The 57,671-nt window shown below is 35.9% G+C and carries 53 protein-coding genes, 8 tRNA genes, 2 rRNA genes, 1 other RNA gene, 1 riboswitch and 2 other annotated features (2 of these 67 only partly in view); of the genes, 19 read left to right on the top strand and 45 right to left on the bottom strand.

All coding sequences use genetic code 11. The annotated features are described in order from the left end of the window. Both BR65_RS10615 and BR65_RS10610 read right to left on the bottom strand, forming a co-directional pair. Positions 1-257 carry the 5' portion of an NUDIX domain-containing protein gene (locus tag BR65_RS10615; RefSeq protein ID WP_034538133.1) on the bottom strand. 211 nt of this gene lie to the left of the window's left edge, so only the first 257 of its 468 coding nucleotides appear in the window; its start codon is at positions 255-257; its stop codon lies off the left edge, out of view. Positions 258-443: 186 nt separating this feature from the next. Continuing rightward, positions 444-959 carry a folate family ECF transporter S component gene (locus BR65_RS10610; RefSeq protein WP_034538132.1) on the bottom strand — a complete coding sequence of 172 codons (516 nt, stop codon included), beginning with the start codon at positions 957-959 and terminating at the stop codon, positions 444-446. A gap of 41 nt (positions 960-1,000) precedes the next feature. After that, a riboswitch (THF riboswitch) is annotated at positions 1,001-1,103 on the bottom strand. Positions 1,104-1,263: 160 nt separating this feature from the next. Then, positions 1,264-1,541: a binding site (T-box leader), on the top strand. A gap of 57 nt (positions 1,542-1,598) precedes the next feature. Continuing rightward, positions 1,599-1,855: a binding site (T-box leader), on the top strand. A 56-nt stretch (positions 1,856-1,911) separates the two neighbouring features. On the opposite strand from BR65_RS10610, the gene BR65_RS10605 reads away from it, so the two are divergent. The 5 genes from BR65_RS10605 to BR65_RS10585 all read left to right on the top strand — a co-directional run bounded on the left by BR65_RS10605 (position 1,912) and on the right by BR65_RS10585 (position 8,573). Beyond that, positions 1,912-2,985 carry a methionine ABC transporter ATP-binding protein gene (locus BR65_RS10605; protein ID WP_034538131.1) on the top strand — a complete coding sequence of 358 codons (1,074 nt, stop codon included), beginning with the start codon at positions 1,912-1,914 and terminating at the stop codon, positions 2,983-2,985. A gap of 14 nt (positions 2,986-2,999) precedes the next feature. Further along, the gene (locus tag BR65_RS10600) at positions 3,000-3,680 is read left to right on the top strand and encodes a methionine ABC transporter permease (protein ID WP_034538130.1); all 681 of its coding nucleotides are present in this window, start codon (positions 3,000-3,002) and stop codon (positions 3,678-3,680) included. A 20-nt stretch (positions 3,681-3,700) separates the two neighbouring features. After that, complete coding sequence (locus tag BR65_RS10595) at positions 3,701-4,525, top strand: MetQ/NlpA family ABC transporter substrate-binding protein (protein WP_034538128.1); 825 nt, start codon at positions 3,701-3,703, stop codon at positions 4,523-4,525. A 71-nt stretch (positions 4,526-4,596) separates the two neighbouring features. Continuing rightward, positions 4,597-5,793, top strand: coding sequence for an amidohydrolase (locus BR65_RS10590; RefSeq protein ID WP_034538126.1), 1,197 nt, complete (start codon positions 4,597-4,599; stop codon positions 5,791-5,793). A 230-nt stretch (positions 5,794-6,023) separates the two neighbouring features. After that, positions 6,024-8,573 carry a vitamin B12-dependent ribonucleotide reductase gene (locus BR65_RS10585; RefSeq protein ID WP_023176729.1) on the top strand — a complete coding sequence of 850 codons (2,550 nt, stop codon included), beginning with the start codon at positions 6,024-6,026 and terminating at the stop codon, positions 8,571-8,573. 42 nt (positions 8,574-8,615) lie between these two features. Here BR65_RS10585 and mgsA read toward each other — a convergent pair whose 3' ends face one another. After that, a complete protein-coding gene (gene mgsA, locus BR65_RS10580) occupies positions 8,616-9,035 on the bottom strand; it encodes a methylglyoxal synthase (RefSeq protein ID WP_034538125.1) in 420 nt (139 codons plus the stop codon). Positions 9,036-9,202: 167 nt separating this feature from the next. On the opposite strand from mgsA, the gene BR65_RS10575 reads away from it, so the two are divergent. From BR65_RS10575 to BR65_RS10560, 4 genes are all read left to right on the top strand, one after another. Continuing rightward, positions 9,203-9,721 (top strand): type 1 glutamine amidotransferase domain-containing protein, encoded by a 519-nt coding sequence (locus tag BR65_RS10575; protein WP_023176727.1) that lies wholly within the window; start codon positions 9,203-9,205, stop codon positions 9,719-9,721. A 575-nt stretch (positions 9,722-10,296) separates the two neighbouring features. Beyond that, positions 10,297-12,939 carry a cation-translocating P-type ATPase gene (locus tag BR65_RS10570; RefSeq protein WP_034538123.1) on the top strand — a complete coding sequence of 881 codons (2,643 nt, stop codon included), beginning with the start codon at positions 10,297-10,299 and terminating at the stop codon, positions 12,937-12,939. Positions 12,940-13,387: 448 nt separating this feature from the next. After that, on the top strand, positions 13,388-14,215 hold the full coding sequence (gene proB, locus BR65_RS10565) for a glutamate 5-kinase (RefSeq protein ID WP_156098865.1): 828 nt from the start codon (positions 13,388-13,390) through the stop codon (positions 14,213-14,215). A gap of 18 nt (positions 14,216-14,233) precedes the next feature. Continuing rightward, positions 14,234-15,478 carry a glutamate-5-semialdehyde dehydrogenase gene (locus BR65_RS10560; RefSeq protein WP_034538121.1) on the top strand — a complete coding sequence of 415 codons (1,245 nt, stop codon included), beginning with the start codon at positions 14,234-14,236 and terminating at the stop codon, positions 15,476-15,478. Between the two features lie 370 nt (positions 15,479-15,848). Here the strand turns inward: BR65_RS10560 and BR65_RS10555 are convergent, their stop codons facing one another. Further along, positions 15,849-16,295, bottom strand: coding sequence for an Lrp/AsnC family transcriptional regulator (locus tag BR65_RS10555; protein WP_034538120.1), 447 nt, complete (start codon positions 16,293-16,295; stop codon positions 15,849-15,851). Positions 16,296-16,549: 254 nt separating this feature from the next. Between BR65_RS10555 and BR65_RS10550 the strand changes: the two genes are divergently transcribed. Together BR65_RS10550 and BR65_RS10545 are read left to right on the top strand one after the other, a co-directional pair. Then, positions 16,550-17,986, top strand: a complete 1,437-nt coding sequence (locus tag BR65_RS10550) for an aspartate ammonia-lyase (protein WP_211251491.1) — start codon at positions 16,550-16,552, stop codon at positions 17,984-17,986. A gap of 228 nt (positions 17,987-18,214) precedes the next feature. Then, positions 18,215-19,342, top strand: coding sequence for an NAD(P)/FAD-dependent oxidoreductase (locus BR65_RS10545; protein WP_034538119.1), 1,128 nt, complete (start codon positions 18,215-18,217; stop codon positions 19,340-19,342). A gap of 60 nt (positions 19,343-19,402) precedes the next feature. Here BR65_RS10545 and BR65_RS10540 read toward each other — a convergent pair whose 3' ends face one another. Further along, entirely contained in the window at positions 19,403-20,224 is an 822-nt protein-coding gene (locus BR65_RS10540; protein ID WP_034538118.1) for a hypothetical protein, read from the bottom strand. Positions 20,225-20,443: 219 nt separating this feature from the next. On the opposite strand from BR65_RS10540, the gene mscL reads away from it, so the two are divergent. Next, a complete protein-coding gene (mscL, locus tag BR65_RS10535) occupies positions 20,444-20,851 on the top strand; it encodes a large conductance mechanosensitive channel protein MscL (protein WP_023176716.1) in 408 nt (135 codons plus the stop codon). A gap of 114 nt (positions 20,852-20,965) precedes the next feature. On the opposite strand, the gene rsmI is transcribed toward mscL, so the two are convergent. From rsmI to add, 15 genes are all read right to left on the bottom strand, one after another. Next, positions 20,966-21,844, bottom strand: a complete 879-nt coding sequence (gene rsmI / locus BR65_RS10530; protein WP_023176715.1) for a 16S rRNA (cytidine(1402)-2'-O)-methyltransferase — start codon at positions 21,842-21,844, stop codon at positions 20,966-20,968. Beyond that, positions 21,822-22,178, bottom strand: a complete 357-nt coding sequence (locus BR65_RS10525; RefSeq protein WP_023176713.1) for a GIY-YIG nuclease family protein — start codon at positions 22,176-22,178, stop codon at positions 21,822-21,824. The genes rsmI and BR65_RS10525 overlap by 23 nt, the downstream gene beginning before the upstream one ends. Continuing rightward, positions 22,165-22,917 (bottom strand): tRNA1(Val) (adenine(37)-N6)-methyltransferase, encoded by a 753-nt coding sequence (locus BR65_RS10520; protein WP_023176712.1) that lies wholly within the window; start codon positions 22,915-22,917, stop codon positions 22,165-22,167. The genes BR65_RS10525 and BR65_RS10520 overlap by 14 nt, the downstream gene beginning before the upstream one ends. A 97-nt stretch (positions 22,918-23,014) precedes the next feature. After that, complete coding sequence (locus tag BR65_RS10515; RefSeq protein ID WP_034538117.1) at positions 23,015-23,998, bottom strand: NAD(P)H-quinone oxidoreductase; 984 nt, start codon at positions 23,996-23,998, stop codon at positions 23,015-23,017. 297 nt (positions 23,999-24,295) lie between these two features. Next, positions 24,296-24,640 (bottom strand): initiation-control protein YabA, encoded by a 345-nt coding sequence (locus BR65_RS10510; protein WP_034538116.1) that lies wholly within the window; start codon positions 24,638-24,640, stop codon positions 24,296-24,298. A 54-nt stretch (positions 24,641-24,694) separates the two neighbouring features. Further along, complete coding sequence (gene holB / locus BR65_RS10505) at positions 24,695-25,681, bottom strand: DNA polymerase III subunit delta' (protein WP_034538115.1); 987 nt, start codon at positions 25,679-25,681, stop codon at positions 24,695-24,697. 12 nt (positions 25,682-25,693) lie between these two features. Beyond that, entirely contained in the window at positions 25,694-26,023 is a 330-nt protein-coding gene (locus tag BR65_RS10500; RefSeq protein WP_023176704.1) for a cyclic-di-AMP receptor, read from the bottom strand. Between the two features lie 21 nt (positions 26,024-26,044). Next, the gene (tmk, locus tag BR65_RS10495; RefSeq protein WP_034538114.1) at positions 26,045-26,680 is read right to left on the bottom strand and encodes a dTMP kinase; all 636 of its coding nucleotides are present in this window, start codon (positions 26,678-26,680) and stop codon (positions 26,045-26,047) included. A gap of 103 nt (positions 26,681-26,783) precedes the next feature. Continuing rightward, positions 26,784-28,214: an aminotransferase class I/II-fold pyridoxal phosphate-dependent enzyme gene (locus tag BR65_RS10490; protein WP_034538112.1), complete on the bottom strand. Its 1,431-nt coding sequence runs from the start codon at positions 28,212-28,214 to the stop codon at positions 26,784-26,786. A 21-nt stretch (positions 28,215-28,235) separates the two neighbouring features. Continuing rightward, complete coding sequence (locus tag BR65_RS10485) at positions 28,236-28,475, bottom strand: YaaL family protein (RefSeq protein WP_034538110.1); 240 nt, start codon at positions 28,473-28,475, stop codon at positions 28,236-28,238. 17 nt (positions 28,476-28,492) lie between these two features. Continuing rightward, on the bottom strand, positions 28,493-29,089 hold the full coding sequence (gene recR, locus BR65_RS10480; protein WP_034538107.1) for a recombination mediator RecR: 597 nt from the start codon (positions 29,087-29,089) through the stop codon (positions 28,493-28,495). 100 nt (positions 29,090-29,189) lie between these two features. Then, positions 29,190-29,504: a YbaB/EbfC family nucleoid-associated protein gene (locus BR65_RS10475; protein ID WP_187949114.1), complete on the bottom strand. Its 315-nt coding sequence runs from the start codon at positions 29,502-29,504 to the stop codon at positions 29,190-29,192. Positions 29,505-29,532: 28 nt separating this feature from the next. Further along, a complete protein-coding gene (gene dnaX / locus BR65_RS10470; protein ID WP_034538105.1) occupies positions 29,533-31,350 on the bottom strand; it encodes a DNA polymerase III subunit gamma/tau in 1,818 nt (605 codons plus the stop codon). A gap of 173 nt (positions 31,351-31,523) precedes the next feature. Then, an RNA gene (gene ffs, locus BR65_RS13670) (signal recognition particle sRNA small type) lies at positions 31,524-31,610 on the bottom strand. Between the two features lie 119 nt (positions 31,611-31,729). Further along, positions 31,730-32,767, bottom strand: coding sequence for an adenosine deaminase (add, locus tag BR65_RS10465; RefSeq protein ID WP_034538103.1), 1,038 nt, complete (start codon positions 32,765-32,767; stop codon positions 31,730-31,732). Between the two features lie 292 nt (positions 32,768-33,059). Here add and BR65_RS10460 point away from each other — a divergent pair, with 292 nt between their 5' ends. After that, on the top strand, positions 33,060-33,806 hold the full coding sequence (locus tag BR65_RS10460) for an ABC transporter ATP-binding protein (RefSeq protein ID WP_034538102.1): 747 nt from the start codon (positions 33,060-33,062) through the stop codon (positions 33,804-33,806). Next, positions 33,803-34,555: an ABC transporter permease gene (locus BR65_RS10455; protein WP_051932742.1), complete on the top strand. Its 753-nt coding sequence runs from the start codon at positions 33,803-33,805 to the stop codon at positions 34,553-34,555. The genes BR65_RS10460 and BR65_RS10455 overlap by 4 nt, the downstream gene beginning before the upstream one ends. Positions 34,556-34,625: 70 nt before the next feature. Here BR65_RS10455 and BR65_RS10450 read toward each other — a convergent pair whose 3' ends face one another. The 3 genes from BR65_RS10450 to BR65_RS10440 all read right to left on the bottom strand — a co-directional run bounded on the left by BR65_RS10450 (position 34,626) and on the right by BR65_RS10440 (position 36,874). Further along, positions 34,626-35,582 (bottom strand): ABC transporter substrate-binding protein, encoded by a 957-nt coding sequence (locus BR65_RS10450; RefSeq protein WP_034538100.1) that lies wholly within the window; start codon positions 35,580-35,582, stop codon positions 34,626-34,628. Continuing rightward, positions 35,579-36,337 (bottom strand): polysaccharide deacetylase family protein, encoded by a 759-nt coding sequence (locus BR65_RS10445; protein WP_034538098.1) that lies wholly within the window; start codon positions 36,335-36,337, stop codon positions 35,579-35,581. The genes BR65_RS10450 and BR65_RS10445 overlap by 4 nt, the downstream gene beginning before the upstream one ends. Positions 36,338-36,646: 309 nt before the next feature. Next, complete coding sequence (locus BR65_RS10440; RefSeq protein ID WP_034538095.1) at positions 36,647-36,874, bottom strand: hypothetical protein; 228 nt, start codon at positions 36,872-36,874, stop codon at positions 36,647-36,649. Positions 36,875-37,107: 233 nt separating this feature from the next. Between BR65_RS10440 and alr the strand changes: the two genes are divergently transcribed. Next, on the top strand, positions 37,108-38,283 hold the full coding sequence (gene alr, locus BR65_RS10435; RefSeq protein WP_034538093.1) for an alanine racemase: 1,176 nt from the start codon (positions 37,108-37,110) through the stop codon (positions 38,281-38,283). Positions 38,284-38,417: 134 nt separating this feature from the next. Here alr and BR65_RS10430 read toward each other — a convergent pair whose 3' ends face one another. Continuing rightward, positions 38,418-40,382 carry an ABC transporter ATP-binding protein/permease gene (locus BR65_RS10430; protein WP_034538091.1) on the bottom strand — a complete coding sequence of 655 codons (1,965 nt, stop codon included), beginning with the start codon at positions 40,380-40,382 and terminating at the stop codon, positions 38,418-38,420. A gap of 175 nt (positions 40,383-40,557) precedes the next feature. Here BR65_RS10430 and BR65_RS10425 point away from each other — a divergent pair, with 175 nt between their 5' ends. Continuing rightward, on the top strand, positions 40,558-41,544 hold the full coding sequence (locus BR65_RS10425) for a biotin--[acetyl-CoA-carboxylase] ligase (protein WP_034538089.1): 987 nt from the start codon (positions 40,558-40,560) through the stop codon (positions 41,542-41,544). Between the two features lie 25 nt (positions 41,545-41,569). Next, on the top strand, positions 41,570-42,100 hold the full coding sequence (locus BR65_RS10420; protein WP_023176677.1) for a biotin transporter BioY: 531 nt from the start codon (positions 41,570-41,572) through the stop codon (positions 42,098-42,100). Between the two features lie 91 nt (positions 42,101-42,191). On the opposite strand, the gene BR65_RS10415 is transcribed toward BR65_RS10420, so the two are convergent. The 6 genes from BR65_RS10415 to BR65_RS10390 all read right to left on the bottom strand — a co-directional run bounded on the left by BR65_RS10415 (position 42,192) and on the right by BR65_RS10390 (position 48,092). Next, positions 42,192-42,401, bottom strand: a complete 210-nt coding sequence (locus BR65_RS10415) for a YwbE family protein (protein WP_023176675.1) — start codon at positions 42,399-42,401, stop codon at positions 42,192-42,194. A 91-nt stretch (positions 42,402-42,492) separates the two neighbouring features. Then, the gene (gene nrdG / locus BR65_RS10410) at positions 42,493-43,053 is read right to left on the bottom strand and encodes an anaerobic ribonucleoside-triphosphate reductase activating protein (RefSeq protein ID WP_023176674.1); all 561 of its coding nucleotides are present in this window, start codon (positions 43,051-43,053) and stop codon (positions 42,493-42,495) included. Then, positions 43,040-45,253: an anaerobic ribonucleoside-triphosphate reductase gene (gene nrdD, locus BR65_RS10405; RefSeq protein WP_034538087.1), complete on the bottom strand. Its 2,214-nt coding sequence runs from the start codon at positions 45,251-45,253 to the stop codon at positions 43,040-43,042. Before nrdD ends, nrdG begins: the two co-directional genes overlap by 14 nt. Before the next feature lie 191 nt (positions 45,254-45,444). Then, positions 45,445-45,972, bottom strand: coding sequence for a methylated-DNA--[protein]-cysteine S-methyltransferase (locus BR65_RS10400; RefSeq protein ID WP_051932740.1), 528 nt, complete (start codon positions 45,970-45,972; stop codon positions 45,445-45,447). Positions 45,973-45,989: 17 nt separating this feature from the next. Further along, entirely contained in the window at positions 45,990-46,958 is a 969-nt protein-coding gene (locus BR65_RS10395) for a tocopherol cyclase family protein (RefSeq protein WP_034538085.1), read from the bottom strand. 126 nt (positions 46,959-47,084) lie between these two features. Continuing rightward, positions 47,085-48,092 (bottom strand): metal ABC transporter substrate-binding protein, encoded by a 1,008-nt coding sequence (locus BR65_RS10390; RefSeq protein ID WP_023176670.1) that lies wholly within the window; start codon positions 48,090-48,092, stop codon positions 47,085-47,087. A gap of 388 nt (positions 48,093-48,480) precedes the next feature. Between BR65_RS10390 and proC the strand changes: the two genes are divergently transcribed. Beyond that, positions 48,481-49,296 (top strand): pyrroline-5-carboxylate reductase, encoded by an 816-nt coding sequence (gene proC, locus BR65_RS10385; protein ID WP_034538084.1) that lies wholly within the window; start codon positions 48,481-48,483, stop codon positions 49,294-49,296. Between the two features lie 251 nt (positions 49,297-49,547). On the opposite strand, the gene BR65_RS10380 is transcribed toward proC, so the two are convergent. Both BR65_RS10380 and tadA read right to left on the bottom strand, forming a co-directional pair. Further along, a complete protein-coding gene (locus tag BR65_RS10380) occupies positions 49,548-49,958 on the bottom strand; it encodes a hypothetical protein (RefSeq protein ID WP_023176668.1) in 411 nt (136 codons plus the stop codon). A gap of 334 nt (positions 49,959-50,292) precedes the next feature. Next, positions 50,293-50,817: a tRNA adenosine(34) deaminase TadA gene (gene tadA, locus BR65_RS10375; protein ID WP_023176667.1), complete on the bottom strand. Its 525-nt coding sequence runs from the start codon at positions 50,815-50,817 to the stop codon at positions 50,293-50,295. Between the two features lie 122 nt (positions 50,818-50,939). On the opposite strand from tadA, the gene BR65_RS10370 reads away from it, so the two are divergent. Further along, positions 50,940-51,803, top strand: a complete 864-nt coding sequence (locus BR65_RS10370; RefSeq protein WP_034538081.1) for a helix-turn-helix domain-containing protein — start codon at positions 50,940-50,942, stop codon at positions 51,801-51,803. 62 nt (positions 51,804-51,865) lie between these two features. Here the strand turns inward: BR65_RS10370 and BR65_RS10365 are convergent, their stop codons facing one another. From BR65_RS10365 to BR65_RS10305, 13 genes are all read right to left on the bottom strand, one after another. Continuing rightward, on the bottom strand, positions 51,866-52,249 hold the full coding sequence (locus BR65_RS10365; protein ID WP_034538080.1) for a hypothetical protein: 384 nt from the start codon (positions 52,247-52,249) through the stop codon (positions 51,866-51,868). Positions 52,250-52,378: 129 nt separating this feature from the next. Further along, positions 52,379-54,871, bottom strand: a complete 2,493-nt coding sequence (locus BR65_RS10360) for an ATP-dependent Clp protease ATP-binding subunit (protein ID WP_034538078.1) — start codon at positions 54,869-54,871, stop codon at positions 52,379-52,381. Positions 54,872-54,896: 25 nt separating this feature from the next. Continuing rightward, positions 54,897-55,358, bottom strand: coding sequence for a CtsR family transcriptional regulator (locus tag BR65_RS10355; RefSeq protein WP_034538076.1), 462 nt, complete (start codon positions 55,356-55,358; stop codon positions 54,897-54,899). A gap of 379 nt (positions 55,359-55,737) precedes the next feature. Next, positions 55,738-55,811 (bottom strand) — tRNA-Pro (locus tag BR65_RS10350). Between the two features lie 34 nt (positions 55,812-55,845). After that, positions 55,846-55,919 (bottom strand) — tRNA-Arg (locus tag BR65_RS10345). Positions 55,920-55,922: 3 nt separating this feature from the next. Next, positions 55,923-56,011: transfer RNA gene (locus BR65_RS10340), tRNA-Leu, on the bottom strand. Positions 56,012-56,061: 50 nt separating this feature from the next. Beyond that, positions 56,062-56,133: transfer RNA gene (locus BR65_RS10335), tRNA-Gly, on the bottom strand. Between the two features lie 7 nt (positions 56,134-56,140). Then, positions 56,141-56,213: transfer RNA gene (locus BR65_RS10330), tRNA-Thr, on the bottom strand. Between the two features lie 36 nt (positions 56,214-56,249). Further along, positions 56,250-56,334, bottom strand: a tRNA-Leu gene (locus BR65_RS10325). Between the two features lie 39 nt (positions 56,335-56,373). After that, a tRNA-Lys gene (locus BR65_RS10320) sits at positions 56,374-56,446 on the bottom strand. Position 56,447: 1 nt separating this feature from the next. Beyond that, positions 56,448-56,523: transfer RNA gene (locus BR65_RS10315), tRNA-Val, on the bottom strand. 24 nt (positions 56,524-56,547) lie between these two features. After that, positions 56,548-56,663, bottom strand: a 5S ribosomal RNA gene (rrf, locus tag BR65_RS10310). A 91-nt stretch (positions 56,664-56,754) separates the two neighbouring features. Continuing rightward, positions 56,755-57,671, bottom strand: a 23S ribosomal RNA gene (locus BR65_RS10305); it runs 2,004 nt beyond the window's last position.

Here is a 57,671-nt window from a genome sequence, read left to right as displayed (position 1 = left end):
TAATAATAATCTTCAGCCTTTCCTATAAAAGGACCAACTTTTATTACATATCCCAATTCTTCCATTGCTTCACGTTGTGCCGTTTCTTCATGGGTTTCATTTTCCTCAATTTCGCCACCCGGTAATAAATATGAACCATTAGGGGGTGAAACCAACAAAATCTTTTTACTATTTTGGTCAAAAATTACAATGTGCACTCCAACACGTGTCTGATAATCTTGGTCATCTATTTTCACACCAAAAGTTTCCGTTCCCATTTCGCACCTTCACCTTCTCATTTTATTATCATTATTTTAATCTTTATACTTTTAAGAATCAATAAAAACTTAATCAGTACCGTTACTTTTTCTTATTTCACTTATTAAGTTGCGCTCACTAAAAAAGACAGTTCAAATTTGAACTGCCTTAAAATTGGATGTTTTGTTATTGTTTTCTATTAAATCTTAGTTGATCCCTATTGCTTTTCGCAATGTTTTATTTTGTACAACAAAGTATAACAATGCTATGTTAATTGGTGCTAAAACAAGATTTTGCACTAGTCGTGTTGGGAAAATGACAAAGATTGCTTTATCTAGCATAATCGTTAACCAGATCGTATTGAGACCTAAATTGACAAAAATGGCAACCAAAATTATGGCTAAAATGATTCTCTTTAATGATTTAGGCTTCTTGTAAAGAACCAGACCATAAATTATTCCGCCGATAAATGCAGACAAGGTAAATCCCGGGAAAAACACTCCCCCGCCAAATAGTATTGTTCCTATTAAATCTGTTATAGCTGAAGCCATCCCAGCTATCCAAGGGCCGTAAAGCATACCGATAATGGCAATGGGCAAAAAGCCGAAACCAATCCGGACAATTGGTGTTTCAATCGAAATAAACTGAGTTAGAACGATCTCTAATGCCATTAATAACCCAATTTTTGAAACACTTCGTGCATCGTACTTATTCTTACTCATTTTGAAGATCTCCTTTGAAGAGCTCCACACATAACATCTTATGCAGCGAATGCAGAAACAAAACCGCAAATTGTCTAAACAATTTTTCGTTCGCGGGCAACATCCCATCCCAACGACACTTAACGCTTTATTTCCTACTCTGATTTATTACCTAACTTATTGTTCATTCCTTAGGCTAATTCACTATAGCATATTCCTTCTGTTTCCGGTAGCAAACAAAAAAACTTTTTATACATTACATGTTGACATTTATTTTGAAGTTCTGTATATTAAGAACAAGTTAAGTTTAATGATAAAAAAATGATAAAACACTATGAAAAGAAAAGTAGGTTTATATTCGTCTATAAAAGAGAACCCAGTTAATTGCTGAAAATGGGTTAGACAAATTGAACTGAAGATGGTCTTTGAGTGGAGTTAGCGAATCACTTATTAAAGTGTTAGCTTTCTACGGGAGCACCCGTTACAGTGTCACAGTATAAAAAAGACAACTTATTGTCTGACGTACTGGATAAGGTAAGTATAGCAATATACTTATAAATTAAGGTGGTAACACGAAGCAGACAACTGACTTTCGTCCTTACAAAAAAGCAAATTCATTTGCTTTTTTGTAAGGACTTTTTGATTTTATTAACTACATAATTAAACGCAATGAAGAGAAAAGTATTTTCACAGAATGCAACAACAGAGAGCCTGAATGCTGAGAACAGGTTTGCAGGAATGAAGAGAAAATGGCCTCCGAGCGGGATACCGAGTGTTTTTAAACATTAGGCTATCATGGGCGCACCCATTACAGTGCTAGAGTATCAGAAGCAATCTTCTCGTACTTGATAAGGAGTTGTTTGCGAGATCAACTCAAATAAAGGTGGTAACACGACGGTAAAGCGTTCGTCCTTTAATCTACAGCAGTAGGTTAATGGACGAGCGCTTTTTTCTATTTTAAGGAGGAATTCACATGATTACATTAAATAATGTAAGTGTCACATTTGCAGGGAAAGAAACGACAATAAAAGCGGTAGAAAATGTTCAGTTGACCGTTAAAAAAGGAGATGTTTTTGGAATCGTCGGCTACAGCGGAGCTGGAAAAAGCACCTTAGTTCGCACGATCAACCTGCTACAACGACCAACAGCAGGATCAGTTATTGTCTCCAATCAGGATCTGCTGAGTTTAAAACCAAAACAACTGCGAGCCGCTCGTAAGAAAATCGGGATGATTTTTCAGCATTTCAACTTAATGGGGTCTCGCACAATTGCTGAAAACGTAGCTTATCCTTTAAGAAAATCGGGATTGACTAAAACAGAAATAAAAGAGAAAGTAGCCGATTTATTAGATTTAGTAGGTTTAACCGATAAAAGCGTTGCTTACCCTTCTCAATTATCAGGTGGACAAAAACAACGTGTAGCTATTGCTCGTTCGTTAGCCAACGACCCTGAAGTCTTATTATGTGATGAAGCCACAAGTGCCTTAGATCCGAAAACAACTCTTTCCATTCTGGAATTATTGAAAGAATTGAACCAAAAATTAGCATTGACGATCGTCATTATCACCCATGAGATGCAAGTCGTAAAAGAAATTTGCAACAAAGTGGCTGTAATGGAAAATGGTCATGTCGTTGAAGAAGGCGATTTAGTTTCCATCTTTACAGAACCTAAAGAAAAAATCACAAAAGAATTTATTAATACCGCAACCCATGTTGAACAGGCATTAGAAAATATTTTAAAGCACCCTACACTACTAGATTTACAGCCTAATGATGTCTTAGCAAATATTTCTTATGTTGGTGAAAGTACAAGTGATCCATTAATTGCTACACTAACAACTCGGTTTGGCGTTACAACTAATATCTTATTTGGAAATGTGGAAATCTTACAAGAAACGCCTGTTGGAAATCTAATTGTTGTCTTAAGTGGAGAACCTAGCCGCAGAGATAAAGCTATTGCTTATTTAAAATCAAAAAATGTAAAAGTAACCTTGATTCACCATCACCACCAGATTATCCCATTAAAGAAAAAAACTAATATTATCTAAAGGAGTGAATAAAAATGTCTGAATTTCTTACAACGTATTTCGAAAATGTTATCCCATTAAGAGATGAAATTATTGAAAGCACCTTACAAACACTCTACATGGTCATTATTACAGGGCTGATTGCTGGTATTCTTGGCTTGATTTTAGGAGTCATACTTGTTGTAACCGACAGAGGTGGGATTTTAGAACGACCACGCCTCTACAACCTACTTGATCAAATCGTCAATCTCTTTCGTTCTTTGCCTTTTATCATCATGATGGCATTGGTTGTTCCCTTAACTCGCTTGATCGCTCATACATCTATCGGTACAACAGCTGCTATCGTCCCTTTAGTTATCGGAACCGTGCCATTCTTTGCTAGACAAATTCAAAATGCTCTTTTAGAAGTTGATTCTGGCGTTATAGAAGCTGCCGAATCAATGGGATCCAGTCCTTTAGAAATCATTTTTCGTGTTTATTTAAAAGAAGGACTGACAGCTATCATTCGTGTCTCTTCTGTTACCATTATTAATTTGATTGGTTTAACTGCTATGGCAGGAGCAATCGGTGGCGGAGGATTAGGTAACTTAGCCATTGCCAGAGGCTACAATCGTTTCCAAGGAGATGTAACGTTAGTCGCCACTGCTATTATCTTAATTATTGTATTCATTAGTCAATTTATTGGAAATGCTTTAATCAAAAAAACGAGTCACTAGATGACATTGGAGGAAAAAAGATGAACAGAATAAAAAAAGGTTTTTTAGGATTAACTTTAGCATTAGGGCTTCTTGTAACAACCGCTTGTGGAACGAACACTACTTCAGAGGTTGAAGAATCTGAGCCCATTAAAATTGGTGTTGTTGGAGAAGTGAATGAAGTTTGGGAGTTTGTTAAAGAAAAATTAGCCGCAGAAGATATTGAAATTGAGCTAGTCAAATTTACAGACTATGCTACACCAAACGTAGCTCTTGCTGAAGGCGAATTAGAGTTGAATTCTTTTCAAACGAAAATTTTCATGGAAGCTTTTAATGAAGATCATGGTGAAAACTTAGTGGCCATTGCCGATACGGTTATTGCGCCACTTGGTATTTATTCATCAAAGATTCAAGATGTCTCTGAGATAAAAGAGAATGATGTGATTGCCATTCCAAACGATGTTTCAAATGAAGGACGAGCTTTACTCTTACTTCAAACAGCTGGTTTGATTGAAGTTGATCCTTCAAAAGGCCAAGTTCCTGTAGTTGAAGATATTACCTCTAATCCTTTGAATTTAACATTTGAAACACTAGATTCTTCTCAAACAGCACGCGCTTTAGAAGATGTAACAGCTTCCGTCATTAATAGCGGAATGGCTGTAGACGCCGGATTCATTCCTACTGAAGATGCTGTGTTCTTAGAACCAGTTACTGATTCCTCTGATCCATACTACAATGCGATTGTTTCAAGAGAAGAAGATAAAGATAATGAAGTTTTCAAAAAGATTATAGAAGCTTACCAAGCAGAAGATACTAAAGAAGTCATCGAAGAAACATCAAAAGGCTCTTCTATTCCAGTGTGGTAAAGGAACGCAAGTAACTAGTTTCCTTTACGGCACACATTAAAACTAACCCCATTCAGAAAGGATGATTTATTATGTCAACAGCACTTACAAAAGTTACGTTACAAGAAGAAGTTCAACAAGGAGCTCAAGAGGTCATCGCATTACGCCGTTACCTTCATCAACATCCTGAGCCAAGTCTAAAAGAATACGAAACAATCAAATTTATCAAAAATGAATTAGACAAACTATCTATCCCTTACGAATCTGTTGGTGAAACTGGAGCTATCGGGACGATTGTTGGTAAAAAAGGACTAGGAAAAACGATTCTCTTACGGGCAGATATTGATGCTCTTGAATTAGAGGATGCTAAAGACAAACCTTATAAATCAACTAAAAAAGGATTACATCATGCATGTGGCCATGATGCTCACACATCAGCTTTATTAGGGGCTGCAAAAATTTTAAAAAACCATGAAGCTGACTTTTCAGGGACCATTAAATTAGCTTTTCAACAAGCTGAAGAAATCGGAGCTGGAGCACGACAATTTGTAGCGGGTGGATTTGTTAACGATGTCGATCAAGTTTTTGGTATACACGTCGACTCCTCTATCGAGACTGGAAAAATCGTTGCTACTGCTGGTCCAACAAATGCTTCTTGTGATATTTTTAAGATTAGGGTCAAAGGCGAAAGCGGTCATGCGGCTAGACCAGATTTAGGAAGAGATGCTCTTTTAACAGCTGCTGCCATAACGATCGAATTGCAAAGTATTGTGGCTCGAGAAGTCAGCCCTTTAGATAATGTAGTTGTTGCTGTAGGAGTCTTAAACGCCGGAACTCGTTATAACATTATTGCAAATGAAGCTTCCCTTGAAGGTACGGTTCGTACATTTAGCCACGAAACACGCCAATTTGTATTAGCAGCTGTTGAACGTGTTGCACGAGATGTCGCCAAAGCTCATCGCACATCAATTGAATTTGAGAATTATGATGCAGCAGCTCCTCTTATCAATAATCAAACCGCTGCAAGTCGTGCTGCTCGTGTTGGTACAGACATTGTAGGAGCAGATAATATTATTCAAGATAATCCCAAAAGTTTAGGAGCAGATGACTTTGCTGACTTCTTAGCTGTTGCGCAAGGTGTTTATGCTCGTGTTGGAACTAAGAACCCAGCTAACCCAGAAACTTGGTACGGGCATCATCATGAAAATTTTGATATTGACGAAAGCGGATTAGCTATAGCCACAGAATTACATGTCAGATATGCTCTAGATTTTTTAAATGAACGGTAAATAAAAAAAATTCAGAACTTATTTTCTGAAAAAGATTGAAGCGAGTTGTTTTTCGCTTCTTTTTTTTGTCTTCTATTTCTCACAAAATTTTTAGTTAATGAAAAAACACAACATGTAGTGTAAAATATATTTCAGGTAACAACATATAGAAAAAAAGGATGTTACACTTACTACCCTTTTTTACTGTTATCTATTGATTTACATACATATTTTATTAAGGAGTGGTACCCATGATTGCAAATATCTACGCAAAAGCAACAATAGATGTTAACAAGTTAAATGAAGACATTCAAGCTTTTCCTCAAGTCTATCCGATAACTGATGATATGAACTTAACCTATAAAGGGGTTTCTCGCTTAGTTATGTTAGATCGGTATTCCTTTAAAGACCTCTCTAAATCTACTCTTTCTATAGGAGATTTAGTTGTTTTAACGGTTAAGCCAGACCCGCAATACCCTACAAGAGGAACTGGATTTGTTACACAGATCAACCATTCTCAACATACTGCTTCAATTTTGATTGATGAGGAATTCCGAGGATCCATTGAAGATGAGTATGAGCAAAAAACTGGAATCATTACTTGCAGCTTAGATGTGATTGAAAAACCGCTTGAAATTTTTTATGAACAAATTGCTAAACGAAATGCGACTGGCTTATCCGCTATAGAATCGACTCCTGAAAAAAGAAAAGCTGCTTATAATGCCTTTTATGAAGAATTAAAAAACTTGAATTTTATCCCTGCAGGACGCGTTTTGTATGGTGCAGGTTCGAAAACGGATGTCACTTATTTTAATTGTTACGTTATGCCTTTTGTCCCTGACTCTCGTGAAGGTATTTCGGATCATCGAAAACAAGTGATGGAAATCATGAGTCGTGGCGGCGGTGTTGGTACTAATGGTTCTACTCTTCGTCCGCGTCATACTTTAGCGCGTGGGGTTAATGGAAAATCATCAGGAGCTGTTTCTTGGCTAGACGATATTGCGAAATTAACTCACTTGGTTGAACAGGGTGGCAGCCGTCGTGGAGCACAGATGATTATGTTAACAGATTGGCATCCAGATATTCTTGAATTTATTATTTCAAAAATGCAAAACCCACGTATTTTACGTTATTTAATTGAAAATACCACAGACGCTCAAATAAAGAAGCTAGCTAATGAAAAGTTGAAATTCACTCCTCTTTCAGAACACGAAACTGCTATGTATCAAACTATTTTAAATTATAAAAATATGCCCGGGCGTGGTGGATTTGATGCAGCGACAATGAAAGAAGCAGCTGCTAAATTAAAAATAGGCGGCTCCTATAGTGTTCATGACCCTGACTTTTTATCAGGAGCAAATATTTCAGTTTGTTTGACGACTGATTTCATGGAAGCTGTTGAAAAGGACACTGATTATACTCTTCGCTTTCCTGCCGTAGAAACATACAGCCCAGAGGAAATGGAAGAATACAACACTAATTGGTCAGAAATTGGAGACGTCCGTGAATGGGAAGCTTCAGGACATGGCATTCATACTTACCGAACAATAAAGGCTCGCGAATTATGGAAACTCATCACTATTTGTGCTACCTACTCTGCTGAGCCGGGTATTTTCTTTATTGATAATGCAAATAAGATGACGAATGCTGCTGCCTATGGGCAAAAAGTCGTTGCAACTAACCCTTGCGGCGAACAGCCTCTCGCTCCTTATTCTGTTTGTAATCTAGCAGCCGTTAACTTAGCCGAAATGGCCGATAAAGAATCTGGAACAGTCAATTTTGATAAATTAAAGAAAACTGTGCAAGTTGGTGTACGTATGCAAGATAACGTGATTGATGCCACACCTTACTTCTTAGCAGAAAACGAAAAACAAGCTTTAGGAGAACGCCGTGTTGGTTTAGGCATTATGGGTCTCGCCGACTTACTCATTTACTGTGGTAAAGAATACGGCTCTCAAGAAGGCAATCAATTAGTAGATAAAGTCTTCGAAACAATTGCAGTTTCAGCGTATGAAGCTTCTATTGAATTAGCAAAAGAACGAGGCAGTTTCCCTTTCTTAATTGGGAAAACTGAAGCAGAGACAGCTAAACTAAGAGAACAGTTCCTTCAATCGGGGTATATGAAGCAAATGCCAGAACACATTCACGAAGGCGTATTGAAATATGGGATACGCAATTCACATTTATTAACTGTTGCTCCAACTGGGTCAACAGGAACAATGGTGGGCGTTTCAACAGGACTTGAACCTTACTTCTCATTTAGTTATTTCAGAAGCGGACGTTTAGGCAAGTTTATCGAAGTAAAAGCTGATATCGTCCAAGAATACCTTGATCAACATCCAGAAGCCGATCCTGAAAGATTGCCAAAACAATTTGTATCTGCCATGAGTTTAAAACCTGAAGCTCATGTTGATGTTCAATGTACCATTCAACGCTGGGTCGACAGTTCTATTTCTAAAACAGTCAATGCTCCTAAAGGTTATACGGTTGAACAAGTTCAAAAAATTTATGAGCGTCTTTATAGAGGTGGGGCAAAAGGCGGTACGGTTTATGTAGATGGAAGCCGTGATACACAAGTACTGACATTAAAAGCTGAAGAAACGATTTGGGATGAAGAAATAACAAAAGAAGCACCGTCTTCAGAGCATCAACCACTTCAAACAGGTACTGTTAAAGAAGCGAATAACTATGGCAATGAGGTTGGCGATACTTGTCCTATCTGTCGACAAGGAACGGTTGAAGATTTAGGTGGCTGCAATACGTGTACCAATTGTAATGCCCAACTTAAATGTGGATTATAAACATAAATGGAGTTGAGACTTTTGTCCCAACTCCATCTTTTTTTATTCAAATTCTTTTAATTGGGCTTCACGTTGTGTTTTACGCCATTCAATAAAACCATTTCCTAAACCTCTTAGTAACACTTCACTCGTTCCAAGGTTTGTTGCCAAGGGTATTTCATAAACATCACATAGTCTTAACAATGCTGATATATCGGGTTCGTGAGGCTGTGCTGTTAAAGGATCTCTCAGAAAAATAACTAAATCAATTTTGTTGTCAGATACATACGCCCCTATTTGTTGATCGCCTCCAAGTGGGCCAGATTTAAAGCGATGTACTTCTAAACCAGTTGCATCAATGATTCGTTGTCCAGTCGTTCCTGTAGCAAATATTTGATGATCTTTGATAATTTCTTTATATGCTGTAGTTAGTTTTACCATTTCATCTTTTTTCTTATCATGTGCAATAAAAGCAATGTTCATATATGATCAACTCCATTCCTAACTTTATTCAATGATAACACTTACTTGAAAAAAAAGATAAGTCTAAACTTCCAAGCATTCTCGCCTTAGAAGCCCTTTCACTTGAAGACCTTTTTGGTCTGCGTTACACTAATTGTAGTTAAACTATAAGGAAAGAGGGATTATACATGGGAAAGAAAATTGCAACAGTAGTGACCAATTTATTTGAAGATGTTGAATTCACATCGCCAAAAGAAGCTTTAACAAATGCAGGACACCAAGTTATTACGATTGAGAAAAAAGCAGGCAATACCGTTAAAGGAAAAAAAGGAGAAGCTACCATTACTATTGATAAAGGCATTGATGAAGTTTCACCGGAAGATTTTGACGCACTTTTAATTCCTGGTGGTTTTTCACCCGATCAATTAAGATCAGATGATCGCTTTTTAGCTTTCACTAAGGCCTTTGCTGATGCAAAAAAACCTATTTTTTCGATTTGCCATGGGCCTCAGCTTTTAATTAATGCTGAAGTAGTCAAGGGTAAAAAAATGACTGCTGTCAAACAAGTCGGAGTTGATTTGAAAAATGCAGGTGCGTTATTTGAAGATAGTGAAGTTGTGGAAGACGAAAGTGGTATTATCTCCAGCCGTACACCTGATGATCTTCCAGCTTTCAATAAAGCAATCGTAGCCGCTTTAGATAAGTAATGTTTAAATAAGTAGTTTCTAATTTAATTCAACTAAAACTTTTACTTTTTTGTCATATGACAATTAGTTGACTGTGGTAAACTATAAAAGTTGTTTATTTAAAACTGAATTTATTTTTCACTCTCTTTTCTCCCCCTATTGAAAAGAGTCTTACCCCCTAGCTATCTCTTAATTGAGATAGCTTTTTTTATTTTAGAAACATCAAAATAGCCTTCTTTAAAAATACACTTTTTAAGAAAATCATAAAACTATCATCACATTTTCTTCATAGATTAACGTTATAGTTTATCTATACCAATAACAACCAACTTTTTATATTTTCATATTACCTTTTCTCCTCAAAGCAAAGGTAATGACTCCTTTACCACCCATTTTTCTAATGGGTGGTTTTTTTATTATTTATTTAAATTTTTCTTTTATTTTACTTAATTTTGTCTTTTCTCACGCCACTGCTGTCTTTTATCAAGCTTACAACTTGACAAAAACTAAAAATTTTTGATATACTTAAGCAGCAAACAAGTGGTTGCTTGCTTTGAAAAGACCCTATAAAAAAAATACTTATCAGGAGGAATGTTATGGAATTCAGAACAAAAAAAATAGAATCTATTGTAAACCAGTTCAATAGTAACTCAGAAAAAGGGTTAACCTCAAAAGAAGTAGAACAGCATAAAAAACAATTTGGTGCCAACCAATTTGATGAAGAAGAAAGTATTTCTTTATTTTCAAAAGTTATTGATCAATTAAAAGATGTTACAGTTATTATCTTGATCCTAGCTGGAATTATCTCAACTTATATTGCCATCACTGAACACCCCGACGATTTCTCAGAACCTATCGTAATTTTCTCTATTATTTTAATCAACGTCATCATTGCTATCCGACAAGAAGGCAAAGCCGAAAAAGCTTTAGCTTCGCTACAAAGTTTATCTGCTCCACAAGCACGAGTGATACGAAATGACCAAGAAGAGGTTATTGAAGCAGCTGATTTGGTCCCTGGAGATATTTTATTATTAGAAGCCGGAGATCAAATTCCTGCAGATGCTCGTTTAATTTCTAGTAGTGATTTACAAGTAGAAGAATCGGCTTTGACTGGAGAAAGTGTGCCCGTTGAAAAAGACGAAAATGCAGAAGTTGAAGAAGACAGCCCAGTTGGAGATGTATTTAATACTGTTTTTTCGGGAACTTTGGTTACTAATGGACGAGCAAAAGCAATTGTCGTCACTACAGGTATGGATACCGAAATGGGTTCTGTTGCTAACTTATTAAATAGTACTAAACAAGGTAAAACACCCTTACAATCAAGAATGGATCGTTTAGGAAAACAAGTAAGTGTGTTAGCTCTAGTGGCAGGTATTATTATTTTCACCTTAAGTTTCTTTCAAGGTGAAGCTTTTATTACAAGTCTAATGACTGCTGTATCTCTTGCTGTTGCTGCAGTTCCTGAAACTTTACCCGTTATTGTTACGATCTCACTAGCTTACGGTGTTCAAAACATGGTTGACCGTAACGCCATTATTCGAACTATCCCTTCCGTCGAAACACTAGGCAGTGCTTCTGTTATCGCTTCAGATAAAACCGGCACATTAACTCAAAACCAAATGACGATACAAAAATTATGGGCTTTTCCACATAAACCCATTGAAGTTAAAAATGAATTTGGCGAAGATGAAAAATGGGTACTCAAAATGATGAGCCTAGCTTCAAATGCTACAATTGAAGATCGTGATGGCGAAGAAGTTATCAGCGGTGACCCTACTGAAACAGCCATTATTCGCTTGTTACAGAAAAAAGGATTGCCAAAGAACGAGCTAGATGAAACTTATCCACGTGTACACGAGATTCCTTTTGACTCTGGTCGTAAATTGATGACTACTGTTCACGAATTAGAAGATGGGTACATTTCAATCACTAAGGGTGCTTTTGACCGTTTGCCAGTTGAATTTTCTTCAATTACAGATGAAGTTGGTCAAAAAGCGAAAGCTATCCATGATTCATTTGCGAATGATGCTTTACGTGTTATAGCTGTTGGATATAAAAAATACGATCAACTTCCAGAGGATCTATCCCCTGAAGAGTTAGAAAGCGGCATTACGTTCGCTGGGATCGTAGGAATGATCGATCCACCAAGAGAAGAAAGTATTCAAGCTGTTAAAGAAGCCAAATCAGCTGGTATCAAGACGATTATGATCACAGGAGATCACGCTGCTACTGCTTCTGCTATTGCTAAACAAATCGGTATTTTCGAAGAAGGCGACAAAGCTATCACAGGTGCTGAATTAGGCAACCTTTCAGACAAAAAACTAAAAGAAACGATTCGTGATTATTCCGTTTATGCACGTGTTTCTCCCGAAGATAAAATTCGAATCGTTAAAGCATGGCAATCACATGGGGATGTTGTCGCCATGACCGGAGACGGTGTCAATGATGCACCTGCCTTAAAAGCGGCTGATGTTGGTACTGCCATGGGAATTACTGGTACTGAAGTAGCTAAAAGTGCTTCTGACATGATTTTAACCGATGACAAATTTGATACCATTGTTCATGCTGTTGAAGAAGGCAGACGTGTTTATGAAAACATCAAAAAAACCGTATACTTCTTATTATCATGTAATATTTCAGAAATTTTCATTATGTTAATTGCTGTCATTATGGGATGGGGATTACCTGTTATTGCGATTCAATTACTATTTGTTAATGTAGTAGCGGATGGAATTCCTGGTTTTGCATTAAGCAGAGAAAAAGCTGATCCAACTATTATGTCTAATGAACCAACTGCTAAAGGTGAAAGCATCTTCGCTAAAGGCGGATATCGTAACATTGCTATCGCAGCTCTCACTTTCACAGTTACGACACTCATCGGATTTTATGTTGGTTCATTTATTGATGTTGATTCTTCCATTACCGCAAGTCATGCAGTTGGTCAAACAATGGCTTTCTTAATTCTTGGTTGGTCTTCTGTCTTGCATATTTTCAATGCACGCAGTAAAGAGTCGATTTTTAAAGTTGGTCTTACGTCCAACTCTAGTTTATTCTGGTTAGCACTACTTTCTATTGCACTGATTACATTAGTAGCTACAGTTCCATTCCTAGCTGGTATTTTTGAATTAGTTGCTTTAAGTACGACTCACTGGATGATTGCTATTGGATTATCGTTGGCTATTATTGTAGTAGGCGAACTTCAAAAATTTATTATGAATAAGATGAACAAACCTTTTTAAAGCTATTGCAAATGAATGATTTTGATGTCCCTAAACTCATACAGAAGACATTAAAATAAAAAACGCCAAGCGAAAGACTAGTATTAGCCTTTCTGCTTGGTGTTTTTTTCCGCTTTTAATACGTATAATGCTCTTGCGGACCATAACCTTCGTCTTAGTTGACCATTATGGTTCGTATAGTGCTTTAAGTACCATATACTTTGTTTTAGTTGGCATTTTTGGTTCATATAGTGCCCTTTAAGTACAAATCTCATCAAATTATCAAATTCCTGCATACATTGAGAACGCTCAAATGAAGACTTCTCTTTCTACATCGGAAGATATAGAAATAAGAAAAATTAGTTTTTCATCCCAGAAACTGGTAAAATAAAGGGAATAGAATGGCTAATGATTTTATAAATAGACCTATTAAATCAAACCAAAGTTTTTAGGGGTCATTAAGAATAGAATGGATGAAAAAAAAATGACGACTACTTCTCGACAATTATTATCTTCTTGTAAACGTATCGTTGTAAAAGTTGGAACCAGTACAATTATGTATCCTAATGGCACCATCAATCTACAACGCTTAGAAAAATTAGCTTTTGTTTTATCCGATTTAAAAAACCAAGGAAAAGAAGTTATTTTAGTATCTTCTGGAGCTGTTGGAGTTGGTATTTCTCACCTGCAACTGACTGAACGACCAAAAACGATTCCTGAACAGCAAGCTGTAGCTTCCGTAGGACAAACGGAATTAATGAATTTGTACAGTAAATTCTTTCACAGCTACGGACAAATCGTCGGACAAGTCTTAATGACACGAGATATAATCGAGTTTCCAACTAGTCGACTAAATGCGATTAACACATTTGAACAGCTTCTGATTAAAGGCATTATTCCTATCGTAAATGAAAATGACACTGTTGCCGTGGAAGAATTAGATCATCTGACTAAATTTGGTGATAATGATCGCTTATCGGCTATTGTTGCAGAGATTACTGCTGCTGATTTATTGATCATGTTATCTGATATTAATGGCTTTTATAATAAGAATCCAAATGATGAACCTGATGCGGTTTTATTTCATGAAGTTCATGCCATCACCGATGAGCTATACACTCTTGCTGGTGGAAAAGGATCAAGCTACGGAACTGGCGGAATGTCTACCAAGTTGATCGCTGCTAATCATATTTTAAAAAATTCCAGTCAAATGGTATTGGCTAACGGTGAAGACCCCACGATTATTTTTGATATTATTGAAGGCAAAGAAATAGGAACATTATTTTCTGCTGACTAAATTAAAAGGAGAGTTTTTATGGAAACTTTGATCCAACTAGGTGAAAAAGCGAAGAAAGCGGCACGCTCGCTTGCAAGAGCTACATCATCAGAAAAAAATGATGCTTTAAAACTAATGAGCCAAGCTTTAGTTGATCACACTGAAACCATTCTTACAGCAAATAAATTAGATTTAATTGCTGCTAAAGAAAATGGGATATCAGAAAACATGATTGATCGTTTAGTCTTAACTGAAGAACGCATTAAAGCTATGGCCGATGGAATCCTTGAGATAGCAGAATTGCCAGATCCCATCGGACAAGTTGATGGAATGTGGCAAAATGAAGCTGGTTTAACGATTGGCAAACAACGTGTTCCTTTAGGTGTGATTGGGATCATCTATGAGTCTCGACCAAACGTAACCACGGATGCCGGATCTCTGTGTTTCAAAGCTGGAAATGCGGTCATTTTACGCGGTGGTAAAGAAGCTATCTATTCAAATAAAGCTTTAGTTCACATCTTACAAGATGCGCTTCAACCAACTGTATTTCCTCCAACAACGATTCAATTGGTTGAAGATACCACTCGTGAAAGCTCTAAAGAAATGATGCGATTAAATCGTTACTTGGATGTTTTGATCCCACGTGGTGGTGCAAAATTGATTCAAACAGTATTAGAAACAGCAACCGTTCCTGTCATTGAAACAGGAACCGGTAACTGCCATGTCTATATCGATAAAGATGCTCAATTAACTATGGCAACCGATATTATCGTAAATGCAAAATGTTCTAGACCTTCTGTATGCAATGCTGCTGAAACATTGTTGATTCATGAAGATGTAGCAGAAACTTTCTTACCTGTGATTGAAAAAGCATTGGCACCTTGGCATGTTGAATTAAGAGCAGATGAAAAAGCTCTCTCTTATCTGCAACATGCGATTCCTGCTACTCAAGAAGATTGGGAAACAGAATTCTTAGATTTTATTTTAGCTGTCAAAGTAGTATCTTCTTTAGACGAAGCAATTGAACACATTGATCGGTATAGTACTGGCCATTCTGAAGTTATTGTGACAGATAATTACGCTGCAGGTATGCAGTTCCATCGTGAGGTAGACTCTGCTGCTGTTTACATTAACGCCTCTACACGTTTTACAGATGGATTTGAATTTGGATTCGGTGCAGAGATCGGTATAAGCACTCAAAAATTACATGCTCGAGGTCCAATGGGACTTACTGAATTAACTTCATCTAAATACATCATTTTCGGTGAAGGTCAAATTCGTTAAACCTATCTTTTATTAATAAACTACAGGATAAAAATTTGGGATACACCTTAACTTCTGATTAAAAAAGACTTTCACTTTTCTACGGAAAAGTGAAGTCTTTTTTTGTAGTCACTTTTTCGTGAAACTAACTTTGACATAAAAGTGACTATCATTTTTAGATGCTACTCTTACGTGGAGAGCCATTCCATAGATGAGTGACACTAATTTCTCGCTCCACTTTTTCGTGAAAGGTCATTACATGGAAGAGTCACTCCTCCAGACAATCAGAAGGGTTAGAAAAAGTAGACCCTTCAAAGAAAACTCATTCCCACTTTGCTGAAAATGGCTAACACAAATGGGAATAAGTTTTAACTAACACTTTCACTTGATTTTATTCTCCCTGTTCTCCTAATTGAATCCCTCTAGGTTCGACACTAGTCGAAAAAACAATTTGCGTATATGTTTTACCAAATTGCTGCAGTTCTCCGATAAATCCGTCCAGCTCAACTGTACTTGGGAAAGCCACCTTTAAAAGCATCGAATATTCTCCGGTTACACAATTACATTCTAATATATTTGGACATTTTTTGACAAATGGATAAAATGTCGGCTTTTGTTTAGGGCTCAGTTCAAGATTTATAAATGCAGTGATATGGTAACCTAATTTGTGTAAATTTACTTGAGCGGTATAGCCTGTAATAATTTCTTCTCTCTCTAAACGTGAAATCCGTGCAGACACAGCAGGTGAAGATAAAAATGTTTCAGCTGCAATTTCTTTCAATGACGCTCGTGCGTTACCTTCTAATAATTGAATAATATGTCTATCAATGTTGTCCATTTTATCCCATCCTTTTCACAGATTCTCTTTCTATTAAGATTATACATTTAGAAGTAGACATTTCAAGAATTCATTTTATTCCAGCTTAACAAAATGAAGTTTATAAAGGGAAAACTAGTGTTTTATAAGTTGAAACACGACTATACCAATCAATTGTTTTTTCTTTTTTCCATCTATTTACTCTGTGTTCCAATCATGGTATCTTCTTATTTATATTTCAACAACAGCTTTTTACATTGAATTGGAGGATTAGGATGATTATGCATACACGAATAGAATTTGATTCAATTGGCAGCTTACCCATTCCAGGTGAAGCTTACTATGGCATACAATCTCTGCGGGCAAAAAATAATTTTTCGATATCGGGAGAAAAACTGCATCCTGTTTTTATAAAAAACTTAGCCATTATAAAAAAAATAGCAGCTATTACCAATTACCAAGCAAACAATTTATCTGGTACGGTTACAAATGCAATCTGCGAGGCATGTAACGAAATTATTGCAGGAGAATTTCAAACAGAATTTATCGTGGATACCATCCAAGGAGGCGCTGGTACTTCTGCAAATATGAACATGAATGAGGTCATTGCACACAGAGCTAGTGAAATTCTGGGTGGAACAAAAGAAAAGTATGATCTGGTACACCCAAATGATCACGTTAACTGTTCTCAATCGACAAATGATGTTTTTCCGAGCGCTGGAAAACTAACAGTCTTGGAACTCATGCCACAGCTTATTTCAAATCTTTCTTACTTAGAGAACTTACTGGAACAAAAAGCAATAGAATTTTCAGACGTGATCAAGATGGGCAGAACGCAATTACAAGATGCAGTTCCAACAACTTTAGGACATTCTTTCAAAGCCTATCAATCTGTTGTTCACCGTGATATCAAGCATTTAATCGCCATAACAGATGAAATGTACACTCTTAATATTGGTGCTACCGCTATTGGAAATGGAATCAATGCTTCTGTTGAGTATTCCTCAACTATTGCCGAAAATCTTGCCCGTGAACTGCAGTTGCCCTTAAAACAAGCTGATAATCTGTATGACACCACTCAAAATGTTGATAGCTTTGTTCGGGTTTCAGGAGTTATAAAAACAGCTGCTATCTCTCTCTCAAAAATGAGCAACGATCTTCGCTTATTGTCCAGCGGTCCAAAAACTGGTTTTGGTGAAATTAATTTACCCGCTAAGCAAAATGGTTCTTCCATTATGCCTGGAAAAGTCAATCCCGTCATTCCAGAAGTTGTTTCTCAGGTTGCTTTTCAAATTGTCGGTAATGATGTTACCATTACAATGGCCGCAGAATCGGGACAACTTGAATTGAATCCTTTTGAACCAATTATTTTTCGTAATCTTTTCAGCTCTATTGAACTGCTTACAAATGCCGTAATGACCTTAGCAGACAACTGCATTGTCGGAATCACTGTTAATGAGAAACATTGCCGAGATCAAGTTGAGAAAAGTGTTGGGATCGTTACTGCTCTTTGTCCTTTTATCGGTTATAAAAAAGCAAGCGAAGTAGCAAAAGAAGCTTTGAAAACCGGGCTTTCAATTCGACAAATTTTACTTAAAAGGAACTGGCTGACTAAAGAAAAAATCGATGACATTCTTGATTTAAGAAAATTAGCTGAAGGAAATGTTCCTTCAAATGATACAGCTGCTGGAGCATTGACTGAAATACATTAATAAAGATGATTGAATGCTACATGCTCTTAAGCAAAAAACACTCTCTTACGTTTAGATGTGATGCCCATTTATTAAAAACTGCATTTGTTTTATAATGAAAGATGTTGTGATTCTTTTTCATGATAATAAGAATGTCGGTTTTATGGAACACACTATTTTATGCACTATTAGTACTTTAATTCGTACGAATGCAATACAGATAGTTGCAAATGAAGAGGATGATACTTGATGACACAAATAAAACGGATCGCAGTAATCGGTGGCGGTATTGTAGGAGCTACTGCTGCATTTTATCTTAGTCAAAAAAACTATGAAGTAGATATCTATGATGATGGAGTAGGCCAAGCAACCTCTGCTGCTGCTGGAATCATCTGTCCATGGCTATCTCAACGCCGAAATAAAGAATGGTACCAACTAGCCTCTAAAGGAGCAGCTTTTTATCCACAACTCATGCATGATCTAAATGAATCGCTTACTGATTCTGATATTTACAAACAAGTAGGAACTCTTGTCTTCAAAAAAAATCCTAACTTACTGAAAAAGTTAGAAAAAACTGCTCTTAAACGCCTGGAAACTGCCCCAGAAATTGGCACGCTCTCTCTCTTATCTCCAAAAGAAATCAAAGCTAAATTTCCTATATATGACTCAGAAGAATCAGCTTTATTTGCTACTGGCGGTGCACGTGTTGATGGTTCTTTATTGACAAAAAAATTAATTGATCAAGCTATAGTTAACGGAGCCAGTCATTATGCTGAAAAAGTTGTATTATCTCAACCTAACTCAGCTGATTATATTATTCGTTCTAAGACACAAACCAAAACTTATGACATAGTTATCTTAGCAGTAGGCGCATGGTTACCAGAATTATTAAATCCACTTGGTTTAGATGTTGATATTCGTCCTCAAAAAGGGCAGTTGGTTCAACTTCACTTACAAAAAGATATGTCCAATTGGCCTGTAGTTATGCCAGATGGCGAAAAAGACATTATTCCTTTTACAAATGGTAAAATTATTGTAGGAGCTACACATGAAAATGATGGTGGCTATGATTTAACCCCTACTAAAGAAAAACTAGCGCTTATGTTAGAAGAAGCTAAAGAACTTGCTCCCGAATTAAAAAACGCAACTATTACAGGAATCCGCGTTGGTACAAGAGCGTATACTTCTGACTTTGCTCCTTTTTTTGGAGCTGTTCCGAATTATCCTAATCTTTTTGCAGCAAGTGGCTTAGGTTCATCCGGACTAACTTCGGGTCCGTTGATTGGAAAAATGTTAAGCCAGCTTATCTCAGATGAGCCCACTGATTTGCCTTTAACTGATTACCCAGTTGAACGCTACATTAAAAAACAAGACTAAAAAACGAGTTCTTAATTGAACTCGTTTTTTAGCCTTGTTTAGAATATTTTACTTTTACAACTATTCTGTAACTACTGAATATTCACCAGTTAGCGGATCCATTTTTTTCAGTTCTTTTGTTGCTAAATTGTATTCAAACATGCCCACCATATTAGAAATTCCAACTCCATCTACTTCGTGAGAATGGCGGATCTCAACTGTATAGGTTTGTTCATTTGTTTTAGTTGCATAAAATTGATTATCTTCTGGAGATATTCCAGTAATCGAAACAACTGCATCCAATACTGTAGTCATTTCTTCTTCAGGAGTTGCCTCTGTTGTTGCATTGCTAGATTCAGCTGTTGCAGCTTCTTTATCGCTTAACCAGCTGCTGATCTCATCATCAGAGACCGTTTTAATGTCTTTACCTGTTGCTTCTGCGAATTCAGCTGCTGCTAAATCTGAAGTGCGTTCTGTTTTATAAGCTGAATTTTCTATAAGAGCTGTAGCTTCACTTGCCTTAGCTTCTTCAGCCTGAGCAAGAGTAATTTGTTCTTTCAAAGTTGTAGCTTTGGTTTCAATTTCATTGTACTCTGATAAATCATTTTGAAGCAATACACCAATCGTACCCGCAGCTTCATCATACTTACCAGCATCATACTGAGCTGACCCGTCTGTATACATTTTGTTATATTTTTCTTGTAATGAAACTTCTTCTGGCTCTTCTATTGTTGAATCTACCTCTTGAGAAGATGTTGTTTCAGAAACAGCTGACTCAGATACCATAGACTCAGAGTTTGTTGCTTCAGAAGTAGCTCCCTCATTTTCATTATTCGTTCCACAAGCACTTAATGCTACCATTCCTAAAGAGATGATCAATAAACGACTCCAATTTTTTTTCATTTCTTTTCCTCCTTGTAAAACCTTTTCTTTATTATACCTTATTTATCCATACTCCTCATTAATTTACAAAATTTTAAAGATTTCTTATTTTTCAAACGTAATTTCCTCTCCTATATCAGAAATTTAACATAACACTAGACAGTAAAAATGCCCTTCTGTTATAGTTATGATAATACAATCATTTCTTAATGGTATGTAAACATATAGGGAGGTGAAATCATGAAGAAATTTATAGATGAGTTTAAAGATTTTGCTTTTAGAGGAAATGTACTTGATTTAGCCGTCGGTGTTGTTATCGGTTCTGCTTTTACAGCTATTGTTACTGCTCTTGTTAATTATATTATTATGCCTCTCGTTGGTATTCTTACTGGTGGAACAAATATCAAAAACTTATCCATAGATGTTGGCGGTGCTAAACTAGAATACGGCGCTTTTTTGCAAGCTGTTGTAGACTTCATTTTAATTGCACTCGTGATCTTTATTTTTATTAAGATTATTAATAATGCTGCCAATAAATTCAAAAAAACAGAAGAAGTTACAAAAGAGGTTGAGATTCCTGCGGCAGAACAATATCTTAAAGAGATTCGCGATTTATTAGCAGAAGATAAAAATAAAACGAATCTTTAAATTTAAAAAATTAATTTATTTTTCTTTTCAGTACCCTTTATAGAAAAAATACACGTACCTATCCTGTAAATAAGGTACGTGTATTTTTATTTACATTTTAAGTAAGTTATCCAATTAGAATTCATGAAAAGCTGCATAAACTTCTTGCTTCTTTAGTCCTCGTAATTTAGCAACTTCTTTAATCGCATCTTTACTGGTGAATTCCATTTCATTGATCATTAAATCTACATGTTCTTTTAACGACAAAGCCTCCCAGCTTGTATCTTCTTCCATTAAAAGAGATCCTGCACTATTTCCTTCAACGATCAAACAGAATTCCCCTCTGATTTCATTCGTCATTGACCATTCAATCGCTTCTTCGATCGTTCCTCTTATAAACTCTTCGTACCGTTTTGTTAATTCACGGCAGCATACAATGCGTCGCTCCATTCCAAAAACGGTAGACATATTTTTCAGTACTTCTTTTAAACGGTGCGGCGATTCATATAAAATAATCGTTTCTGGTCGATGATTCAATTCCTCTAAACTAAGCAGCTGCTCCTTTTTTTTGCGTGGTAAGAAACCAAAAAAATAAAAAGGCTGTGGACTGATTCCAGATGCGATCAAAGCTGTCAGTCCAGCATTCGCTCCTGGCAAAGGAATCACTGGAATACCAGCTTGTATACATGCTACAACTAATTCGTGTCCGGGATCGCTGATAGAAGGCATCCCAGCATCGCTTACTTGTGCAATGGTCATTCCTGCTTCTAACTTTTCAATCAACTGTCCGATCCGTTCTTGTGTATTGTGTTCATGAAAACTAATTTGAGGTGTTTTTATTTCATAATGATTTAAAAGCTTTTGTGTGTTACGCGTATCTTCAGAAGCAATCAAATCTACTTCTTTTAATAGCCTTACCCCTCTAAAAGTCATGTCTTCTAAATTTCCAATGGGCGTAGGAATTAGGTATAAACTTCCGCCTATGGATTGTTCAAAACTCTTTTGACTCTGCATGTTTTTCACATTCCTTTGCTTCAATTTGCTGCATATTTACTAAACAAGATTCCGTTGGTAGCACAGGAAATTGAACTCCTTGTTTTGTTAAATAATCCAATTTCTTTTTACGCGTTTGCTTTTTAAAAGCATACTCAGCTTTAGTAGCTGCACTTCTAGAAGGATATCCTTCTGCATAAATCATTTTTACTGGCCTTCTTGTTTGGGGTTTAGTGTACTTAGCCCCAACGCCTTGATTATGTTCTTCTTCTCGTCTAGCCAGATCTGTAGTATACCCACCGTAAAAACTTCCATCGTGACAATACAATACATAAAAATAACTAACGGATTCCATGCAGCATTGCGCTCACTTCTGGCAAGTACTCATTATCGTCACTGTACACAAATAGTGGCGGCAAAACGCGAAAGCCTGTCTCTTTTCCATCTTTTATACCTTCAATTAATAATGTATTGGCTTCTTTACCCACTTTTGGATAGACCAAACGCATTTTTTTCGGCGCAATCCGATGCTTTTTCATGGTCTCTAAGATTTCAATTAATCGATCGGGACGATGAACAAAATACGCTTTTCCATTCATTTTTAATAAACCACTTGAAACTTTCATGACCTCATCCAAATTTGTATGCAATTCGTGCCTTGCAATAGCTAAATGGGAATTAGGATTTTTTATACTTTTTTCTCCCACAGCAAAATAAGGCGGGTTACACGTTAATGTATCTACGGTATCTTTTGGGATCCATTGGCTTGCATCACTCAAATTGCCTTGGATAATGGAAATTTGGTCTTCTAAACCATTGATTTGGATACTTCTGTTGGCCATACCGACCAATCTTTCTTGTATTTCAATTCCAACAATGGGACTAGCTGTTTTTTGACTAAGCAATAAACCGACTACACCATTACCTGCACATAAATCAACAATTTTTGCCCGATCGTGTTTAGCAGGTTGAGCGAAATCTGCTAACAATACAGCATCTAATGAAAAAGAAAAAACGGATGGGCTTTGGATAATAGATAAATTATGACTAAGTAGCTGATCCATCCGTTCATCGCCCTGTAACCACTGGTTCATTATTGACACTTCCTTCAATTATACTCATTTTCACTATATCATATAGGAGTTCTCTTTCCATATAAATGAAGTGAACTCTTATTTATTTTTATTGGCTTTATTCTTGAATACTTAAAATAATCTTTCCTGTATTTTTATTTTCTTCCATATGAAGATGAGCACTTGTAACATCGCCAAATGAGAACGTCGTGTCAATTATTGGTTTAATAGAGTTGTTTTCAAAATACGGCATAACTTTTTTTACAAATTCATTCGTTAATTCCGCTTTATATTGATCACTTCTAGGAGTCAAAAGAGTACCTTGAATGGCAATTCTTTTTTGTAAGAAAACTCCTAAATTAACCTTCTCAACGATTGTACCCCCAAGAGTTCCAATCAAAATCCATCGGCCGTCTGTTTTAATACTTGCAACATTTTGATCCCAATAAGAAGCTCCTATAAAGTCTAAAATCAAGTCCACACCTTTATTTTGAGTGTAATCCAAGACTTCTTTGGCAAAATCTTCTTTTTTATAATTGATTCCTTTATCTGCACCAAGTTCTTTACAAAATTCTAATTTTTCTTCTGATCCAGCCGTAACAATTACGTTTGCTTTTGTCATTTTTTTTGCTAACTGGATAGCAGCTGTCCCAACTCCGCTAGCTCCTGCATGAATCAGAACCGTCTCTCCCTGTTTCAACTTTCCTAACCAGTAAAGTGTTTGGTAAGCTGTTAAAAAGACTTCTGGAATAGCCGCAGCTTCCTCAAAACTCATGGTATCTGGCATGTGAAAAACACGGTCTGCTGGCATTGCCACATATTCAGCATATCCTCCATGATTTACTAAACCAGCTACTCGTGTTCCAATTGCTATTTTCTCATCAGCTAAATTACTATCAACAACTATCCCAGCTACTTCTACGCCTAGTATAGGGTATGGCTCTGATAATTGTCTATTTTCTCTTGTCAATGTATCTGTTCTATTTATAGCACTTGCTTGAACCTTTATAAGAAGTTCTCCTTCTTCAAGACTAGGTACGGGGCGTTCTTGGATTTCTAATTGTTCAGAACCACCCGGTTTTTTTATTGATATTGCTTTCATTATCGATACCCACTCCTCGTGTTTGTTTAGTGTTACTATACCATTTGACTGCTATCTTTCCCAATGGTTTAATCTAGTTGAAATCGATTTTTCAATTCAAATTGATCACCAATAACATCAAAAAATAATGAACTACACGTAAGTTTTAACAAATAACAGTGAGGCTTCATACACAGACATCAAATTTGACATTAGTGAAAAACGCCAATTGATCTTCAAACAAAAAAACTTTACATAGCAAAAAACTTGTAGCCATTTTGTTCCATAAGGTTACAAGTTTTCTTATTTAATTCATTATTATCTTCTTTCGCCATAAATAACATCCAAGCAAAACGCACAAGGCTCATCATTCACTCTTCTTGAACCATAAAACACATTGCAAACATGAAATCCATCTTCATATAACTTTTCAAGATTTAAGCGTGATTTACTCATTTCTGGTTCCACGACTTCTTCATCTGACCGCTGTTGCTTTTCAAGATCATTCAAACGGTCTCTTAAATGTTGATTTTCAATGCGAAGAGTCGCATTTTCTTCAACTAATGTTTCAACCTCTTTTTTTATCTCAGAAATTTGATGTAGAGTAGCATCCGTATCAAGTTCTATTTGAGTAAAACTATCATATAAAGTTTTTTTGTCCATCCATTTTCACCCACTCTTTGCTATGATCATCGTTTTAGTCATCTTTTCATGCCTTTACTTCATTAATTGTAATACAAGCTGTTCAAAAACTCCTTGAGCATTGACATTACTCTCTAATTTCTTACGACTGAGTAAAATAGCTTCAATAGATTGTATCATTTTATTGCCTGTATATGCTGTTTTGATTTGGTTCAGTTCTTTCTCATAGCGCTTATATGCCAATACATCAAATGCATTGTACTGCAACATCATCACATCACGATAGGCTAATAAGATTAACTCTATCAACATTCTATGTGCATCACGGTCTTTAAAATGAGGCATAATAGTTGTTTGTACATAAATGAAACTTTGATTATCTCTACTTGTAATCAACGAAAACCATTTCCAAGCAATTGTTTTAGCTTCTTGGAACCATTCATTTCCATTCATTTCGAGGGCTTCTTCTAGACTATTGGTCAACTGTACCAACAAAGAAGCTTGATTAACAGAAAGTCCTTTAGTTTCAAGTTCAGTCATCAATTTTTTTTTCGTTAGAGATTGAAAATGAACTAATTGACACCTAGACAGAATGGTAGGAAGAACTCGATTTTTAGCAGTAGTCAATAAAAATGCTACGGCACTGCCTTCAGGTTCTTCTAAAAATTTGAGTAAACTATTTGAAGCTCCTGTAGTCATTTTTTCAATATCTTCAACAATAAAAATCTTTTGAGAACTTTCTACACCACTTTTGGAAAATTCTGCTTTTAAATTGCGTACTTGTTCTACTTTTATGGATAGTCCATCTGGAACTATCTCAATGACATCGGGGTGTTGGTGATCAAAGACACGTCTGCAGTTTTGACAGTTCCCGCAAGGAAGACCATCGAAGCTTTCTTGGCAAAGTAAACTAGCGGCCAACCACAAACTCATTTCTTTTTTACCCGTTCCGGAAACTCCTTCAAATAAATAGGCATGTGCCAATTGCTTTTGTTGTACCGTTTTTTTGAATTGTTTGACTAATACCGGCTGTAACCAATTTAATTTCTCTTCGATTCTCATCACAACCCAAATTTAAAATTGTTGAAACTGATCAACTGGCATAACAAATACAGTAGCTCCACCAACTTGTACTTCTACTGGATAAGGCATATTTGTTTCCATAGAAACGTCTAAGCTAACCGGAGGAGTCATAAATTGTTCTCTAGATTGACAGTTTCTGCGAATAAGATCTAATACTTCATCTACTCGTTCTTCTTCAATTCCGATAATAAACGTAGTATTTCCTGCTTTTAGAAAACCTCCTGTTGTAGATAATTTAGTTGCCCGTATACCTGCATCTACAAATTCGTTAGACAAACGTCCTCCGTCTTTATCTTGAACGATAGCTAATATTAATTTCATCTTAGAACATCCTCTCAACTTTTATTTTTTCAACCTTTTAATAATCGTCTGATAGCATTGTTCAACCACTGTTCCTAATTCTTGACTAGCATCGATTTGAACAATTCTCTCAACATGATTTTTTGCAATCTCTAAATATGCTGAACGAACTTTTTCATGAAATTCCAGTGTTTCTTGATCCAATCGATCAAATTGACGTGTTTTTTTATTTTGATTGATACGTTCTAATCCCAAGTGTGCTTCAATATCTAAATAAAGCGTTAGATCCGGAGAAAGATTATCCGTTGCAAATTGATTGATTTCAGCAACTTCATGAACTCCAAGACCGCGAGCTGCACCTTGATAAGCCAATGAGCTATCCACGAAACGATCACAGATCACTAATTTCTCTGCTTCTAAGGCTGGAAGAATCTTTTCTACCAAATGCTGTCTTCTGCCTGCAGCATATAATAATGCCTCAGTTCGCGCATCCATTTCAGTATTTTCCGGGTTTAAAATAAGCTCACGAATTTCTTCAGCAATCCGGCTACCGCCAGGTTCTCTAGTTGCAACAATTTCTTGCTGGATTGTTTCTTCCAACATTGGAAGAAGTTGTTTTATAACACTAGTTTTCCCCGCACCATCAGGACCTTCAATTGTAATAAATATTCCTTTCACTACTCTAAGCCCCTAACTTCTTAATATAGCTTAATAGCTAACTTCATTATACTGTATCTACGCCTGACAGTCTAATGCCTTTTCTCTATTCCTAACGATAGAATCAATCGTTTTCAGAAAAAAAAACAACTTCTTTTTGATTTTCTAATCCAGTTACTCTCATATTTTGGTCTAAGTAATGATTTATTTGTTTTATCTGTTCAACTTTTATTCTTTCACCCTTTAAAACTAGTGGAATCCCTGGTGGATATGGCGTAATATTTCGGGCTGCAATTTTACCTTCTGCTTCTGCTAGGCTTATTTGTTTATTGGTACTACTTGTTTGCCTCTCATAACTTAAGTCTAGTTCTACAAAAGGTGCTATTAATAAAGGAGTTTTCATTTTTTTAGGCACTTCATTTTTTACAGATTGTGTAATGTGGATGGAGAACAGTTCTGTAATTTTTGTTTCTTTTTTCAGAAGCGGAAATGTCAGTAACACTGAAGTACCATCTGTTTTTTCACCAAAGACACCTTGCTCTTCCAGCTGTCCAGCTAACTCTTCCCCACTCTGATTAATCAAAGATACTTTTACTTTTAAGGGGTCATCACTTTGAAAAATAGTTAGACCGGCTTTTTTAAATTGTTTCTTCCACAAGTCTCGATACTTTAACGTAGCTATTAAATCTTGTTTTGTAAAATCAGCTAAAAAATAACGCGCATATTCTAACGAAACCATTAAAGGATAAGAAGGACTGCTTGACTGGAATATGTGCAAGTAGTGTTCAATCTTATTTTTTAATGCATCCGAAGACTGATTCCCAATATGCAAATACGCTGTTTGAGTAAGAGATGGCAGCATCTTGTGTGCTGACTGGACAACTGCGTCTGCCCCTAAGTCTAATGCTGAAGTCGGAAAAGGATCACCTAATGTAAGATGTGGCCCATGAGCTTCATCTACTAATACTAAACATTTTCTTTCTCTTGCATACTCTATTAACTCTTCGATTGGATAAACCATCCCATCATATGTAGGATACGTTACAATCAAGGCCTTAACAGCTGGATAATGTTCAAATGCTTCTTTTAAATTCTTTATATTTACCCCTAGAGGCGCTTGATCCATCTCAGTCCAGTCTGGTGTTAAAAATACAGGTCGCAACTCTGCTAATTCTAATGCATGGATCACTGATTGATGGCATCCTCGATCAACAAATACTTGATCGCCTTTATTCGTTGCTCCCATGATCATCGCTAAATTTCCAACCGTTGACCCATTGATCAAATAATAACTTTTTTTACTGCCATAAAATTTGCTGAGCAATTCTTGACTTTCTTTCAAAATCCCTTCTGGATCATGTAAATAGTCCAATCCAGTAACTTCAGTCTGGTCAAATGATAGAGCCGATTGAAAGGATGACCATGTCTCATCCCAGTTCATTCCATTCTTATGCCCGGGTACATGGAAAGAAACCTTTTCTTTCTTTTTATGTTGATTTAAACCATCAAAAAGAGGACGACGATGTTGTTCTGAATCAACTTTTTTTCTATCCATCCTCGTCCCTCCTTATTTTTGCTACTTAAATGACTCTAGAGTTGAAGTGTCACCTTTAATATGACGCTTTTTTGCTTCTTTAAATAGGTAAAAATACTTAGCTTCTGCTAATTTTGTCTGAGCAAATAACAAACTGTCTTTTTCAATAACAGAATGTTCAATTCTTTTAGCATACTCCCATTTACTTTTAGTTTCCGTCATCAATTTTAACAAGGCTGCATCATATTCTTTTCGTAATACCTGTTTTTTCTTAAACAGCAATTTCCTTCAGCCTCCTCTTAAAGTTCTCGACGTCCTTCAACTGCTTTGAGTAACGTAATCTCATCGGCATATTCAATATCGCTTCCGACTGAAAGACCATGAGCTAAACGGGTCACTTTGATACCTGCGGGTTTAATTAACCTCGATAAATACATCGCTGTTGCTTCACCTTCAGCAGTTGCATTTGTTGCAATGATCACTTCGTTTATTTCATCTGACTGCAACCGTTTAATCAAACTTGGTATATTGATATCTTCTGGACCAGTTCCTTCTATAGGAGAAAGAACACCATGCAGAACATGGTATAATCCATGATATTCACGCATTTTTTCTAGTGCCATCACGTCTTTTGGATCCTCTACTACTAAGACGATGCTTCTATCACGCGATTTATCTTGGCAGATCTGGCAAGGGTCAGCTTCTGTAATCTGTCCGCAATTTGAGCAATAATGCAGATCTCTTTTCGCACTGATTAACGATTTAGCAAAGTCTGTTACATCATCTTCACGCATATCAATTGTAAAAAAAGCTAATCGAGCGGCTGTCTTAGCGCCAATTCCAGGTAGTTTCATGTAACTGTCCATTAATTTTGATATCGGTTCTGGATACTGCATAGTCATTTCCTTTCTTATCCTTTATAGAGGATTCATAGAATTCAAAAAACGGGACCCGCAAGGAATCCCATTTTTAATCATTATTTTTAATTGCGGCTTTTTAAAGGCCTGGAATTCCTTTAGTGTATTTTCCCATTACTGCTTGTGTTTCAATTTCTACTTTTTCTAAAGCATCATTTGTTGCTAATATAATTAAATCTTGTAACATTTCAACATCTTCTGGATCAACTGCTTCTGGTTTAATAGCAATATCCTTCATTTTCTTGTCTCCTGTTAAGGTAACAGTTACCATGTTTCCATTAGCTACTCCCACAAATTCTCTTGCATTCAAATCCTCTTGAGATGTTGCCATTTCTTTTTGCATTTTTTGCATTTGTTTCATCATACCTTGCATATTTCCCATTCCACGCATAATTTATTCTTCCTCTCAATTCGTTTGATTTTTAATCTTCTTTTACTTCAACCATTTCTTTGCCAAACAATTCCATAGCTTCTGTAACAATTGTCTCTTCTTCCTCAGATTCAGGCAGAACCGATTCTAAACTAGCCAAATTTTCTTGTTCATAATCATTTGCTGTTGCTGTCTCCTGCTGTTCAATAGACGTTGACGAACTTTTTTTCACTGGACGTTTTTTTAACAAATCTTTATTTTGTTTTAAAAACTGTTCACGAATTGTTGGCCATTGTTCTGAAGGTACACAAACCATATTAGGTGAATAACCGACTAAACGACGCAAATCTTCACTGACCGCTTCCAGTAATTCCGTATCATTAGTAGCCTTTTGACACAAAATATCATATTCAAAAGAAACAATCAAGCCATCTGGACTTGCAGCAACGGGGGTTGAGGCTTTCATGATCGCTCGTTGAGTTACAGAAAGCATATTTAATAAGTCAGGCCAAATATCAATTAATTGCGCTAAGTTTTCTTTAGTTGCTTCGCTTAACACTTTGTAAATAATGGTTGTATTAGCTTTAAATTGGTTATTGCCTGGTTTATTGACAGATTTAGGTGCTTTCTTAGCCGGCTGAGGAGTTCCTCCGTTTTTAGCTATCTCTTGTAGCTGCTTTTTCATTTGAATCAGTTCTTTTTCAAGATCAGCAATTTTTTGTCGTTCGATTTGTGTATTTTCATTCACACTTGATGTTTCAGCTGCTGCATTGTTTATCTGAGCAATGGTTAGCTGAGTCAATTTCACCGTAGCAACTTCTAAATACACTTCTGCATGATTGGTAAATCTTATTTCTTGTTGAGTATCATTTAAAATTGCAATTATTTCATATAATTGGTTAGCCGATATCGTTTGACTAAGCTGTTTAAATCCTTCGTCAACATTAGCACCTTCCAATAGATCCGTCATCTGAGGAGCTTGTTGATAAACTAATATATCTCGACTGAACAGAATCAGATCTTCTACAAAACGACTAGAGTCTTTTCCTTCTGCTAAAATATTTTGTAAAAGAGACAGCCCTTTTTCAGTATTGTGCTGAATAATGGCATCAAAATAATCTAAAACCAGCTCTTGTGTCAAACTTCCAGTAACACTCATGGCGTTTTCAACAGTTACTGTATCGTCACCGTATGAAATAGCCTGATCCAGTATACTTAACGCATCACGCATACCGCCTTCTGCAGCTCTTGCTATAACTGTTAATGCCTCTTCTTGATAAGCCATTTTTTCTTGATATAGGATATATTTCATACGTTCACAGCTATCTCGAATACCGATCCGTTTAAAATCAAATCGTTGAGTTCTAGAAATAATTGTTAAAGGAATTTTATGTGGCTCTGTCGTAGCTAAAATAAAAACCACATTTTTGGGAGGTTCTTCTAATGTTTTTAATAATGCATTAAAAGCTCCAGTGGTCAACATGTGGACTTCATCAATAATGTAGACTTTATAATCTGCACTAGTGGGAGCATACTTCGCTTTATCCCGAATATCACGAATCTCTTCTACCCCATTATTACTGGCCGCATCAATTTCTATCACATCATTTAATTGACCTTGCGTGATGGAACGACATGTTTCACACTCATTACAAGGTTCTCCATCTTTTAGATTGGGGCAATTAATGGCTTTAGCAAATATCTTTGCTGCACTCGTTTTCCCTGTTCCACGAGGCCCAGTAAAGAGATACGCATGACTTGTTTTTTCTTGTACTAAAGCGTTTCTTAACGTTTGCGTGATAGCTTTTTGTCCAGCGATATCCTGAAATCGTTGTGGACGCCATACTCGATAAAGTGCTTGATAACTCATGCATTTCTCCCTTTCTTGAACCGTTCGTCATTACCTTTTATTATACGTTATTTGGCTAGAAATTTAAACAGCTAGACCAAGACTCTTTTCGTTTTAGTTACCTGTTATTATTCTGATCTATCCTAAAAAAAGAAACCGTTGATTTTAAAATCAACGGTTTCCTTTTTTATTCTATGTACGAACGGCACATGACAGAACATCCTTAGTGCTGCTTCCTTCCGGATCTGACACGATTCGAAAGTCCACCATTGCCGTACGGCCTTGCGGCATTTCTTATTATATAGGAATACTATGTGAAAATCCAGTGTTTTTTCCAATTAAATAAATCTAATTGTCAAAAAATGTTTTCATAATTTTTTTAATTCATAGAAGAAAGCTTTTATATCGTCTTTATTTTATTGAAATTCTCAACATATGCATCTATCAATTGGATATAGTTCTCTTTTTCCGCTTCAGGAATCCAAGCAATCTCAAAAGAATTCTTCGCTAATTGGATAATTTGCTCTGTTGTTAATGAATAATTTTCAGCTAACGCATATAGGTCATCTGAAATGTAACTTTGAAAATAAGCTGGGTCATCTGAATTGACCGTTACTTTTACTCCTTGTTCCAATAACTCGATGATTTCTTTTCCCTTCATATCTTCCACCACAAAACTATTCGACACTGGACAACAAGTTAAACCGATGTTATTTTCTTTTACATATGCTACAAATTCAGGATTTTCCACGATATTTGTTCCGTGATCAAGTCTTTCAACCTTTGCATCAAAAAGGGCTTGACGGATGTGTTCAATCGAATTTTCTTGATCGATATCACAATGCATTGTGATGCGAAATCCTTCTTCTTTTGCTTTTTTAAATACATCAAAAAATTTACTGGGCGGGTTGCTTCTTTCATCAGAATCCAGCCCGATCCCAGCTATTTTATCTTTATAGGGAAGAGCTTGTTCGAATGTTTCCATTGCTGATTCTGCAGACATGTCCCTTAAAAAACACAGGATAAGTTCCGCACTTATTCCTAATTTTAAACTATCTTGAGTAGCACGATAATAACCATTGAAAACTGTTTCGAATTTTATTCCTCTTGAGGTATGTGCTTGAGGATCAAAAAATACTTCGGCACGTTTTACATTGTGTTCTTTAGCTCTTTTCAAATACTCCCAGGCTAATTCATAAAAGTCTTCTTCTGTTTGCAAGACATTCATCGCTGGGTAATAAACATTTAAGAAAGAAGATAAGGAATCAAATTGATAACTTTCTTGAACTTCTTCAATTGTTTCTTGCCCGATAGCAATATTGTTTCTTTTTGCTAATTTCAACTTTAATTCAGGTTCTAATGTTCCCTCTAAGTGAAGATGCAACTCTGCTTTTGGTAACTGTTTAATAAATTCTCTCGTTGGATATCTAGTTGGCACTGTGTACACTCCTTTAGCTTAAACTATTTTCACTCCAAGTAATTCACTCGCTTTTTAACGAACGAAATGCATGTTATTAATTACAATTATACGCCTAAATATCATTTTATCAATTATTAATCATAAAATTATAATTAAAAAAACGAAATAAACGAACGATTAACAAACTACTTCTAATTACCTATACTAAGTTGATCCAAATAAAACTAATCCGCCTACCTCTAAAAAGTCAATTGTATCTTAAGGTTAAAAATTTTATAATAGAGTAGACGAATGATAAGGAGCTAAACGAATGATTAAAAACGCTATATTTGTGAAAAAACTAACTTGTTCTTTCGATGACCGTATCGTATTAGATTCAATTTCATTTACTATCCCACCCCGCTCTACTTGTGTAGTAATTGGACCATCGGGTTGTGGAAAAACGACCCTTCTACATGCTTTGTCTGGTTTTATTCAACCCGACAGTGGAGAATTAAGCATAAACGACATTCCAGTAACCGCCTTCCCTAAAAATACTGGGATTATTTTACAGGACTATGCCTTATTTCCTTGGTGTACTGTTTTCGACAATGTCGCTATGGGGCTTAAAGTAAGCCATCAGACTCCAGAAATCATAAAGAAAAAGACAACTAAACTTTTAAAAGAATTAAATCTTTTAGATATTGCTCATTACTACCCTGCTCAAATTAGTGGCGGACAAAAACAACGCGTTGCTATTGCTAGAAGTCTGAATCTAGAACCTGAACTTCTTCTGTTGGATGAAGCTACCTCGGCTTTAGATGCAATGACAAAAGAGTATTTACAAGATATGATTTTAGCGATTCACCAAATAAAACACACAACTCTTTTCCAAGTCACTCATTCTATCGAAGAAGCGGTTTTTTTAGGAGAACAAATCATCGTTATGAATAAAGGCGGTATCCATGATATCATCCAAAATCCTTTAGTTGGAATAGAAGATATTCGAAAAAAAACCGTTTTTTATGACATGTGTCTAAACGTTAGAGAAAGTTTAGAAAGAGGTACGCGAGAATGAAGCGAAAATTAAAAATTCCTTTTGATACGTTGATTGGTTTAATTGGCTTATTTTTGATTTGGCAATTCCTTTACTACTTTATTGATCACCCTGTCATTCCAGAACCAATTAAAACAATTCGTTTATTTATTCAGCTGTTCCCTATCCTGCTGCCACATATTTTCAGCAGCTTACTTCGTATCTTAACCGCTATACTTATTTCTTTCTTGATTGGAGTTCCTTTAGGAATATGGATTGGAGCGAGTAAATGGGCAGACCGTCTATTGTCTCCATTACTGTATTTGATCTACCCCATCCCAAAAGTAGCCTTTTTACCGGTCTTTATGTTGCTGTATGGACTAGGTGATGCTTCAAAAATAAGCTTAATTGTCTGGATCATTGTTTTTCAACTCATTCTATCTGTGCGAGATGGTATAACTCAAATTGATCAGTCTTATTACCAAGTTATGCTCATGATGCATGCCAGTAAGTGGCAGATCTTTATTTATTTGCTCTGTCCTGCTATTATTCCACAAATCATCAGCGGACTACGTGTTTGCATTGGTATTGCGGTTGCCTCTCTTTTCTTCGCAGAAAATTATGCCACTAAATACGGTCTTGGTTATTACATCATGAATGCTTGGTCTGTTATTGATTATTCGGCAATGTTTTGTGGTATATTAGCCCTTTGCTTGCTTGGATTTTTATTATTCAAGTTAATTGATATCTTAGAGCGTTTCCTAGCACCTTGGAATAAACCCACTTTATAGATAGAGAAAAAAACACCTCGATTAAAATGACTCAGTTTATAAATGAGTACATCAAAATCGAGGTATTTTATTAATCTTCTAGCATAGAAAAGTCTGTTAACTCTTCATACATATAATCTTTACTAATCATCTCTTTTTCCTTTGTCCATTGTTTAATGCTTTCATATTGTTCTTCAGTGACGATCGTTGCTTTGCTGTAATCTTCCTTTTTATTTTTCAAATAATCTCCCATAGTTTCCGGGAAATTATATTCTGTTAAAACAGTACTATATTCTGCTGCATCTGTTGTGTTCATATAATCAACTGCTTGGTTATATGCCCTATAAAAAGCAGCAATATCACTAGATCTTTCCGCTACACTATCGTCACTAAAGAGTATAGTTCCGCCTTTGATACCGTACTCTGACGAACTTGCTAACACATGGGCTCCGTTTAGCTGAAGTGCTGTTGCTTGAGGTTCAGTAAAAATAACCGAATCAATTTGATTTTCTAATAAAGCTTCATATCTTGCAGGGATCGACGGGATGGAAACAACTTCATAGGCAATATTATTTTTAGCAGCTATTTCATCCATAATATATTCTAATAACAGCTTGGGTATTAAAGATACATCTTTTCCATCCAGTTGTTTTATATCTGTGATTCCAGAATCGGGTGAAGACAACAATTTAAATTCTTCATTGATATCAGATGTAATCGTTAAATCGATTCCGCCTTCCTTAAAAGAAAGAGCCGTCATCACGTCACCAATCATTCCATCAAGTTCACCAGACTGTGCAGCAGCGTTACGGTCGTTTGGCGAACTAAAAGACGTGATATCTACTTCGACGTTTTCCTTATCAAAATAGCCGTTTTCTTCTGCTAATATAATCGGTATTGCTGATTCTGCTGGCAATGTTCCGAATCGAAGGGGTTCATTTGTAAGGTCTGGTTCACTTGTTTGTGTCGCTTGGCTGCTTTCATTACCGTTTGAACAAGCTGCTAAACCAATTGCAACTGTCATTAACAACATTCCTAATTTTTTCATTTTTTCTCTCCTCTTTCTACAATTGCTTTAAATTCTTCTATTGTACATCCCAACGTTACCGTATCACGACGCAGCTCTAATAGCGGAGTCTCAATTGTATTGGTACCCGGAGTAGTTGAAAAAGCGTACTTCACATCGGCTTTAATTAACCGTTCAATATCTTTAGAGTCATAAATTCCAAATGGATAAGCAAACACATCAGGAAAATCCACATACTCTCCACATGCTGTTAAGTCTTTTTTTAAACCTTCAAAAGAGACCATTTGCATAGCAGCTGTTCCGTTCGAATGACGAATATGAAGGTTAGTTGTATGATTAGCCAATTCAACTACGTCCTTCATTTCTTCAAGTTCTTTTTTGCTCATAACCATTGAGATAGTTGGATCAAATTTTTTCATTTCTTGTGATAGCCACCCTAATACCACAAAACTAACCGCATGAAATTGTAAGCTTTTTAAAATCGGGTATGCATACTTATGTACAGATTGAAATGCATCATCAATTGTTATTAAAACTGATTTTTCTGGAAGCTCTGTTTCATTTTCATAAAAGTTTTTTATTTCTTGAAGCGTTAAAGTATGATATCCCTCACTTTTTAAATAGTTCATTTGTTCTTTAAAATCCTCTACATAACTAAAAAGGACTGGCGGTAAAGCATCTTGATAGTTTTGTTCAACTGAAATTGTTGATGGATTGGTACTATCAAAAGCACCCCGTTCGCGAAACTCATGATACATCAAAACATTAAAGCTCATTAAAACCCCTCTTTTTGTGAAAACATTCACTTTTATTATTAAAAAAATATCTATCTCTTTTCTACAATAATTATATCATTTTTCTAACTTAAAATAACCCATTTCTACAAAAAAATCCAATAAACAGCTGAAAATCTCTATCTTTCTCAAGAGACTCTTCAGCTGTTTATTTATAAGATCGTCCATGAATTCATTTTTTTATTTCTTTCACACTATCTCTACGTGTAACAATAAACAATATCAGTTTATAAGATAGAACTTTAAAAATAGCGGCCTCATTATTCTTTTAACGATTTCGAATTTATGTAATCAATTATTTTCTTGCTGAGCTTTTAAAGTTGCAGAAATTTCTAAGTAGAGTGTAATTGCATCATAATTATCTGTATTGTATTTTTCCATTTCACTTGTGCGAATTTTAAAAATCTCATCCATTTGACATAAGATCGTCTGAAACAATTCGTTTTTCTTCGTTTGTTTCAATTTACTGGATTTAAGAATGGCTAAATAATTTTTTCGAAAATCTTGAATATCGTTCATATAAACCTCCTGCTTTTTAACCAAAGATAGTCAATCATTATTATTGTAGAAGTAACTTATTTATTTTCTAACAATTCCTTTTCTATCCTCTATTAGTATACCATCCTATGTTATTCTTATATACATTAAGTTTCACTATATGATACTTATCTCTATTTAGAATGGTATACATTTTCTACTATTAAGTGGTATGATTATAAAAAATAATGTAGGTAAATTTAGGAAGTGGACTAATGGAAAAAGGAAGTTATAGAGAAACATGGGTAGAGATATCTCTTAATAATTTAGTGTACAATATAAACGCTTTTAAGGAAACAATTCAGCCTGAAACGAACTTAATGGCTGTCGTTAAAGCTGATGCGTACGGTCATGGTTCGATAGAAGTAGCTAAAGCTGCTATTCATGCTGGTGCAAATTATTTAGCCGTTGCATTTTTAGATGAGGCGATTATCTTACGTAAGGCCGGTTTTTCTATTCCAATTTTAGTATTAGGCTACACTAGCTTAGATACTGAGACAATTGAACAAGCCATCGATCATAATATTACTTTAACTATTTATTCAAAAGAAGCTGTTGAACGCATTCAAGAACTAGCAACTAAAAAGAAATTGGTCTGTCGAATTCATTTAAAAATAGATAGCGGAATGAACCGAATTGGAGTACGTTCTACTTCTGAAGCCTTGCAGGTTGTTTCGTCCATTACTTCAGATTACTTGATTCTAGAAGGCATTTTTACTCATTTTGCTGATGCTGATGTGATCGATTCTTCTTTTGTTCATGATCAATTTCATCACTTTATGGATATTGTTTCTTATCTTCAACAAAAAGGGTATGATATCCCCGTTAAGCATTGTTGCAATACTGCCGCCACAATTGCTTTTCCAGAAATGCATTTAGACATGGTACGGGTCGGTATTGGTTTGTACGGTTTATACCCAGAAGAACATTTGCGAAATAATATCACATTAAAGCCGGTAATGTCTTTTAAAACGAAACCGATTTTGATTAAAGATGTTCCTACTGGGCAAACAATTAGCTATGGTCGAACATATACCACGACAAAAGATTCTATTATTGCGACTATTCCAGTAGGCTATGCAGATGGTCTTTCACGGTCCTTATCAAACAAAGGACACGTTACCCTAAATGGGCATAAAGCACCTATTGTTGGACGAGTCTGTATGGACCAAACAATGGTAGACCTTTCTGGAATAAATCCAGCTGATTTTAATGAAGAAATCATTCTTTTTGGAGATCCACTAGATAATTGTATTTCTCTTAGCGAAATAGCTGTCCAAATGAACACGATCCATTATGAGGTCGCTTGTTTGATTGGAAAACGAGTTCCCAGAGTCTATATCCAAAATAATCAGATCGTCGCCACTACAGGATTAATAGATTCTCATTAGAAATTGCACTAAAAAAACCTAATGTATAACTGCAAACAAACAGTTATACATTAGGTTTTACTTTATTTCTTTATACCACTTTAAAGCCAATTGATCTATATCTTTTACCAAATCAAATTTGGCCGAAATATAGGCTAGTCTCTTCTTAGTGATTCAACAGGGTCTAATTTCGCAGCTTTAGACGCAGGCATTAAGCCAGCTACCATACTAATGATGATACTTAAAACTATTCCGGAAACAGCATACATTGGCGTTAGATCAATGACAGCAACATCAAAATAGTGCGTACTTGCAGCATTAGCGATTAATGATAGTCCCCATGCAATTCCGACACCAAACATTCCGCTGAATAAACCAATCAAGAAGGATTCAGATACAAAAATACGGCGAATATCTTTTTTACGTCCCCCAATGGCTTTGATCACACCAATTTCTTTTGTTCTTTCAACCACACTGATATACAAGACAGTCAATATCATAATAGCTGAAACCACTAATGAAATCCCAGCAACTCCGGCTAACACATACGTAAAGACATCCAGCATTTGACTAAATGTCTCTGCTATAGCTTCCGTAGATGATCCTTTGTATCCTAAGTCTTCAACCTTAGATTTGATAGAGTCTGTTGCAGCAGCATCATCGGAAACAAGGTAAATGATATTAGGATTTAATACTCCCCCTGCTTCTTCCATTGCATTTTTTAAATCTTCATAATTCAAGTAAACTGTATCTATCGCAGCTGATGCTTCAGCACCATATATTCCACTGACAGTCATTGTCAAATTAAGTTGTTGTTCATTAACGATTGTATCAACTTGAATGTCCTGTCCTACAAGGTCTTCTCCTAAAGTATCCGCCATATTTTTAGTAATCATGACTTCTCCTTCTTCAGGAAGTCCTCCTTCTACTATGTCAGCACTAGTAATCATAGAAGAAACAGTCGTCACACTCATAAACTGAGTAGCTTTTCCATCAAAAGAAGCTTTATTTGTTCCAATTGAGAAATTAGTAAAACCTTCTTCAACTGCTTCTACATGCTCAATATTAGACAACTCATCAATATTTTCCGTCCCAAATGGAGCTGAGCTAGATAATCCCATTAAAGGATTTTGGTCCCGCATTTCATTCAGTTCAGTTTGGTTTTCCGGCTCTTCGTCCGGCATATGAACTTCACTAACTAACGGATTTACCTGACTGTTCATCGTATCTGTTAAATAAGAATTCACACCACTTCCTAAAGACAACATTAAAATGACGCTCATGATTCCTACACTACCACCTAAAGCAATCAATATATTACGAGCTAATTTTTCTTTCATATTTAAAAGGGCTAACTTTGTTGCACCCAATAAACTCAAATTTTTATTGCGATTAGGTTTCTCTGTTTTGTATTTATTGTCTGTAACCGTTAATGCACTGCCTTTTTGATCATCTATTACTCGTCCGTCATCAATCGTCACAACTCTGCTAGAATAACCCGCTACTTTTTCAGAATGGGTAACCATAATAACCAGTTTGCCATTTTCAGCAATTTCTTTGATCATCTCTAAAACTTGATCTGTTGTTTCTGAATCCAATGCTCCTGTAGGTTCATCTGCGATAATAATATCCGGATCATTTACTAGTGCACGTGCAATAGCTACCCGTTGCTTTTGACCACCTGAAATAGCATCCGGTTTCTTATACAAATGATCTTGTAAACCTACTACACCTAAAATTTCTTTGGCTCTTTTTTCTCGGTCTGCCTTTGAAACGTTTGATAAGGTCATTGCTAATGTTACATTGTCTAAAACCGATAAATGAGAGATAAGATTAAAACTTTGGAAGACAAATCCCACTTTTTCTTTATGATACTGTACCAAGTTCTTTTCAGAATAATCTCCAATATTTTCACCATCGACAAGAATTTCGCCTTGAAAATCTGAATCTAACCCACCAATCAAATTCATTAGTGTGGATTTCCCACTACCAGATTCTCCAATAATAGACACCAATTCACCTTTTTCAAAAGACAGATTAATGTCTTTCAAAGCTTGAAATGTTTCTCCGCCATTGATCTTATATGATTTATTCACTTGCTTTAGTTCCATTACAGGCATCTTTATTCTCCTTCAATTCTTTTATAATTTTAACTTTTTTGTAGAATGTTCTCATATTACTACTTTTTGATTTATTTAACAATGGTTACTCTTATTTTCTAATTGTTACCTAACTAAATATAATTTAGTTGACAATAAGAATAGAAGCTTTTATACTAAAAAACGAGGTGAACTTATGTCTACAAAATTACGCATTCTTTCTTTATTAAAACAACAAAAAGGGTCCAATATTTCTGGTCAAGCATTGGCAGATACACTAGGACTTTCAAGAACATCTATCTGGAAAGGAATAAAAACTCTACAAGAAGAAGGCTACATCATTGAAGCAGTAACCAATAAAGGTTACCGACTTTCTGAAAAGTCAGATGTCATTTCGATTGAAGGCATTAGATCATTCCTGCATACAGATCTAAAAACTTTTCCTATCCATACATTTAAAACCATTGACTCTACAAATAATAAAGCTCGTTCTTTTGCAATGAAAAGTTCACAAAATCAAGGCGTTGTCCTAGCTGAAGAACAAACTAAAGGACGAGGACGATTAGGTAAGTCTTTTTACTCTCCTAGTCAAACAGGCATTTACATGAGTTTCTTTTTAAAGCCCAACTTATCTATGGCGGATGCTACTTTAGTCACTACAGCTACTGCTGTAGCCGTTTGTTTGGCTATTGAAAAATTAACTACTAAACGACCTAGTATAAAATGGGTAAATGATATTTATCTCAACGATACAAAAATATGCGGTATTTTAACTGAAGCTGTATCAGACTTTGAAAGCGGGAAAATAGAGACTCTGATTGTCGGAGTAGGCTTAAATGTTAAAGAGCCTTTAACAGGTTTTCCAACTGAAATCAGCACTATCGCAGGCTCTCTTACTACTGATACAGAAAAGGAAATTAGTGATCGTAATCTTCTAATAGCTGAAATCATGAATCAATTTCACATGATTTATCAAACAATTGAGGAACGTACTTTTTTAGAAGAATATAAAAAACGTTGTTTTGTGATTGGTAGAAAAATTACTTTTAAAGAACGTAAGCAAGAATTCGAAGCTATTCCCATAGATATTGATCCTCAAGGAGGTCTTGTTGTGCAACTGGCTGATGGCCAACAACGAACGTTGTCTTACGGAGAAATCATTATGAAAAAGCCATTCGATTGATGAATGAATTTCAAAGGAGCCTATTATGTCAACCTTAACCACGCGAGAAATAACACTCTGTAGTTTAATGGCAGCTTTGTCTTATATTAGCAGTTTTATCAGTATTCCTCTTGGTCCAGTCCCTTTCACCTTGCAAACGTTGTTTGTTTTACTAACTGGCCTTATCTTGCAAAAAAATGCTGCTTTTCTTGCACAAACCCTGCACTTATTGCTCATCCTTATCTTTAAAGGATTTCAATCTTTTTTAAGTCCAAGTTTTGGTTTTGTACTTGGTTTCATTCTAGGAGCTTATGTAATGGCATGGTTCTTAGAAAGCAGATCTTTCACATTTAAATCTGCTTTAGGGGCCATTCTTATTGGATCCAGTATTTTTTATATCATTGGATTGCCTTATATGATTTTCATCCTAAGAGGCTATCTTGATTTGACTATGAGTAACAGTCTCATCTTCAAAACGGGTTTCTTATTATTTGTTCCAGGTGATGTCGTTAAAGCTGTTTTCGCTTTTTTGATCAGCTCCCGCTTGCAACGACATCTTAAACGCATTCAAAATTAAATTTAATCGCTTATTAACTAAAAAAGCAAAAAGAGATCGAGCTGATGTGAAAACCAGTTTAGATCTCTTTTGTTATTGTCAGTTAGGTTACTTATTTATCGTCATCTGTTAAGATCTTTTGGACACGACCAACTTGGTCTCCTTCTTTTAACATGACTTTGATCCCATGTGGATGTTGACTGCTATTGGTTAAAATACGCTTTACGTGACCTCTTGTTAATTTACCTGTACGTTGATCTTTTTTTAAAACAATATCTACTAGTGCATCAATTTTAATCGCTGCTCTTGACTTCCCATCCATAATATCCGCTCCTTTATTTATCTGTAGTGTAGCATATTTTATTCTCTTCATGCTACTTACGTCTAAAAAGTAAGGCTTTCATACTTTGCTTCTAATTAAATTGATTTTGCCATAATACAACTTTTTCATGTCTCAATGATGCTTGAACATCAATAATACGTTGATTTGAACTCCCTCTAAACTGAAGCGTCAAATCTTTTTTAGCTAATTCAAACCGTCCATCCACAACGACATCGATTAGTGACAGCAATTCCAGTTTATCCTCCGATTCTTGCATCAATTCTTCCCATGTATAGCCAGTCCAAGACCAAATATCTTTTGTCTCACGATATTCCGAACGAATGCGTTTAGCTAAAGGAATTGCAACTTGTGTATTGAGAAAAGGTTCTCCTCCTAAAAGAGTTAAGCCTTGAACATAAGAATGCTTTAGATCAGCAATGATCGTGTCTTCTAGTTCTGTAGTATACTCCACTCCATAAGCAAAATTTTGTGCGATCTTATTGTAACAGCCTTTGCAGGCAAACAGACATCCGCTCATATAGAGACTGCATCTGACACCTTCTCCATCAACAAAATTAAACGGTTTATAATCCGCTATCCGGCATTGACTGTAATCTTTAGCCAGCCATTCTTTCGGTTTAGGATTCCTCATGTAGTATTTCCTCCCCGTTAACTGGCATATGTTTGACCCGAGCTGAAATCTCTTTGTGTCTTCCGTTTACCATCGGTCTAGCTTGAGGATTACCGAGATAACCGCACGTTCTTTTTACGACATCACAGCTGTCGGGATCGGTATTTCCGCATTGTGGACATTTAAATCCTCGCTCAGTCGGATCAAAATCTCCTTCAAATCCACATTTGTAACAATGATCAATAGGCGTATTGGTCCCAAGATATCCAATACGATCATAAGAGAAATCCCACACAGCTTCTAACGCTTTTGGATTTTGTTGCATATTCGGGTACTCACAATAATGGATGAAACCGCCAGATGTGTATTCAGGATAATCTTTCTCAAATTCAATCTTCTCAAACGGTGTTGGTTTTTTTCGTACATCGTAATGGAAACTGTTTGTGTAATACTCTTTATCAGTAATATCTGTCAGTACGCCAAATTTCTTTGTATCTAAGCGACAAAACCGGTCCGTTAGACTTTCACTGGGTGTTGAATACACACTAAAATGATAGCCATACTTTTCTCCCCATTGATCTGTGTGCTGTTTCATTTTTCTCAAAATATCCACTGTAAAGGCCTTGGCAGTTTCATTTTTTTCCCACTCTGGCCCAAAAAAGACTGTTGCAGCTTCGTATAGTCCAATATAACCTAAAGATACTGTCGCACGTTTATTTTTAAAGAGATCATTTACACTGTCTCCTTTTTTCAATCGTTTCCCAAAAGCGCCATATTCGTATAAAATAGGAGCATTTTCAGGTAATGCATCTTTTGTCCTTTGAACACGATAAACTAAAGCATCGTGACAAACCTTTAATCGTTCTTCAAATAGCTCCCAAAACATTGATTGGTTTCCTTTAGATTCGATAGCCACACGAGGCAAATTAAGTGTGACCACACCTAAATTCATTCTTCCTGAGTTTACTTCTTGACCATGTTCATCTTTCCATCCTTGTAAAAATGAACGACACCCCATTGGCGCTTTAAAACTTCCCGTTAACGCAACGACTTTATCGTACATTAAGACATCAGGATACATTCTTTTGGTTGAACAAGTAAGGGCTAATTTTTTTATATCATAATTTTGATCTTCGGGATCCAAATTAACGCCTCGTTTAAGAGTGAAGACAAGTTTTGGAAAAATGGCTGTTCTCTTTTCTTTTCCCAATCCATTGATGCGAACTAATAAGATGGAACGCTGAATTTCTTGTTCAAACCAATCCGTTCCCAATCCAAATCCTAACGTTGTAAAAGGCGTTTGTCCTTGAGAAGAATAAAGGGTATTGATCTCGTATTCCAAGCTCTGCATAGCATCATAAATGTCTTTTTTTGTTTTTTCACGGGCATATTGCTTTTGCTTTTCTTCTCCTGTGACCCATTCTCTTGCAGTCTGCAAATGTTTTTGATAGTTTAAACGACTATAAGGAGCTAATACTTCATCAATTCGATCTGCGCTGCATCCTCCATACTGACTAGAAGCCACATTGGCAATAATTTGTGCCATTTGAGCAGCAGCTGTTTGAATGGAACGCGGACTTTCTACCTCTGCATTCCCTATTTTAAAGCCTTCCCTAAACATACTTTGAAAATCGATCAAACAACAATTTGTCATTGGAGCGTATGGTTGATAGTCCAGGTCATGATAATGGATATCTCCTTTTTGGTGCGCATTAGCAACATGCTTCGGCAACAATTTAAGTCCCATAGATTTCGCAACTACTCCTGCAGTTAAATCCCTTTGAGTATTGAATACGTTGCTATCCTTATTCGCATTTTCATTTACTACGGTTTGTTCTTTACGTAAAAGATCATGGATAGCATAGTTTATATCCGTTGATTGGCTTCTTTCCAGATCGCGACGGGTTCTATAAACTAAGTAGGCTTCCGCTAATTCATGTTTATGGGCATCTATTAAAATATGTTCAACAATACTCTGAATTTCATAAATTTTAATATTGCTGACGAATCGTTGTGCTATTTCTTTTTTTACTACTTCAACGATCTCTTTTAGTTCCTGAATACTTTTTTCATCCGTTTCTTTTGTCAATGAATGATAGGCTTTCAACAAAGCTTCAAAGATTTTTTCTTCTCTAAATTCAACTTCTCGTCCATCTCTTTTCATTACTTTCAGCTTAAGTTTGTTCGAAGTTTCACAAAAAATATCATTATCCATAATCATTTCCTATCGCCACCCTATCCGTTCCTTTAAAACACTATATATAGCTATAAAAATAATTTTTAAACTATATATAGTATAAACGCAATCCTACATTTCGTCCATCATTTTAATTGTTATTAAAAGAAATATAAATAGATTATGCCTGGATCAAGGCATAATCTATTTATATTTATCCTATTTCATTTTCTTTCTTAGCATACTTTCCCTTGTCTTTTCTCTAAACTTAATAGTGTTTCTTTCATGTCTAACTTTCCTCGATAACCTGCTAACTTCCCATTTTTATGGATGACCCGGTGGCAAGGTACGACGATCAATAACGGATTTTTTCCAATTGCTGTACCCACTGCTCGAAAAGCTCCAGTCTGACCGATTTCAGCTGCAATTTCACCATACGATTTTGTTTGTCCATAGGGAATAGTGGTCAAAGCTTTCCAAACCTTTTGTTGAAATAACGTTCCCTTCACATCTAAAGGCAGCGTAAACGTAGTTCTAGAACCGTTAAAATAGTCTAAAAATTGTTGATGGTAGAGTTGTAAACCAACCGTATTTTCTACTAAAGTTGCTTTTGAAAATAATTTTGTTACACCATCCTCAAGTTCTCTCAGTGACTCGTTTAGAGAGCCTACAAAACAGAGACCATTCTCGGTTGCTGCTAGATAAAGGCTGCCTAAATCATATTCAAAAGAGCCGTAAATTATGTTCTGCTCAAGATTTTCCATTTCCTCACCTCATTAACCTAAGCTTCTACTATTTCAATACCTGCCAACTTACTTTCATCTCTATATATTGTATTTTGTTTCTTGTCTTTTAAAAGAATACTGATTTCTCCTGATAACCCTTCTTTGATCGCCTTATTCATACTCCCATTTTTAGGAGCGATGAGTTTACCAGAACTTGTAATCATTCCTTGAATAGTCAATTCTGCTTCTTTATTTTCAAGTACGATCAGTGCTGTATCTTTCGTTTGACTCACTATCTTGGCCGTACTCCCATTATAAGTCGCAAAACGATACTCTTTATCGTTCACTATTATATTGCAAATAAAGCCTTTAAAAGTGGTCAGGTAAAACGGGATATGTGCAATTGAAAAAAAGAGACTTGTACTTTCATTTTTAAAATGATTAGAGTGGATCCAAATGTATTCTTTTGGAAAAGAAGTGCCCCAATCTTTTTCAATATAACCTTTGCCATTCGTGAATTCAACTTCTTCATTATTGATCGTTAAAGTTCCTTGTAAGCGATGATTCATACTAATGACACCATGGTAACATTCCATCTTAGGAATATATGCAAATCCTCCCATAATTGAAGGAGACAGAATGGAAGTTTTTATATTTTGAAAAGTACCTAACCCTAATTTTCCTTGAACCGTAAACTGCTCATCTTTCAGATGGATAGAAACAAACGATTCCGTAAAAATAGTTTGTCCAATTTGAACTAAAAATGGATTATTTTGGTAACTAAACTCATCTAAACGATAACGAATATACCCTGTGTTTGTCGTTTTTTCGTTTTGCTCATTTAGCGTTACATAAATGTATTGGATAAAACTATGTTCGTCTCCTTTAAACAAATTCACACCAGGAATTAAACTAATGCTGGTCTTTTCATCAAATGAAACGTGCTTGTAGTACCATCCTTCAAAATAATTGTTTTTAGTTAAATCTCCTTGAAAAAGAATCGGATTTTTTATCTTATCAAACATTTAGCTATCCTCCCTGCCACCATTTATTTTGTTCTTCCAATGGTGTAAGACGTGTCTTTATCTTACTTTATTCGATAAAAGATAGCTAATAAATTGATGTTTTGCTTTATAGTTTCCATGGTGATCTTAACGGATACTTTTCTTTAATGATTCTAAATTATTTTTCATAACTTCGATATAATCTACTCCAGCATCTTGATCTGCTTGGCTGACTCCTTCTAAAGGGCTTAATAGAGCTAACTCAACACCAACTTCACTTGCCAACGTTTCGGCGATTTTAGAAGAACTATTATCTTCAAAGTAGATATACTCCATCCCTTCTTGATCGACTAATTCGGATAATTCAGCTAATTTAGCCGGACTAGGCTCTTCTTCGGATGACAAGCCTGCTATTGATACTTGATTCAAATCATATTGTTGAGCTAAGTAAGCAAAAGCTGCATGTTGTGTGACGAACGTTCGGTTCTCTGCCTCTTGAAAAGCTCCTCTGTATTCTTGATCTAATGCTTCCAACTTTTGATTATAGGCATCAGCATTAACTTCGTAACCTTCTTCATTTTCAGGATCAGCTTCAATTAGGCCTTCTTTTATGGTGTTCACTTCTTCTTGAGCAAGGACAGGATCTAGCCAAATATGTGGATCAATTGCATGACTGTGCTCTTCTTGCCCTTCTTCATCATGATCATGGGTATGCTCTGCGTGCTCATGATCTGAATCATTGTGTTCTTCAACTGCTTCATTCTCAATAAGGGTAATGCCTTCACTAGCATCAATAACGAGAACTTCGGTTGAATCAATAGTATCTAATACGGAAGGAACCCATGTTTCCATCTCTTCACTGTTATAAATAAACACATCTGCTTCTTGGATCTCGGCAACATCTTTAGCACTAGGTTCAAAATCATGCACTTCAGTTCCAGCAGGTAAAAGTAAAGATACTTCAGCCAAATCTTGTGCCACATTTTTTGTGAAATCATACATGGGATAAAACGTCGTTACTACTTTTATTGTCTCTTCTGTATGACTATTATCTGATGATGTATCAGCTTGCTCTGCTGCTCCACATCCACTCATGAATACTCCTACTCCTATTATAGATAACCCTATAGTTAATAATTTACTTGTTTTCATCATCAATAATCCTCCTGTAAAAAAAATAGTGCACTGTTACTTAAACTCGTATGTATTCAATGAATTTAATTATTACGCCACAAATCGTAATGGTTACGTTTTGTATAATACAGGATTATATTTATCGATGCAACCTTTATTTTTACTATCGATTTAGTTATAATATTTGATTGACTTCTAAAATTAAGCATGGTAAATTATTAAAGCACTGATTAAATCGTAATGGTTACGTTTTATCACAAGCATTTTTTCTTATAGAACTTCCCACAATAAGTTTTATTAAGAAGCTATTTTCTCTATGTTCATCTTAGTTATAACTAATGCTTTTTAATTTTGTCTTGTAAGTTATGGTAAAATAAACATATAAAAAGAAAAACTGGGAGTGTTCATCATGAAAGTAGGATTCATTGGAATTGGAAATATGGCTAGTGCCATTATAAAAGGTATGATCCAAAATGGGCATACCTCTCATCAAGATATTTACGTTCACAATACAACCAAAGAAACATTAGCCCTTTTCACTTCAGAAACTGGTACTCAAGCTTGTTCTTCTAATAAAGAATTAGCTGGAAAAGTCGATGTTTTAGTACTTGCAGCTAAACCAAATGTTTTCCCAACTATTTTGGCAGAAATTAAAGATGAAATTGCTGCTCATCAACCTTTAGTTGTATCTATTGCTGCTGGAACATCCCTTCAAAAACTATCAGAACTATTAAATGACGGCAATGAAACAGCTATTATTCGAGTAATGCCTAATCTAAATTCACAAATCGGAGAAGGAATGACTGCCATATGTGGAAATGACTACACTACTTCTCAACAAAAAGAATTTATCTTCAATATGTTTAAAGCTATTGGTGAAGTTGTTGAATTACCTGAAAAAGATTTTAGTACTTTCACAGCAATTGCCGGCAGTTCACCTGCTTTTGTCTTTTTATTTATCGATTCATTAGCCAGAGCTGCTGTTAGAAATGGTATGTCTAAAGAAGTAGCTACAAAAATTGCTGCTCAAGCTGTTCTTGGAAGCGGAAAATTAGTCTTGGACAGTGAAGAAACGCCATGGAATTTGATTGATCAAGTCTCTTCTCCAGGTGGAACAACTGTTGAAGGAATCCTAGCTCTGGAAGATGCTGGTTTTATCTCTTCAATTACAAAAGCAGCACAAGCAGTGATTGATAAAGATCAAGAAATGATGAAACACCACTAACTGTTCCATCTTAAAAAAACACTAAAAAACTTCAACGACGTTTGTGTCATTGAAGTTTTTTAGTATAGATACTACGTGTTACCTTTCTTGTTTTATAAATGTATAAGTTCAGCTTTTCAAAAATTAGAGAATTTAACTTTATTTATTCAAAAGTACGTTTTCTAATCGTGATAGGTCCATTTAATAAGTTTATTTTCTCCTTAATGCAGGTAAGGTCCTTTCAGTCTAATAGTCTTTTTGGATTATGCTAACTACTTATATTTGTTATAATCTGGAAAATCATTTTTAGATAGAACCCAGTAAATAGTTCCCTCTGTTGCTTCATCTTCATCATAAGGAATCAAAATAATGGCATTGTCTATATCTTTCTTGTCTGGGAAAACAAACGAGTAAATTTTATCATCGAATTCTATTTTCTTATAACTAATATTGTTTTTAAACCCAGTACCCGTTTGCTTATAAGATACAGTCCAATCATCAGTTCCCTCAGAACTAAAGGTGATAGATTCATCCATTACATTTATAATCATTTGTTTCCCATCGGAATTTTCTGCATACCATTTACCTTGTATGTCTTTTGAACCTTTACACCCAGTTAAGAATATCAACATAATTCCTAAAAACATATACATCACTAATTTTTTTCTTTTCTTATTAAACAAAAGAATACCTCCTTTTTTAGAACTCTTCTATCATAACCCGATATTTATATTATTTTCAAGTTGATATAATCTGTATTAACCAAAACCACCTTCCAAAATAAGAATAGAAAAGTTAATTTAGTTTTTTCACATTAGACCTTTACAGAATATGAGAGTGGGACAATAAGCGTTTAGACCCGAATCACTGGAACGAATAAGCGCAGTATGGTCATCGACCATCGAGCATTGTTCGCGAAGTGGACGTCGGGTCTGCTTTTTTGGAGCATGTTTTAGAATAAACAGTCGTATATAAAGAAGTGGCTGGGATTTTTGTCTTAGCCTCATCATTATTTTTTTATAATTGGCTGTCGTCTTGTTGTAGTTTATTTGCTTTTCTTTGTGCTTTTTCTTCTTTTTTTCGTCTTCTTAATTCTCTAAAAAAATCGCTTAATAATTCACTGCATTCTTCCTCTAAAAGACCTTTTTCAATTTGTACTTGGTGATTAAAACGCTTATCATCTAATAAATTCATCAATGTTCCAGCAGTACCGCCTTTAGGATCACTAGCTCCATAATAGAGTTCTTTGATGCGTGATAAGATCATTGCACCACTACACATAGGACAAGGTTCTAGTGTCACAAATAATTGAGCCTCTTCTAAACGCCAATTTCCTAAGTGGCGATTAGCTTCTTTAATGGCCAAAATTTCTGCATGAGTTGTTGCATCGTTCGATTCTTCTCTTATATTATGACCTCTGCCAATGATTTTTCCATCCAACACAACTATTGCACCAATAGGAACTTCTAATTTCTCTTTTGCTTTTTGAGCTTCTTTGATCGCTTCTTGCATAAAGTACGTTTTTTCTTCTGCAGTTAACATTTCTTGTTCCCTCGTTTATTCTTTTCTTTATCATAGCATAATTCATCTACAAATTTATTAAAAAAATGATAGAATGAACGTATAGAACATTTGTAACTGTTTTCATTCAAAGGAGTGCTTTTATGAATTTTAATCAACTTAAGTCTATTTACCCATCTGCTTTTTTGACAGATGATTCGAATAATGATCAGAATTACTTGACCTTCCCTTATCAAAATCAATGGATCCATTTTGATAAAAAACAATTGACCTCTTCAGAATCAAAGCTGCTTCACCTTATTTTAAATAAAGAAACAGACATAAAAAATCCAGAAAATCCTCAGTCAAAATGGTATGATTTTTTAATAGAAAATAATTCTATTCTACCTGCTGAATCTGGAAATTATCGAATTATCCAATTTAATATAAAAAAAATGGATACTAATTTTAATAAGAAATTATGGCTAAATGCATTTAAAAGTTTTTTTGAAAATGTAGAAGCTGCCTTTTTTATCAATGACCATTATGGTCTTTTGATTCAGCACTATTCAGGTTATTCACTAAACCAAGATGAGACGATAGGTATTTTACAAACTTTAGATGATGATTTTTCGATAAAAACAAAAGGTTATATTGGTCAATACTGGTCTATTTCATTAGAAATAAAGGATATTTTTAACGAAGAGCAAACTATTTTTTTCAATCAGCTGGATAAAAGCAAGCAAGTATTTTCATTACCTGATATAGCACTAAGTTATTATGCTTCTGAAGCTCTATTTAAAAGTCCGATTATACAACAATTAAAAGAAGAACTCATTTCTCATTCCGAAATAAAAGAACTCATTACCGCTATATGGCTAAACCAAGGAAATATCAGCTTAGCAGCTAAATATCTTTACATCCATCGCAATACTTTACAATATCGACTAGATCGTTTCTATGAAGAGTCTGGTCTTTCATTAAAAAACAGAGATGATTTGCTGCTTTGTTATTTATTAACAATCTAAAAAAAATAATCTACTGCTAATGAAAAAAATTAGCGGTAGATTATTTTTTTATAACAATAGTATTATTTTTTAAATTTATGTTTTAGCCCTTTTTTTTGGTGTTTAAACTCATGTTGTAAATCTGATTTTTTATCCATAAGTGTTTCTTTAAAGTCGTGTGTAGTATCTTTTAGGTGTTCTCCATAAGAGCTCATACTGCCTCTTAAATCAGACACTTTATCTACCACACCCAATAAATTAGCAACTTCCATATCAGATAAATCATCAATTACACTCATAGCATTTTCGTTGCCTTTTAATTTATCTTTTACGAAATATCTAGCTCTTTTACGATTCATTTTAGACTCAATTTTTTCCATTGCCATATTTGAAGAAGAAACAACAATAGCCCCAACTGTAAAAAGTGTTCCGAATCCTATCAATAATGCTTTTGTCGAATTTTTCATATTTAGTCACTTTCCTTTCCTTATTTCTTTAAATTTATCATAGCAGAAAGAAATATAAAATACGAATAAAAACGTCTACCATCTTATACGATAGCAGACGTTTCTCTAACTTTACTTTAAAAAAACAACTTAACTATTTTCACTTGAAGTTACTGTTTTGTTGTTTCTTTTTATTGAATCTTTTACAGTAATACGAATCGTTCCTTTTGAAGCACCGATTGTTACTTGATCGCCGATTTTAACTCGACCACTTAGCAACTCTTCACTCAATCGATCTTCTACTTCCTTTTGAAGTGCACGACGAATCGGACGTGCTCCATATTCAGGATCATAACCAGCTTTAGCAATCACATCAATTGCTGCTTGAGTAATTTTTACTTCAATGTCCATTTCTTTTAGTCGTTTAACAATAGTTTGAGCCATTAGTTTTACGATTTGAGTCAATTCTTCTTTTTCTAAAGAATGGAAAACAATAGAGTCATCAATACGATTTATAAATTCTGGTTTAAACATTTTTTTCAATTCTTCCATTATTCGTTTTTCCATTGCTTTATGATCTTTTTTATTGTTTGCTGTACCAAATCCTACAGATTTTTCATCTCTTAGAGCTGTTGCACCTAAGTTAGAAGTCATAATCATGACTGTATTTTTGAAGTCCACTTTTCTTCCTTTGGCATCAGTTAAATGACCATCATCAAGAACTTGTAGTAAGATATTAAATACATCTGGATGTGCTTTTTCAACTTCATCAAAAAGAATAACAGAGTATGGTTTTTGACGGATTTTTTCAGTTAATTGTCCACCTTCATCATACCCAACATAACCAGGAGGCGAACCAATCAAACGACTGGTACTATATTTTTCCATGAACTCAGACATGTCTACTCGTACTAATGCTTCTTCACTACCAAACATGGCTGCAGCAAGTGCTTTAGCTAATTCTGTTTTCCCTACACCTGTAGGACCTAAGAACATAAATGAACCAATAGGGCGGTTAGGATCTTTCAGCCCGCTTCTAGACCGTCTAATCGCTCTAGAAACTGATCCGACAGCTTGCTCTTGTCCAATAACTCTTTTATGCAGTATATTTTCTAAATTCATTAAACGATCCGATTCTTTTTGTTCCATTTGTTGCACAGGAATATTGGTCCATAAGGAGACTACTTCTGCAATATCTCTTTCCGTTACTTGTAATGAGCTCGAAGAAGCTTTTCCTTCTTGTTTTTGAAGTAAACTTTCAATCTTCTTACGTTGTTTCATTTCTTTTGTACGAATTTTTGCAGCTCTCTCAAAATCTTGTAATTGAATGGCTTCTTCTTTTTCTTGGATCAAAGCTTCTAGAATAGAAACTGCAGCTGCTACTGGAGAAGGTTTACTTGAAACATCTAGACGCACCTTAGAAGCAGATTCATCTATTAAATCAATTGCCTTATCAGGAAGCTGTCTTGCAGTAATGTAACGTGATGAGAACTTAACAGCAGCATGTACTGCTTCATCTGTAATTTCCACACCATGGTGTTCTTCATAACGAGAACGCAAGCCTAATAATATTTCTTCTGCTTCTTCTTCTGAAGGAGGATCAACATGGATAGGTGCAAAACGTCGTTCTAAAGCGGCATCTTTTTCAATATACTTTTGGTATTCATCTAAAGTGGTCGCACCAATCGTTTGTAATTCGCCACGGGCTAATGCAGGTTTTAAGATATTAGAAGCATCAATAGCACCTTCTGCTCCACCAGCACCAATTAACGTATGCAATTCATCTATAAATAAGATAACTTCTCCATCTTGATAGATCTCATCAATAATCTTTTTCATACGTTCTTCAAATTCACCACGATATTTTGTACCAGCTACTAGCGAACCCATATCCAACATCATTAATCGTTTATTTGCTAATGCAGCAGGAACCTCTCCGTCAACAATTTTTTGTGCTAAACCTTCAGCAATGGCAGTTTTACCTACACCAGGTTCTCCTACTAAAACAGGATTATTTTTTGTTCTACGGCTCAATACTTGAATAATACGTTGAATTTCTTTATAGCGCCCAACTACTGGATCTAACTTACCTTTTCTTGCTGTGTCAGTTAAATCACGAGCTAAAGAATCCAAAGTAGGTGTACCGGCAATTTGTTTTGTAGCTGGTTTTGCTTTTTTACCTTTGCCACTGTTTACATCACTTAATCCAATTTTCTTCAATACAATTTGACGGGCTTTATTTAAATTGATATCTAAGTTGCTTAATATCTTAGAAGATAAGATATCTTCCTCACGTAATAAGCCTAATAATAAGTGCTCAGTGCCAACTAAAGCTGAACCCATACGTCTTGCTTCATCTGTAGCAAAAGTAATCGCTTGTTTTGCTCTTGGAGAATACGGAAGAATAGCGTTTTTAGAAAGGTATTTCATTGTTCCATACCCAGTAAAATGTTCGATTTCTTCACGAATATCCATTTCAGTAACGGAAAATTGTCTTAGTGTTTTTCCAGCAATTCCATCTTGTTCCATTATAAGACCTAAAAGAATATGTTCAGTTCCTACAGAATGGTGACGAAATCCTTTTGCTTCTTCTTGTGCCATGATTAAAACCATTCTTGCTTTTTCAGAAAATAATTCATTCATCAATTTCGCCTCCGTTTTTTATACGTTACTCATATTTTAAATTAGTTAAAAAGGCAACTAATAACTTAGCTCTTAATTCATTTTCATTTGCTTCAGTAGAGTTCAAGAGTGATTTTTCCATTACGGATAACATAATATTGGCTTCACGCTTCGATAGCATTTCAGATTCAAACAACCTTTGTATAATAGAATAAGCATTCTTTTGAGAAATTTTACTTCCAATAATATCAATCATCATATCCAGCATTTCAACTTCATCTAATAATTTCACCTTTATAATACGTATATACCCACCACCGCCTCGTTTACTTTCAACTAAATATCCTTGTTGTACAGTAAAACGAGTATTTATAACATAATTTATTTGAGAAGGAACACAATTAAATCGATCTGCCATTTCGCTACGTCTAATCTCGACTTGTTCATCTTGGCCTAAAACCTTCTTTAAATAAGCTTCAATGATATCCGACATATTTTGATTGTGCATGAGTTACCTTGTTACTAAAACATTTTAATGTGTGATAAGACATCATATCCTTATCTACTTTACATTGCAATGGCGTTTTTTTAGTAACACTCCTTTTCTTTTCGTCCCAACACTAGACTTATTTACTTAGTTTATTTTTTTACTCAATAAAATAAACTAATAACGGAGGATGCTCCAGTAAGCAATCAAGAAGCATTCTTGACTAATCCTGACTTTAATTATACGAGAAATAAGAAGATTTGAAAAGCAACTCTACTCATTTTTTCTTTAAATACCATTTAAACTGTTGTTATTCTACATTAAATCGAAGTATCTACAAAATAATATAATAAAAAAAGATAACCCCACAAAAAAATGGAATTATCTTCTAAGTTGTTTATCGGGAAGACAGGATTCGAACCTGCGACCCCTTGGTCCCAAACCAAGTGCTCTACCAAGCTGAGCTACTTCCCGTACTACTGAGTTTTTATCTTTTTTACAAAAGAAATGCACCCAAGAGGACTTGAACCTCTAACCCCTTGATTCGTAGTCAAGTACTCTATCCAATTGAGCTATGGGTGCAAATGGTGCCGAGGGCCGGAATCGAACCGGCACGGTGATCACTCACCGCAGGATTTTAAGTCCTGTGCGTCTACCTGTTCCGCCACCCCGGCATTAGAACAGCTTGTCATTCTTGCGAATGAGCTCACTAGTTGAACTAGTAAGCGAAAGACGGGATTCGAACCCGCGACCCCCACCTTGGCAAGGTGATGTTCTACCACTGAACTACTTTCGCAACAAAATGCCGGCTAAAGGAGTTGAACCCTCGACCCTCTGATTACAAATCAGATGCTCTACCAACTGAGCTAAGCCGGCTAAAGTGGTACTTAACTAAACATTCAAAAAAAAAAATGGTGCGGGTGAAGGGACTTGAACCCCCACGTCTCTCGACGCTAGATCCTAAATCTAGTGCGTCTGCCAATTCCGCCACACCCGCAAAAGTATGGCATAACTAAACATGTTGAATGATTAGTTATGAGTCATGCAGGATTCGAACCTGCGACCCTCTGATTAAAAGTCAGATGCTCTACCAACTGAGCTAATGACTCATGGTGGAGGTTGACGGGATCGAACCGCCGACCCTCTGCTTGTAAGGCAGATGCTCTCCCAGCTGAGCTAAACCTCCATCTGAGAAAAAACAATTGAATTTGCGTGGCAGCGTCCTACTCTCACAAAGGGAAACCCTTCACTACCATCGGCGCTAAGAAGCTTAACTGCTGTGTTCGGCATGGGAACAGGTGTGACCTTCTTGCCATCGCCACCACACAAATTTCAATCTAGAGAACGTTGTTCTCTCAAAACTGGATAAGTTAAAAATTTGTTTTTCGTTTAGAAACCGTCGTACACCGTTTATTCTTTGGTTAAGTCCTCGACCGATTAGTATTGGTCCGCTCCATCTATCGCTAGACTTCCACTTCCAACCTATCAACCTGATCATCTCTCAGGGGTCTTACTCACTTACGTGATGGGAAATCTCATCTTGAGGGGGGCTTCACGCTTAGATGCTTTCAGCGTTTATCCCGTCCACACATAGCTACCCAGCAATGCCCTTGGCAGAACAACTGGTACACCAGAGGTGTGTCCATCCCGGTCCTCTCGTACTAAGGACAGCTCCTCTCAAATTTCCTACGCCCGCGACGGATAGGGACCGAACTGTCTCACGACGTTCTGAACCCAGCTCGCGTACCGCTTTAATGGGCGAACAGCCCAACCCTTGGGACCGACTACAGCCCCAGGATGCGATGAGCCGACATCGAGGTGCCAAACCTCCCCGTCGATGTGGACTCTTGGGGGAGATAAGCCTGTTATCCCCAGGGTAGCTTTTATCCGTTGAGCGATGGCCCTTCCATGCGGAACCACCGGATCACTAAGCCCGACTTTCGTCCCTGCTCGACTTGTAGGTCTCGCAGTCAAGCTCCCTTATGCCTTTACACTCTGCGAATGATTTCCAACCATTCTGAGGGAACCTTTGGGCGCCTCCGTTACACTTTAGGAGGCGACCGCCCCAGTCAAACTGCCCGTCAGACACTGTCTCCCAGCCCGATAAGGGCTGTGGGTTAGAGTGGTCATACAGCAAGGGTAGTATCCCACCAACGCCTCCACCAAGACTGGCGTCCTGGCTTCAATGGCTCCTACCTATCCTGTACAAGCTGTACAAACACTCAATATCAAACTGCAGTAAAGCTCCATGGGGTCTTTCCGTCCTGTCGCGGGTAACCTGCATCTTCACAGGTACTATAATTTCACCGAGTCTCTCGTTGAGACAGTGCCCAG

Source organism: Carnobacterium inhibens subsp. inhibens DSM 13024, assembly GCF_000746825.1.
Taxonomy (GTDB): domain Bacteria; phylum Bacillota; class Bacilli; order Lactobacillales; family Carnobacteriaceae; genus Carnobacterium_B; species Carnobacterium_B inhibens.
This window is presented reverse-complemented; position numbering and strand designations above follow the sequence as displayed.

Coding starts and splice junctions, on each gene's coding strand:
- BR65_RS10370 (WP_034538081.1), top strand. CDS start 50,940: ATGAATTTTAATCAACTTAAGTCTATTTACCCATCTGCTTTTTTGACA.
- BR65_RS10570 (WP_034538123.1), top strand. CDS start 10,297: ATGGAATTCAGAACAAAAAAAATAGAATCTATTGTAAACCAGTTCAAT.
- nrdG (WP_023176674.1), bottom strand. CDS start 43,053: ATGAGGAATCCTAAACCGAAAGAATGGCTGGCTAAAGATTACAGTCAA.
- BR65_RS10415 (WP_023176675.1), bottom strand. CDS start 42,401: ATGGATGGGAAGTCAAGAGCAGCGATTAAAATTGATGCACTAGTAGAT.
- BR65_RS10590 (WP_034538126.1), top strand. CDS start 4,597: ATGTCAACAGCACTTACAAAAGTTACGTTACAAGAAGAAGTTCAACAA.
- BR65_RS10400 (WP_051932740.1), bottom strand. CDS start 45,972: ATGGAAAATCTTGAGCAGAACATAATTTACGGCTCTTTTGAATATGAT.
- BR65_RS10545 (WP_034538119.1), top strand. CDS start 18,215: ATGACACAAATAAAACGGATCGCAGTAATCGGTGGCGGTATTGTAGGA.
- tadA (WP_023176667.1), bottom strand. CDS start 50,817: ATGTTAACTGCAGAAGAAAAAACGTACTTTATGCAAGAAGCGATCAAA.
- holB (WP_034538115.1), bottom strand. CDS start 25,681: ATGAGAATCGAAGAGAAATTAAATTGGTTACAGCCGGTATTAGTCAAA.
- BR65_RS10595 (WP_034538128.1), top strand. CDS start 3,701: ATGAACAGAATAAAAAAAGGTTTTTTAGGATTAACTTTAGCATTAGGG.
- BR65_RS10515 (WP_034538117.1), bottom strand. CDS start 23,998: ATGAAAGCAATATCAATAAAAAAACCGGGTGGTTCTGAACAATTAGAA.
- BR65_RS10430 (WP_034538091.1), bottom strand. CDS start 40,382: ATGCCTGTAATGGAACTAAAGCAAGTGAATAAATCATATAAGATCAAT.
- BR65_RS10610 (WP_034538132.1), bottom strand. CDS start 959: ATGAGTAAGAATAAGTACGATGCACGAAGTGTTTCAAAAATTGGGTTA.
- BR65_RS10520 (WP_023176712.1), bottom strand. CDS start 22,917: ATGAACCAGTGGTTACAGGGCGATGAACGGATGGATCAGCTACTTAGT.
- recR (WP_034538107.1), bottom strand. CDS start 29,089: ATGCAGTATCCAGAACCGATATCAAAATTAATGGACAGTTACATGAAA.
- BR65_RS10560 (WP_034538121.1), top strand. CDS start 14,234: ATGGAAACTTTGATCCAACTAGGTGAAAAAGCGAAGAAAGCGGCACGC.
- BR65_RS10605 (WP_034538131.1), top strand. CDS start 1,912: ATGATTACATTAAATAATGTAAGTGTCACATTTGCAGGGAAAGAAACG.
- proC (WP_034538084.1), top strand. CDS start 48,481: ATGAAAGTAGGATTCATTGGAATTGGAAATATGGCTAGTGCCATTATA.
- rsmI (WP_023176715.1), bottom strand. CDS start 21,844: ATGCAGAGTCAAAAGAGTTTTGAACAATCCATAGGCGGAAGTTTATAC.
- mscL (WP_023176716.1), top strand. CDS start 20,444: ATGAAGAAATTTATAGATGAGTTTAAAGATTTTGCTTTTAGAGGAAAT.
- BR65_RS10575 (WP_023176727.1), top strand. CDS start 9,203: ATGGGAAAGAAAATTGCAACAGTAGTGACCAATTTATTTGAAGATGTT.
- BR65_RS10600 (WP_034538130.1), top strand. CDS start 3,000: ATGTCTGAATTTCTTACAACGTATTTCGAAAATGTTATCCCATTAAGA.
- BR65_RS10510 (WP_034538116.1), bottom strand. CDS start 24,640: ATGGACAAAAAAACTTTATATGATAGTTTTACTCAAATAGAACTTGAT.
- BR65_RS10490 (WP_034538112.1), bottom strand. CDS start 28,214: ATGGATAGAAAAAAAGTTGATTCAGAACAACATCGTCGTCCTCTTTTT.
- BR65_RS10585 (WP_023176729.1), top strand. CDS start 6,024: ATGATTGCAAATATCTACGCAAAAGCAACAATAGATGTTAACAAGTTA.
- BR65_RS10390 (WP_023176670.1), bottom strand. CDS start 48,092: ATGATGAAAACAAGTAAATTATTAACTATAGGGTTATCTATAATAGGA.
- dnaX (WP_034538105.1), bottom strand. CDS start 31,350: ATGAGTTATCAAGCACTTTATCGAGTATGGCGTCCACAACGATTTCAG.
- BR65_RS10455 (WP_051932742.1), top strand. CDS start 33,803: ATGAAGCGAAAATTAAAAATTCCTTTTGATACGTTGATTGGTTTAATT.
- mgsA (WP_034538125.1), bottom strand. CDS start 9,035: ATGAACATTGCTTTTATTGCACATGATAAGAAAAAAGATGAAATGGTA.
- proB (WP_156098865.1), top strand. CDS start 13,388: ATGGATGAAAAAAAAATGACGACTACTTCTCGACAATTATTATCTTCT.
- BR65_RS10450 (WP_034538100.1), bottom strand. CDS start 35,582: ATGAAAAAATTAGGAATGTTGTTAATGACAGTTGCAATTGGTTTAGCA.
- BR65_RS10500 (WP_023176704.1), bottom strand. CDS start 26,023: ATGAAATTAATATTAGCTATCGTTCAAGATAAAGACGGAGGACGTTTG.
- nrdD (WP_034538087.1), bottom strand. CDS start 45,253: ATGATTATGGATAATGATATTTTTTGTGAAACTTCGAACAAACTTAAG.
- BR65_RS10460 (WP_034538102.1), top strand. CDS start 33,060: ATGATTAAAAACGCTATATTTGTGAAAAAACTAACTTGTTCTTTCGAT.
- BR65_RS10555 (WP_034538120.1), bottom strand. CDS start 16,295: ATGGACAACATTGATAGACATATTATTCAATTATTAGAAGGTAACGCA.
- BR65_RS10355 (WP_034538076.1), bottom strand. CDS start 55,358: ATGCACAATCAAAATATGTCGGATATCATTGAAGCTTATTTAAAGAAG.
- alr (WP_034538093.1), top strand. CDS start 37,108: ATGGAAAAAGGAAGTTATAGAGAAACATGGGTAGAGATATCTCTTAAT.
- BR65_RS10550 (WP_211251491.1), top strand. CDS start 16,550: ATGATTATGCATACACGAATAGAATTTGATTCAATTGGCAGCTTACCC.
- BR65_RS10365 (WP_034538080.1), bottom strand. CDS start 52,249: ATGAAAAATTCGACAAAAGCATTATTGATAGGATTCGGAACACTTTTT.
- BR65_RS10445 (WP_034538098.1), bottom strand. CDS start 36,337: ATGAGCTTTAATGTTTTGATGTATCATGAGTTTCGCGAACGGGGTGCT.
- BR65_RS10525 (WP_023176713.1), bottom strand. CDS start 22,178: ATGGAATCCGTTAGTTATTTTTATGTATTGTATTGTCACGATGGAAGT.
- BR65_RS10420 (WP_023176677.1), top strand. CDS start 41,570: ATGTCAACCTTAACCACGCGAGAAATAACACTCTGTAGTTTAATGGCA.
- BR65_RS10360 (WP_034538078.1), bottom strand. CDS start 54,871: ATGAATGAATTATTTTCTGAAAAAGCAAGAATGGTTTTAATCATGGCA.
- BR65_RS10440 (WP_034538095.1), bottom strand. CDS start 36,874: ATGAACGATATTCAAGATTTTCGAAAAAATTATTTAGCCATTCTTAAA.
- BR65_RS10540 (WP_034538118.1), bottom strand. CDS start 20,224: ATGAAAAAAAATTGGAGTCGTTTATTGATCATCTCTTTAGGAATGGTA.
- BR65_RS10425 (WP_034538089.1), top strand. CDS start 40,558: ATGTCTACAAAATTACGCATTCTTTCTTTATTAAAACAACAAAAAGGG.
- BR65_RS10395 (WP_034538085.1), bottom strand. CDS start 46,958: ATGTTTGATAAGATAAAAAATCCGATTCTTTTTCAAGGAGATTTAACT.